The following is a 57,671-nucleotide window of genomic DNA, read 5'->3' as shown; positions in this document are numbered from 1 at the left end:
GTGGTCCAAATTACATCGTTTCTGACAATCCGGACGACGCAGGACCATGCATCGGTGAATCGGACCCATGTGAAATTTTCACTTCTGAAACTCCACATCCAATTACTTATCAATTGACTCCGGCCCAAATGTCAAGTCCTAATACAAGAATTGATTCTCGTCAGAATTTACCTTGAAATTTGAAGTTGAAAGGGGTACCGTATCATCATCTGCCTCTTTTTGCTGTTTTTAAATGTATTTCTCATTGGAACAGTTTTAAATAATGAATTCTTAACGGTGTGGACTTTATTTTTTTTGCTCTTGGTGACTAGTAGAAATGTACTTTTCTACTGATGTCCAATGATAAGTACCGGCTTGATCAGCAGCATATTTTACAGCCTCTGGATTTTTCATATCCACACTTTCACTAGTTTTCTAATCTTCTATTTTTTCATTATTCTTCATTTTTTATCAAAATACTGTGTTAATCGATTAGATTCTGTATTTAATATAGTACATTACTAAAATAAATTTATTCTATAAATAAAGTATGGAGGATTATACAATACATTCAGCTGATAAAAAAGTGCTAGAATATTTACCAGAATTGACTCGTCAAAGTGAAAAAGAACGACAAGATAAAATACGTCTATTATATTCTCATGGATTTATTTTAACTCCATTTGAGAAAGCTTTCATAAATCCTTTTCACAAAAGATCCATAAAGTATGGTATGCTAACTTTAAATTATAAAGAGATTGAAAACTATCTAGACTTAAATTTTAATACAAAAGATGATGACGTAGAAAACTTAGTTGAGCAACTAAAGATAAAAAGTTACAAGTGGGGTAAAATTAGAATGCTTTTGTCCGGAGCCTCACTTACCTATGGAATATTTTTTTTTGTAATTAGTATTATACTTTATTTTCTTTTTAGACAGAACGCAAAAACTATTGTTATCATAACAATGCTCTCATCTTGCTTAATTTATTACTGGGTAGCTTATCAAACAAGCATGGAGGATCAATCAAGAACAGCTACTCTGTATATCGAAAAAGGAGGATTATTACAGTTTTTAACAGCAGTTAGCATAATAACGACTTTAGTATTAATTTATTTCAGCTATCATTCACCTCTAATCTATTTTGCGTACATATTTTATGCAATTCTCTTTGGGTATTTCAATGTAATAATTACCAGGAATTTAAAAAATGAATGGTGGAGCATAAATGGTTTTCACACTATAAAAGAATATTATATTAAAACAAATTATGTCCAGGATTCTAAATTAGAGCTAAGAACAGACCAGATTAAATCAACTAGTATAGAAATTACAAATGACAAAATAAACTTAAAAGAAGTAATGTCTACTGGCATTGATTTTTTAACTTTAATCATATCAAGAGACGAGATAACTAGAAATGATATTTCCATTTCAAATAATATACTTCAGCAGCTAACTACAGATAAAAAGATTGTAAATCATTTTCGTGAAAGAATTGAAATAACCTTTGACGGTTATAATAATACAACAGAAGAAATTTGGGAAATTCCACAAGTAAGAAAATTTGTTGAAAAACTTGATTCTGAATTCCCATACTGGCTTTACTTTCTAACAAAAAATGGAAATGGATTATATGCAATCATAAAATGTTTCCTGATACCTAATTTAATACCAGAAGCTGATATAGAAATAAACGATCTGATGTTGAAAAATTATCTTGACAATAGAGGATTTCCAGCAATGAATCATATTTGCAATATCGCAGGGATTTCCGAAAATGAAAACATACAAATGACGGATAGATTATTTGAATACGTTCAGCAGAAGCAACTATAAACGAGAAAGAAGTCTGTGAAATTTAAGTAGCGTTCATACGGTCTTATTCGTCATATAACCATGACACACCTGATTTTCTTCCAATCAGTTTATATATCAGTTGCATTATACTTACCATCCCATGATTCTGCTCCGTAAAGTACAGCGATTATCAAATAACTGTGGAATAATGGTAATGCCTTTAAGTTTGCTAGCAAGATAAACGGCAAGATACCGCTAAAGAAAAAAGGCAAAATATCAATAAAGTTCACATTAACGAATGCAAATGTTTCATTAGATGTCTATTAACGAGGGGTTTGCTGAAGTCCACTACTTTGAATTTCTTCTTCAGGAATTGGAAAAACGTATCTATTATCCGTGGGTAATAGAACATGCTCCTTGGAATTGATCATCCGTATTAAAATGACTTGAAAACGGGAATCTTTATTTAAACGTTTAATGTCTTCCCATCTAAGATTTCCTACTCCTACTAATTCTTTTCTTCTTTCTTGTAGAATTAATTTTAATAGATCTTCACCTTTGCATTCACTGTATGGAATGAACGTATTTGTGGTATATCGGTTTGTTAAAAGACGATTTAGTGCATCTAATGCAATAAACTCTTCACCGATTCTAGCTGCTGACTCTGCTAATATAATGTAGATTTCGTTATTGGCAATACCACAAAATGAAGCTAATGAACCTGTATATGAGCCTCTATACTTGTAATTATTTCCTGAAGCTATAAAAAAAGCAGATCGTCGTAAATCGTTTATATCGTATTGTGCATACAATTCATTTGCAACAAAACCATTTGTACGGTTATATGGAAGAACCATTGATTTTCTTTGTGATTTGGCGAAAAATAAAATTTCCGGATGGTTGTACCCATCGCTTTGGAACCGGTAAGTACTATTCATATCGATATAGCTACTGTTAAAATCCAGTAAAGTTGAATTAGCTTTTAATGATTCGTGCGCATATTTAAAAGCATTGTCATAATTTTCCATAACCAGATAAATTTTGGCCAGTAGACCAAATGCCACTACTTTGCTTGGACGACGGTTATGTTTGCCTTGTGTTGGTAATAAATTTATTGCGCGCTCAATATCCTCAAGGATAAACTGATAAGTATCTTTTAAATTTGAGCGCTGATAAATTATATTTACATCAGAACTTTTCCTTAGCGGAAGACCTAGGGTAGAAGAAGCTTGTCTTGAATCGTAAGTTTTACAGAAAATCTGAGCGAGATTATAATAAATGATGGCCCGGTAAAAATAAGCTTGCCCTAATACGTTATTATAATGATCAATGTTTGCAATTAAGTTTTTGTCCTTATCGTTTAACCCGTCAATAACTGCGTTTGATTTAAAAATGATTGAAAAAAAGTCATTCCATACATGTGATCTTCCATTGACCCATATATTATCGTTCCAAGAGTAAAAATTTCTCGTATTTTCATCTTCTGAATTGAATCCAGTGTCATTTAGATAAAAATCATCAGCGCTCACCAAACAATCGTTAGAAAATATATTATGGATCCAGGCCTGATTATCAAGGATTGCCTGATAATCAACCAAGGTTTTAGGTACCACTATATTTTTCTGACTTTTTTCAGATAACCATTCATCTTGCTTTGTACAAGCGCAGAAAATGATCGCTATTAATATATATGTAATTATATTTTTCATCTTTTCGCAGTTTAAAATCCAATATTTACTCCAGTTGCTATCGAGAAAGGATTTCTAAACAAGATACTCATACCACCCTGTTCTGTTTGTGGATCTAAATTTTGTTTATTAGCTCTCCAGATAATTCCTAGATTATTCATAAACGTATAAACAGAGAGCGTTTTTATTTTGAGTTTTGAGCATATTTTTTCTGAAAAACTGTAGGATATTCGGATATCTTGCAAACGAATATGGTCACCTTTTAAAACTAGCATTTCGGAATATTTGTAAAAGGTATTCCTGGTCGTATTTGTTGGATATATTACTGATGGAATATTTGTAATAGCTTCATCACCCTGCTTTTGCCACCGCTTTTTAAAATCTTCATGTTGATCCATATAAATTATATCCTGATAATTCAGTGATGTACTGGTCCGTCTAAAATAATATCCTAAGCTAAATGCTATATTTATGGATAAGCTTATTCCCCGATAGCTGAAATTGTTTCTCACTGTGCCAAAATGTGAGGGCCGTCCATTTCCGTGGTATACTAAACTGTCTGGATTGAAATTATTGATTATGCCTTCATAATCTTTGCTAATTTGTCCGTTAAAATAGCCTAATGGATCTCCATTTTCCGTGTCTAATCCCGCCCAGCGGTAGCTATAGACACTATACATAGGTTTTTCAAGCACCATTGGTCTATCCCGGAAAGAATTCGCTGTTGGTTTTGGATTATATTTCTTTACTTTATCTGTAATAAATCCGTAGATCAGTGATGTGTTCCATTGAATTGCTTTAATCATATTTCTACTGGTGATATTTACATCAAATCCCCTGCTTTTTACAGTGGCAGAATTATTTGTAAAGGTTAGAAATCCTGTTTGAGGAGCCAGAGGTGATGGTTGTAAAAGGTCGATTCCATTTTTAATATAATATTCAATCGTTGCACGAATCCGGTTATTTTTCGTTCCAAAATCAAGACCAAAATTTACATTCTTTACTCGTTCCCATGAAAGTTTGGTATTAGGCGCTGTCAGGTTCGTAAGTACCAAATCGGGATCACTTGGTGTTTTAAAATACATTCCCGTTAATTGAGAAGCTATATTTCCAATGTTCCCATTGAATCCATAACTCATACGTATTTTTAAATCATTTGAAACTATCCAGCCGATTCCTGTAGACCATAACGGAGTAAATCGTTTATTGGCGCTTGTTCCAAAGAAATTTGAACCGTCCTTTCTAACACTAAAGCTTAAATTGTATCTATTCTTAAATGTATAACCACAATTAAAGTAGTAGGAGAGAAATCTTTGCATATGACCTGAAACGCTTCTTGCAGGAGCAGGAATATGCTTTGATCCTGATGGATTGACAGGATAATCTAAAGTATAATCTAATTGCATATCAGAGGATCCGAGTTGGTCATTATATCCGTAGGAAACCTGGGAATCTCCAGTGGCCTTAGTTTCACTGATCTCTGCACCTAGTATAGCATTGATTCGATGATTACCAACCGTTTGATTATACGATAATTGTCCGCGGTAATTTTGTGTTTTCGTGCGCAGATTGTCAAGATTTAACACGCCTCCTTCAGGGAAAATGAAATTTACCTTTCCCTCGTTTTCATTATACTGTGCAAATTGGTTAATTAAATTCCGGACATAATAGGTATTTATTGATTGGTGATTTCTTCCATAAATGCTCTGGTTTTCATTTTGGAAAAATCCTTCGGCATGCAAAAAAGGTTTTATGGTATATTTTAATGAAGTTCGGATCAGGAAATTGTTTACTTTACTTTGTTGGTTCGCCATTCTGATTTCGTCAAGAGGGCGGAGGTGCCAATCATAGAATCCTTTTTTTTCCAATTCTTCAATATAAGTGGCACGTAAAATTCTATCTATGGCAAGTGGGGTACCTTGGTGATCAACTAGACGTGCATAAGGTAAGATTCTTCCATAGGAACTATTTACACCCATCATTCCATTATACATATATCCCAGGTTGTAATTATCTGTAGTATTATTACTATAGCTCACTTGAGTATTCAATTTGAGTTTTGGTGTTAGGTTATAAGAATTGTTAGAGTTAACCGTGATACGGTCAAAACGCTTGTTTATAGTGTTTTCTGTGTTTTTGTCTCCGCCAATTGAAAAGAAGTAGGAACCTTTATCTGTACCCTTTGTTAATGAAATATGATATTGTTGTTTGACGGCTTTTTGATGGACATATCGGTCATAATCCTGGCGGATATCCTGATTCCCCAACGATGATATTATCGATTCTAACTGACTGTTAGTTAGGATCCCAGATTTATGATTTGCTAAAGCCTCAACAACGGGCGATAAAGCCGTCATAGCGGAGGTATTGCTTATATCCGCGTCAAAGAAACCATTGTTGAAAAGTGTTTTCTCTATTTCTATGAAGTCTTTAGCGCCTATGTAGGCTTTGTTTCCCAAGATATCTGGTTTATTAATCACGTTTATATTTGTCGTAATGTCAATTTTCAGAGGTTTGTTTTTTTTTGCAGTTTTAGTAGTTATGACAATCACTCCATTAGCCGATCTGGCACCCCAAATGGATGCGGCAGAGGCATCCTTTAAAATGGTGACACTTTCTACATCATTTGGATTTATGTTTTGCAAGAGACCTTCATAAGGAAAGTTATTAATGACAATCAAGGGATCTACGGAACCTTGAATTGTACTTTGACCTCTGATGTTAATTCCTAATTCCCTTTGGGAGGCTGGATTACTATTGATTGGGGAAGTTTCCATTCCATTAAAAAACACCCCACTTGCCATACCGTCTAATCTGTCTAAAATATTTGTCGATACCCTTCGATTAATTGTTTCACTATCTATTTGATAAAATGAACCTGTGGAATGCTCCATAGATAATGCCTGATACCCGGTATTAACAACAACATCTACTTGTTCCAGTTTACCAACACTTTCAGTGAGCTTTATATCTATTGTAGCTCGTTTACCTATAATTTGCGTCTGCTTGGTGTAACCAACAAACGTATAAACAAGGGCCTCATTTTCAGTTGTCTTAATGCTATAATAGCCATCCCTATCTGTAACTGCCCTAAGCCTACTTCCCTTTACCATTACATTGACACCAGACAACGGCAGACCCGATTGATCAGTTACCTTACCAGTAATTTTCTGCTGCTTAAAATGTTTAGTAACCTGCTTAAATAAATATTTTTCATCTTTTCTTCTGATCATCAACGTTTTATCAGAAAGCTCATATGTCAAAGGCTGACCTGCAAAGCTAATTTCAAGCGCCCTTTCCAAGCTGGTATTATTCAGATTTAGACTTACCCGCTTAACCCCTTTAAAATCCTGTACGGAATATATGAGGTCATAACCACTCTGTTTACTTATCTTCTCGAGCACCTTGCGCAGCGATTCCTGCTTTACATGAATTGATATTTGCGCTTTGGTTGAACTGCTCAATTGAAAGAGAAAGACAGTGATTATGAGGGTTGTTAATTTTATCACGCGTGAAAATTATTTTAATTTGTGATGATTTCGTTCCTGGAGACATATATCCTCCTTCCATCAATTTTAAAGCGAACGGCCTGTGTATAGGCAATCTTGTCTAATATTCTGGAAATATCATCGTGGCGGCTTATTGTACCCGTAAAAGTTCTTTGATAGAAATCACCCTGATAAATAATTTCCACATTATACCAGCGAGCGAGTTTCCGCATGACACCCTCAATATTCTCATCTTCAAACGCAAACTTTCCATTTTTCCAGGCAACTGACTTATTCACATTAACCTCCTTTACAGCAATATTTCCCGTAGGATCTACAGAAGATTGCTCACCAGGTTTAAGTACTGTTTTCCCATTGATCTGTATCGATCCCTCCAATAAACTTGTCCTGACAACAGGCTCATCACTGTAACTGCTCACATTGAAATGTGTACCCAATACCTCTATCTGTTGCCTTTTACTCTCTACCACAAATGGATGCGCCTTATCCTTGGTAATTTCGAAATAACCTTCACCGTCAAGTTTTACACTGCGTTTTCCCCGTTCATTAAGGTTAACCGGATAAGTTAAACTTGAGGCGGCATTTAACCAAACCAAAGAACCATCAGGCAAACGCAGCTGATAGGTTTCGCCTTTGGCGGTAGATAAGGTGTTTATTTTGCTTGTATCACCGTCAGCATCTTTAATCTCATAGATCAATTGCCCGTTTGCAGATTTAGTGATCATCACTCCAGCTTCCTTAGCCAACAGGCCATTTGCTGTATCATCCAGTCTGATTTTTTTACCATTGGCAAGAGTCAGTGTAGCAGCTTGTATTCCCGGAGTAATCTCATTTTTGTTAGCAAGATGTTCGGTTGGCTGAGGTTTAAGATTTAAATCATAATAAAATAAGCCTACACCAAAAACGGCTACAACAACCGCTGCGGCAATGGCGATGCTAGCCCAAAACTTACCCCTCTTTGCTACGGGCTGTGGATGTGCTACAATTGCATTGAAAACTTTGTTCATTTTAGCTTGAGGCAATTCAAGTAGGCTATTGTCCGCCAAACCATCCCAATGCTCCTCGATTTGCTGATGTAATATTTTTTGATGATCAGGGTTAAGTATGACCTGCTGAAATTCCTCCAATTCGGAAGAACTCATATTTCTGTCCAGATATAATCGGTATAAATAACTGATTCGTTGAGGTGTCATACTTTGTATGACACCTAGCTACCTCTTTTCGGGGTACATGCAATAAAATATTTATGTAGCATTAGGAAATTGGATAAAGAATAGGGGTGGAAAAACAAGTGGAAAAGTTAAAATAACTTTAAAATAATCAGGATTACTGTGATATCAGAATTTGCTTTCACATAAGTACGAACAGATTTAAGGGCCCGTTTCATGTGTGTTTGAACCGTTAGGGGGGAGAGTTGTAAACGTTCGGCTGCCTCTTCGTATTTTAGCCCATCCTGCTGACAGAGCTTGTAAACTTGCTTTTGTTGTAGTGGTAACAACTGGACTGCTTTATTCAGTACATCGCGGACATCCTGCATCAGGACTTCCTCTTCAGTATCGTTATTTTCTTCTTTGTAGTGACCAGCTAAAGCTTTTGCAACTTTACCCTCCAGCGCCATTCTACGCAAAACATTTAAGGAGCGGTTTTTAGTCAATGTTCTTAAATAGGCCTCCAGACTGGAAATTTCCAGAATGCCGTCACCCATGATCCAGAGTTTTAAAAAAACCTCCTGCAACATTTCCTCTGCTTCAACTGTTGAATGTAGCAATTGGAGCGCATGAGTATAGACCTTTTTGCCATATTTGTTATAGATGATACGAAATGCATGTTGATCCCCTTGGGCTATTTTCGCCAGTAATTCAGTTTCGTTTACAGATAGAGGGACAGTCATATCTTGGGTCTTCTACATATCTAACAATAAGGTTTCCAGAAGTAATAATACTTATATTTTTTGAATAATAAGCGTGTTACAAGTGATATTGATGGTCCTTTATAGTTCAGAGGACGCTGCTTCAAAAGCCTTAAAAATGAAAAGCGGGAACTGTCAGTATGACAATTACCCGCTTAAATTAACGCTCTCAACGTCTAATATAGACATAAATTGAATAAATTGCAAATCTTGATAGTTATAAATTAAGTGATCCCTTTATAAGCTTTTTAAGCACGAATATATTGTGAACTTTAATAATAAATTGCAGGAATTCTTTAACAGTATTTTGCCGTTTACCATTGTATTCTCGAAAAACGACCGTTTTTCGATACGAATTGCGATGAGTGTTTATAGTGTATAATAGAATATAAAACGAAGCGGCAAATAGCGGCACCGAACTATGAATAAAATGCATAGAGATCCAAACATCATATTAGGATCCACATGACTAACAGTAAACTTTAACACTGTTGGTCCTGCCAAAAGAGGATGAAGATTCAAAAAGCATAATGGGGGGGAGGGGCTGATTTGCATCAGTACGACAATCAGAATTTTATTCATAAATGTGGAAAATTTCTAATAGATAGTTATCTTACCCTATGCAAAACAATAATGTGAATGTTGTAAATACAATTGTCAGCTTGGTTTACGACTTTTTCATCGAATCGTCTGATTTCAATGGGATACCCTTGCGCGATATCTCAGAAAAACTTGGAATCAGTTACAAAAAATCTATTGGTTTTATAAAAGAAGGGATTAAAAACGGGGATATAAGTATTCAGAGTAGCACCAATCCTCACATTATCGGATTTCAACACTTTGAAACCTCTAAACAGGTTTGGGCACTTGACCAAGCAAAAGATACAAAGGTTAAATATCAAAAACTTGGTGGCATTACTCTGGCAATGGAAGAAACTGAATTTCCAATTTGTCTTTATCCATCGCAATCATATTTGAAAGCACACAGAAACCTGATTCAATTTGGTGATGCTTACTATACTAAACAGTTGGCGCTCGCAGAACCACAATTATCATTGATGTATTTTCACATTGAGGTACTGGAAAGGTATGCAAATGATCCAAGATATGATTTTCGTTTTAATAACTATTCTGGTTCTATTTATTGTCATTACGATGAGACAGAAAAGCCTCTTGTTCGGGAGGAGGATGAGTTGTTTTTAAAAAGTTTTGGTCTAGGGTACGGAGAGAACGGAGAACGATTAACAGTGGTACCATTATGCTATTTAAAAGATCTTTCAGAAGATCAGCAGATGTATTGGAAAAGTAAGAAATACAGCAAGAAAGGTAAAGTCGCACAGGCATATTATGAAAATATCATACTTGGTAAATGGACTAGCTCATACAGCGTATTCACGGCCTTTATTGGCGAACAGAATTGCTTGAACCAATTATCAGAACATATTTTTGGGAAGCCATTATTCCGCACAGTGTATGATCCTGATAACCGTCCTAAAGAATTCACACCATTTTTTTCACCGACTTTGAAGAATTACCTGGACTTCGTTTCCCTACTTGACAAAATGATTTCCGATAACATTAATAAAGATTTTTTCAAAGGCAAGGTAGACTTCGAAGAAACCATTGAAGGAAAAGGTGGGATAACTGAGCGAAAAGCTAAAGGTACCATTCGCCTATTTGAAGACTGGCTAAAAGCAGGACTAACAGGAAGTGACCCGAAAGGCATGAAAATGCTTTTTGACGAATTTCGAGATGTTAGAAAACAGAGGCAAACTCCTGCTCATAAAATAACCGAAAACAACTACGACCTCAAATATTATGAAATGCAATTAGATCTGATTAATCGCTGTTATCATGCTACCAAAGCCCTTAGACATTGCTTTGCCGGGCATCCAAAAGCAAAAAATTTCACAATACCAGGATGGCTTGATAAAGGAAAAATACAAAACTACTAATGGTGAGCGTAGGATCAGGCGCAGATCGACTACCCTCAAAAAAGACGCTGTCGCCTAAATAGATTTAGGATTTGACACTTTAAATATCAGTAGTATATGGCTTTACTAATATCAGCCTTTTGCATGATCTCAGCAACAGACCGTTTTTTGATTGTAATTCCTTTGGAAATATTTCTTGTTTTGTGGTTAAAGAAATCGAAATCACAGCCTGCTACCAAATAGAAGCCATTATTATGTTTGATTATATTAAGTTGAATTACGATGTTGAAAATATAACTATCTTACTTATTCAAATTCCGCTTAATGAAATTAATTCTAACATTTTTTATTGTGCTATTTTTTACTAGCTCTTCTAGAGCAAACCCTAATATTTGCCAGCATCGGCCCCATGTAAATCCAGCGATCATGGCAATTACAGGGAACTGGTATAACACAATTAGCAACAAATGGGTATTTGGTTTTTTTGAAAGTTTTGCAATCTACGACAATAAGATCTGGAAATATGAGAATTTGACTTTTTCAAATTATAAGGGCTCGGCGGTATTAAGAAATGGTAAGCTTCTATTAAAATTAAATATTAGTAAGATAGGTGACAGTGTATTAAAGATAGCCGAAGCAAATAGTACTCCCATAAACTACAGATTGGTTGGAAATAAGCTCCCATCCCACAATACCAAGGATGTAACTACTTTCAAAGATACACACTTCCAGATCTCAGAAAATGCTACCATTACAGGTTATGTACATGGTAAATCGTCCGTCAAACAGTTCTCTATTGGTTACATGGACTTAATTAAGGGCGATTATAAAATGCTATATGCCGACATTGATTCAGCTGGCAGATTTAGCATAACTATTCCGCTGCTAAACACTAGCGAAGTAATGCTTGAGTGTGATACTTTGAGGAGGATCGATGTTATTGAACCTGGTGAAGATCTTTTCTTTTTTTATGACTTAAGACATCAACAGCCATTGGTTATGGGAACGAATGATCGCCTGCACAATGAATTGAGTAATTACCAGCCCTATGAAGAAGGTTTTCTCGAAGATGAAAATCTAGAACTTAAATATAAAAAGCTTCAGGGGCTCGAATATTTAAATGCTAAACGCAGCCAATTGGCAAGGGCCAATCTTAAATTTGAAAACTACCTTCGGTTTAATCCCTTTGCTTCAACAAAGTTTAAACACTTTATTCAAAATTACAACAAGTCTCGAATTGGCATGGAGTTGATGCAAAAGCAGTTCAACTTTACAAATAGGCAAATAGAGCAGCTACCTGAAGAATATTTATTATATGTTCGGGATTCGCTCTTTAAATCTTCTTATAAACCGTCGAGTATTAGTGGAGAATTCTTTTTCTTAAGGAAAAATTATTTGGATTATACTGAGCAAAAAGATTCTTCAATAACCATACAAAATAGCTTTCTGTTATCACATCTAATTGAAAACAATATTATTAGCGTTCCTGAAAATAATCGTGAAATTGTTAGAAGAGTATGGGAGCGTGATAGTCTTCTAATTATTGATCCAGTTAAAGCTGCACAATTAACTAAAAGCATAACGATCAGCGAATTAAATATAGTTAATAATTTAGAAGCTAAATATAGTCAGCAGGTTAATGAATCCGCTGGATTATTAGCTGGTATTACGTTATTAGACCATAAACTTCGTTCATTAAAACAAGAGATTGTTGATGAAGATACCCGAAGATTGTTAGTTGGACAGGCAATTTATGCCTACTTCGAAAGTAATAAAACACCTTTACCATCTTCACTACTTAAAAAGTTTTCTGCAAGCCTAAGATCTTCAGCTATTACTTCTATCCTAAGTGAATATCAGTCCTACTTAATAAAGATGCCGGAAGGTGATTTTAATTATCAGCAAAGTCTGATAAACACGAATCATTTGAGAGGAGCAAAAAATGCAGATTCACTATTACATGATTTAGTTGCGCCGTATTTAGGAAAGGTAATATATATTGATTTCTGGGGCAGTTGGTGTGAGCCTTGTTTACGAGAGCTAGCATTTGTAAAAAATATAAAGCAAAATCCTGAATTCGAAGAAGTGATATTCATCTATTTTGCCAGTAGGTCTCCAGAGAATGACTGGAAAACTGTAATTCAAGAGTTTAAACTTAGTGGTAGAAACATGGTGCACTATCGGCTTCCAGATTCACAACAGAAACTTTTGGAAACCAGGTTGTCTGTTGCTGCGTTTCCAAGTTATGTGCTCATAGATAAAAAAGGGAATGTTTCAACCTTGGAGGCCCCTAGGCCAAGTAACAAAGAACAATTAATTAAAGCTATAAAAGGTTTGCAAAATAGAAATTGATAGGGTAGTTAAATACGTAGTTTTTAAACTTTAAGTAGAAAATAGTAATTAATGGAATCATTGTTTTTTCACTATAATACCTTTCACCGAGGGAGCACTGAAAGTCCCTATTGTATGTAACGAGTTCCACTGATTCCCACTCGCTAATAAATATTCCTAAATTAGCACAATTTTCCATGGTCAATTGTAATCTGGTATTCTATCTATGTCCATGGCGGGCAATTAGAATATCATTATTCCCTGACTAATTGATAATAGGTTAGGCTCGAAAATATTAGCGCTATACTTGTTATATGGCTTCTTAAATTTCATTTTTCTAAACTCATTTTTACAACTGATTATCATAAACTCATTCCATAATTCAAACTAGGTTTTTAGTTTTTGATGATGAGTTTAAGATAATTTGCGTTACAGAAAAACGAACATTTATAATGATTCTGGGACAAAAAAATTACACGGACATTCCCTTTTGCTGTGTTTTCACTTTATTACTGCTTGCGTTAGCAACGGATTTTCTGTTCTTCTCTTTTTTCTTTTTCTTAAGCTGACTATCCTTAATCTTCTTTAGTTCTAGCTCCATCAAATGCTGTACATCTTTTTTTACCTTTAGGTAATTTTCTCTCACATCTTCATCGGTAACCACCTGGATCAATGGGAGCGATTTATAGTTCGCCTCCTCATCGGAAATAGTTTGATGGTCATTCTGTATCTCCCCATGAAACATCTTTTGTGGGATTTTCTCATCGGGGCTATCTGCTACAATCCCCACAAATTCACCCGAAGATAACGTTGCAATTTTGGAAGCAGGAATAGCATAATCCATTTGTGTGGATTTAGAAATAGAAATATCCGAACTGTTAATGCTCATGCTTTGCCTGTCCTGCATGATTTTACCAAAAGTCTCAGACAGTTTCTTTGCACTATCACCTGAAACCTGCCCACTGATGATATTGGCACAGATTCCCGCAATAATTTCTGCCTGTTCGGCACCGTATTCCTTTTTTACCTGTTCTATACTCTGGATGCCGATTGTACAGGATATCAAATTACTTCTGCCAGTGCTGATTGTCGTAATCAAATTGGCAACTAAAGTAGGATATTCATCAAAGATCAGGCTGCATTTTTGTTTCCCTTTTTTGTTGATCAGCTTTAACATGCGGTTCACATACAGCGAAAGTACTGCTCCGTAGGTGTCAATCTTCTGCGGATTGTTCCCCATGCAAACAATCTTAGGTGCTGCAGGATTGTTGATATCTAGTGTAAAATCATTACCAGTCAAAACATAATACAAAGCCGGGGAAGCTAGCCTTGCCAGACCAATCTTAGCAGAAGCAATTTGCCCCTCAAGCTGAGCCTGGGCATTGTTTCGCAAGGCAGAAATGAAAGGGTTGATCAAAACCTTAATTTCCTCTTGTGTTTGTAAAACGGCAAATAGAGGATCATAATCCGCCTGCATGAGTTCTATCACATGTGGCAAAGTGCAATACTTGCCATTTTCATATTTACGCAGGTACCATATTACTGCCGTTAGGAAATTGATGGGGGATTCTACAAAAAAGTCACCTTGTTTCTTTAGCCAGTCCCGGTTAAGTCCCATCATAATCGTTCGGCTGGCTTCTGTTGCATCGGTGATGTCCTCCATGCCGCTAGGGTCTAGTGGGTTACAGCGGTGAGTTCGGCAAAGGTCTTCAAAGTTAATGACATAAAACTTAGGCTTCAGCTTATAATTATGTTGGTATTTTAGTAGCTTGTTATAGGCCATTTTTGTTAAGTCGTCATACTTGAAGTCATATAAAAACAGGCTAAATCCTTTTTTTAGTTGCTGATCAAGGATGTGGCGAATCACAAAATAGGTTTTTCCTGCGCCACCGCTTCCAGCAACCAGTATACTCCTGAAAGGATTTACACAATTGATCCAGCCATCACGGATCTTCCCCTTTAAATTGTATTTGGTGGGTAGGTTAAAAGAATATTCGTTTTTTAGCAGTCGTTCTTCTTGCGGGAAAGTTTCATTATCTGAATTGAATACATCATTAGTTAGGTTGTTTTTAATTAACCTGCTCAACCAAGTGCCACCAGTGAGGATGAGTAAATACCCGATGCTGGATAGCATGATATATAGGCCAGCTATGAGGGGTATGCTAAAAGAAAGGTAAAACATCAGCGGACTAAGCAGATATATCAGTAAGCCCCATAAGAGATAGGCAATAATACTATTCTTTTGGATTTTCTCGTCCTTTTTACCTTTTGCACCCAATAAGGATATGAGCAGAAACAAGAGTCCAGCCAATTTAGGTTTGAGTATGCCGTTAAACAGGCCAGTCTTTGCTATATTGCTGATGATACGATCAGTAATATCAGCTGTCCAGCCCCAATACTTGAAGGCCTTATAACAGATAATATAGAAATGTATGCTTAGTATAAATAGACTGATCAGCCTTGTAAAGTCCAGGATTTTGCGTAATCCTTTTGTGTCCTCGCCGGTGTTCATAATATCGTGATTTTATAGGGTTTGTTGAGGGGTTTGCTGATTGCGTTTTTTTCGCTTTTTTCTTTTACCTGGAATAGTTGTGGTATAATCCTGTTCCGTTTTTCCGAGCAGGATGTCTAAATAATTAGTAGGTGCTTTAGGTTCCAGAAAGGATTGTGGAGTATGTTGCTTCACACTTTGAGGCGGTTTGAGTTGTGTTGTACCTGAACTTATGGGGTGCGTCATTGGTTGTGCCAGAGGTTTCAGCTCAACGGATTTTTTAAAGCCATCGAATAATGTTTTTGCACTGTAGGCTTTACCCAATTCACTGCCGTTAAAGACGGATTTTCCTGCATGGTCTATATAAGTGATGCCATAAGTTTGTCCATCTTTACTGGTACGGTATAATACCTCTATTTTTTGTTGCATAAGTGTTTTGGTAAAGACATCCTGATTGGGATTGGTTTGTAAGACTTGGTTAATGCGCTGTTTTAGTGAAGCACCCAAAATTTTGCGTTTGCCTTTGTTCTTTTTAAAGCGTTTTTCAAGGCTGGTAAGGGTGTGTTTTCCAGCGATGCGGCTGGCTTTAATGGGTACACCAAGTTTGTTGCCTTTATCATCAATGATGCGGTATAACAACCCTTGTTGGTTGTACATCGCAGATTTTTCATGACCACGATCTGCCAGAATATTGAACCTACTGAGTACAGCATTCAACTCGGCAAGGCTGCTGTAGTTGTATTTCTGCACGACAGTATTTACAATTTGGGTAATGACCTTTTTGGTTTCATCCTTACCGTAGATTGCCTTTTTTAGATCCCTAAGGTTGATAGTAGGGATGTCTTGATCTTTCCCATGTCCTTTAGCCTGTATCAATCCGTATTTTAATTCAATCTCCTGCCTGGCTTTTTCTGATAAGTCACGTCCTAAATTGTGTAAACTAATGCGGTTCCCATCTGCCTGGATATTGGTAGTGACGATATGCATGTGGGGATGATTTGCATCTTCATGTTTGTAGATTAGGTAAGGTTGCGTTGCAAAACCGATCTGCTGCATGTAGTCCTTTGCAATCTCCTGCATTTTTTCAGCAGAAATCTTTTCATTCGTTTCAAAGTTTAAGGAGATGTGAACGCAATTGGTCTTTACCCGTTCATTAAGTTTTGCCCTGTGCTGTAAGACGAAAAGCTTTTCCATTGGGTTTAGTCGATAAGTTTCTTTGAGGTAATTTTCTGCCATCAGAAATGTGGCTTTATGTTGTTCCACTTTCTGCTCATTGTAGTTTATTGCTCCTCTGATGCTTCTTCCGCTGATGATTCTTGCAACCATGTGTCTGAAAATTGGTTTAACTTATTTTTGATTCCGGCAATTTTTGTATCTACGTTTTCTTTAACAAGTCTATAATTTTCCATCAGGAGCTTTACACTTGGTGTGGTCGCATGGCTGTTGATTTTTTTAGTGATCTGGTTCAGGTTGCTTCCAATAGCGCTTAGTTCGTTTTTAAGCAGGATCATTTCCTGTATGAATTGATCAAAGGATTGGTTGCGGGTTATTACAGTAACTGGTTTATCCATTAAAACTTTTCGGATAAAACTGCTGAGGTCTTTATTGGTGGTCTTCCTGAACCTTTCATTGATTCTCTTAGCTTCTGCGGGCGTTAGTCTGATGTGCATCCATTGGGTTCTTTTTTGCTCACTGCTTCTGGCATTTTTGCTGTTCATAAGTGTTTTATGCTACGCTTTCCTAATGCTTTAATCATGTCAAAAAAACGAGTTCCGAGTTTTTTTTCTGCCGTTTCGACTATGGGAGATAACGGGAGTGAAATCCGTTTGTATCACAAACGTACATTTCACTCCGCAAAAAAAACAGGCGGCGTACACCAATCGCTTTAGGATAGGGCGGGTTCATAAATGTGATACAATTTGTTTTTAAAGGGTTGGGTTGAGTCCTGTATTTCGTCTTGAAATGGGCTGGCTCATGGGCAGGGTTTCTGCAAACTTTTCCAGGTTCAAAGGGAGAAAACTCCTTAGATTTTGCCGGATTTTTTTGCGTGGAGTGGTGATGATCCTTTTGATCTTTGGATAGCGGAGGCTGTTAAACTCACGGCCTTTTAATTCTGTTGTGTTGTTGTTCATGGCTATTCATTTTTGAATGAGCCAAAGGTGGGATAGGATGGAATAGGATTATGGGGAGTAAATTGGGGAGTACCTGAATTTATTATTGTTCATAATCTTTAAACTTTTTATCCGTAAAAATTTATGGGATAATCAAAAGTAAATAAGGTGTTTGAATTAAAAAACAGCACCTCTATTGTTGGGAATTTAAGTCTTAGTCTGCTCAATTCCTTTTCAATTTCCTGAAGCTTAGCTTTAGGTCTAATTGAAATTATAATTTGTTTTGTTTTTGATGCGTTTATCGCACTGACAATATGGTCATCGGATTTTGAGAATGAGAAACCGTATACTACTAGAGTCTCAGAGTTTCTATGCTTTAGTCTGTTGTATGCTGATCTTAAGTAATAATTGCTATTTATTGCTTCCCATTTATCTTCCGATTTACCCTCAGCAACATATATAGGGAACTCGTCATAATCCAAAAACTGTTTAATGAGTTTTATAAATTCAATTCCTTCATCTATTTTTTTTAGTTTAAATGTGTAGCCATTTGGAGCAAAAAGAAACAATGCTCCGTGTAAATAAATCAAATTACGTGGATAAATATCGAAATCAACAAATCCGAGTTTACCACTTCCTACGTCTTCATAAAAACCATCGTTAAATTGGTGGAAATTTTCTTTTTTGAGATCAACTAGCATATTGCTGGCAAGAATAATTTTATAGAGAAAAACATCGTAGTTTGTAGTGTATATGTCTGTGAATGGTTCGAAATCTTTTGCAAGAGATCTAAGCATTGTATCTTTTATTTCGGCCGCTGTAGGATGAGTCGCTTGAATAGTAGAGATCAGTCCATTTTTAAGTTGAGATTTTAAATCCCTTACAATCTTCATGTCTTTTTTAAGTATATTCCCTACTTTCTCAGTATTAGAAAGTGCTTCTAATACTATCTCAAAATTGGTAGTGTTAAATCCTTTAAAGATTTCAATGATTTCGTTTGACGCAGACTGATTAAAAAGGTTGCACAATGAATCATAATTAAGGCGGCCGCATAGGTTTATCGAAAAACCATTACCAATTAAAATATCGCTTACATCAAATGAATTCTGGAAGGCTTCAAAATCAAAAACCCCGATGTTAGCCAATTCCTCTTTACTGACCATATTTTTAGAGTTTAGATGTTAAACGTTGTTCGATTACTTTATATAAATCCAATATACTTTCATTTTTCAGTTTTTGGAGAGTTTTATCTAGATTGTTGTCTATTCTACAGAATAATGTAATGTGTTACTTGTGAATCTTTTAAGTTTATATCTCGTTTGCCGAGCTAACAAATTGTAACATTAGGAATTAAAAACTTAATTTAGGAGACAAAAATCGATTAGGAATTTAATAAATAATGGCTAAACAAAAACCAACGAACGAAGAACCTTTAGAGAAACAATTGTGGAAAACTGCAGACAAGCTCCGCAAGAATATTGATGCAGCTGAATACAAACACATTGTTTTGGGTTTAATCTTTCTAAAATATATTTCTGATGCTTTTGAAGAACTATATTCAAAACTGAAAGCAGAGGAAGCAAATGGCGCTGACCCTGAAGACAAAGATGAATATAAGGCAGAAAATGTATTCTTTGTTCCTCAGGATGCCCGATGGCATTATTTGCAGTCGAAAGCGAAACAACCAGAGATTGGAAAGTTTGTGGATGACGCAATGGATGCCATTGAAAAAGAAAATGCTTCATTAAAAGGTGTATTGCCAAAAGTATTTGCCCGACAAAATCTTGACCCTACTAGTTTGGGCGAATTGATTGACCTTGTTGGAAACATTGCCTTGGGTGATGCTAAATCAAGAAGTGCTGATGTGCTGGGACATGTTTTTGAATATTTTTTAGGTGAGTTTGCATTGGCAGAGGGCAAGAAAGGCGGGCAGTTCTATACACCAAGAAGCGTGGTTGAGTTATTGGTTGAAATGCTGGAGCCATATAAAGGAAGAGTTTTTGACCCTTGTTGTGGTTCGGGCGGTATGTTTGTTCACTCCGAAAAATTTGTTACCGAACACCAAGGAAAAGTAAACGACATCTCTATTTACGGACAAGAAAGCAACCAAACTACATGGCGTTTGGCTAAAATGAACTTGGCTATTCGGGGTATTGACAGTTCTCAGGTCAAATGGAATAACGAAGGTTCTTTTTTGAACGATGCACACAAAGACCTTAAAGCAGATTACATTATTGCCAATCCACCGTTCAACGTGAGTGATTGGGGGGGGGATTTAATGCGAACAGATGGACGTTGGCAATATGGAACTCCGCCAACGGGCAACGCCAACTTTGCTTGGATGCAACATTTTATTTATCACCTAGCACCAAGTGGACAAGCAGGTGTAGTATTGGCAAAAGGTTCTTTGACCTCTAAAGCATCAGGCGAAGGCGATATAAGAAAAGCCTTAGTTGAAAACGGTTTGATTGATTGCATTGTAAACTTGCCTGCCAAGTTGTTTTTAAATACACAAATTCCCGCTGCATTATGGTTTATGAGCCGCAACCGTAGAAACGGAAAATTCAGAGACCGCAGTAATGAAATTTTATTTATTGATGCCCGAAACCTTGGACATTTGATAAACCGCAGAACCCGAGAACTTTCACAGGAAGATATTGACAAAATTACGAACACTTATCACAATTGGAGAAACCTAGAGGGCAAATATGAAGATATTGCTGGTTTTTGTGCCTCTGCACCAATAAGTAGGGTAAAAGAATTAGACTACATCTTAACTCCTGGAAGATATGTTGGCTTACCTGATGAAGAATATGATTTTGATTTTAAAGAACGGTTTGCTGCATTGAAAGCTGAACTGGAAGCACAGTTAAAAGAAGAAGCCCAATTAAATGAGATTATTTCTGCTAACCTTTTAAAGATTAAAATCAATGAGTGAGTGGAAAGAATATAAACTTGGTGACATAACAAATTGGTATTCTGGCGGGACTCCATCAAAAGATAAAAAAGATTATTGGGGTGGGAGTATTCCTTGGATTAGTGCAAAAACCATGACTGATTATCAGGTAAGTTCTTCTGAATTAACTATAACAGAAAATGGATTAGCAAATGGTTCTCGGCTAGCGATTGAAAAAGACATTTTACTTTTAGTTAGGGGGAGTGGTTTATTTATTGACATTCCTATTAATATAGTTGAAAAACCTGTTGCTTTCAACCAAGATATAAAGGCTATTAGAGCAAAGAATCCTGAACTACAAGATTTCATTTTTTTTTGGTTGCAAGGAAATAAAAAAGGATTAAATGATATTCTTGAGGAAACTGGAATTGGAGCTGGAAAATTTGATACTGATTTATTGAAAAAACTTGATATTTCAATTCCTACAAATAAAACTGAATTCGATTTTATTGTTCAGACGGCCAAAGCAATATTCGACAAAATAGACTTGCTGGAACGCCAGAATGCTGCCTTAGAAAAAATGGCGCAAACGTTGTTTAGGCAGTGGTTTTTGGAGGAGGCAAATGATGAGTGGGCTATTAGTTCATTAAGTGAAATGGCTAACTTTTTAAATGGGTTAGCTTGTCAGAAATTTCCACCGAAAAATGATTTAGATAAACTTCCAGCTTTAAAAATTAAGGAATTAAGCAGTGGCATTAGTGAAAATTCAGATTGGGTGAGCACTGATATAAAACCCGAATATATTGTAAAGAATAGCGATGTAATTTTTGCATGGTCGGCTTCATTAATGGTTAAAATTTGGGATGGACAGGATTGTATTCTAAACCAGCATTTGTTCAAAGTAACGTCAGAAGATTATCCAAAATGGTTTTACTATTTGTGGTGTAAACATCACTTAACAGAGTTTATTTCTATTGCTGCCAGTCATGCAACCACAATGGGGCATATTAAACGTGGAGATTTGGACGAAGCGAAAGTTTTAATTCCGAGCCCTGAAGAACTGGGTGCGATGACAGAACAAGCAGAGCCTTTGATTCAGAAAATAATTGCAAATAATATTCAAATAAATACACTAATAAAACTTCGTGATTCATTACTTCCAAAATTAATGACTGGTGAAGTAACAGTTGAACAATAATGAATAAGCTAAAAAAGACAATAGAGCAATATGGGCGTTGGGCTGTTCTTACAATGTATGTTGAAAGAATAGAAACACACATTGATTCTGACTTTAGTCTTTGTGCCGAAAATTCTAAAGCACTTTTAGAAAGTATATCAAAACAAATTTGCAAAGAAAAAGCCATTCTTTTAGTAGGAGATGAAAGTGTCAATAAACTTGTAAAGTTTGCATTTGAGGCTATTGGGTTTGAAAAAGAAAATTATATTAATACTATTGGGGGGTCATTGTCTTCAATAGTACATCAAATTGGAAATTTACGAACTTCAATTGGTTCAACTTCACATGGTAAATCACTTGAAGAATTAGAGTTGAGAAATCACAATATAGATTTTTTGACCAAGGAATTTCTCATAACTACCGTTGAAATTGTTGCATGCTTCCTAATACGGAATTTTGAAAACGAAAATCCACATAAGCAAAAAGAAACCTTAGAAGAAACCTTGAATTATAGGGATGCAGAAGAATTCAACGAGTTTTGGGATGATTCATTTAGCGAATTTGAAATGGGGAACTATGCCTATTCAGCTAGCGAAATATTGTTCAATGTAGATAAGCAAGCATACATTAATGAATACAACGCCTTTTCTGCAAGTGAAATAATCGAAGAATGATAAAAATTAAAGAAAATATAAAAAATGCATTTTCCAGTAAATTTTAAATATAATGAAAACTTTGTATCAACTATTTTTAGCATTCAATTCAACTTGGTTGATAGCTGTAGTTTTTCTGGTTAAAGAAAAATATAAGTTCAATTTTTTGAATGAATTCCCTACTTATTATTCTTGGGTTATTTTTGTGTTAATACCAATTATCTTAACTGCTTTTAGTTTTCTAATTGCAATGAGATTGCCTAAAGATAGATTGCAAAGCAGCTCGGTTAAAGAAATTGAGTTAGCAAATAATAATTTCTTACCCACTTATTTAGGATATTTTTTTGTATCCCTCGGTGTAAATGACGTTCCTACTTTAGTTGTGGTTTTTATGATGATCTACGTTTTCACATTCTTATCACAGACACTTTATTTTAATCCGATTTTTTTGCTTTTTGGTTATCATTTCTATTTTATAAAAACATCAGGTAGTGTCAAAATATTCTTAATCACGAGAAGGCAATTGAAAACGCCTGGAGAGAATGGTTTTGAAAAACTAAGAAGAATTAATAACTACACATTTATCGAACTCTAATCAAAATAAAGATATGGCAAACTATATTTACGGAAAAGTAAAAAGAAAACAGAGCATTTTCAGGGTTATTGAGACAGAAGCTGAGGTTTATGATACTGCACAGTTAAACTTAAATGGTGTTGAATACAATCCGGCAACATTGATAGAAAATGAAGAATTATATCAACTATCCGACTTTTCTCAGTCTGGATATTCATTTGATTTTATAGACAATGATCTAGATTCCGTAAACCATGATCAAATAGCTAAGGCTGATCTGAAAAAGCTTTCCTTCATATGTACAGTGCAAGAAGACTTATATTTCTTCCAAATAATTAACTCTAGTTTTTATGTCAGTAAAAAATGGTTTTCTATTGATGAGTTAGCATTGGAAACGAACAAACCAATAATAACCATAAATCCCTTTGCTGATGCAATTTATGATAAGCTAAGGGACATCCTTTATTTTAAAAAGCTGACAGCAGCGCAAAAAATATTTAAAGGAATGGATCAATTGTACAGGGAGGCAACTGATGCAGAAACCGCAACATTCTTAGCTAATGAATTTCTTGATGTAAACGACAATTTTATAACTGGGAATGTAACTATTCCCAACAGAAAGCGGATTGCATTGGTTAATGAAACTTTGAACCGGTTTTCTGATGACGAAAAACAAGCTATCTATAATTATACTAACCAATATGGGCAAGTTACTTATGCAGACGGGAAATTTAAAATAGAAACAGATGATGATTTAAAGTTTGTTCTTTGGGGCATCGAACAACGTTTTTACACTACACATATTGGTGGTGAAAAAAGGGTAGCCAACTCAATTATTAGTATCTGATAATATGTCTCGTATAACTGAAAATATTATAGAAGCCTTTGCCATTGAATTGCTCGATAAACTTGGCTATGAATATCTCTATGCTCCCGATATTGCACATGATGGTGAAAATCCTGAAAGAGATAGCTATGCACAAGTTTTGTTATTAAACAGGCTGAAAACTGCTGTTAAGAGAATTAACCATGGTATTCCAGCGGATGCACAAACTGAAGCTATTAAAGAAATTCAGCGGATTGTTTCGCCTGAGTTACTTATAAACAATGAAACATTTCACCGTTTATTAACCGAAGGAATTTCCGTTTCAAAGCGTATAGATGGTGAGGACCGGGGCGATAGAGTTTGGTTGATTGATTTTAAAAATCCACATAATAACGATTTTGTGGTGGCTAATCAATTTACAATTATTGAAAATGGAATCAACAAAAGACCTGATGTCATTCTTTTTGTAAATGGAATTCCATTAGTATTAATTGAATTGAAAAATGCAGCGGATGAAAAGACCACCTGTAATTCCGCATTTAAACAAGTGGAAACATACAAAACGGTTATTCCAGGATTATTTACCTACAATGGTTTTGTAATAATTTCTGATGGATTGGAAGCCAAAGCAGGTTCAATTTCTGCGGGTTTTAGTCGCTTTATGTCATGGAAATCGTCAGACGGAAAAGCCGAAGCATCTCATTTGGTAAGTCAATTAGAAACTTTGATTCAAGGAATGTTGAACAAAGAGGCCCTAATTGACTTAATCAGACATTTTATTGTTTTTGAAAAATCGAAAAAACAAGATGTAGAAACTGGTATCACAACAATATCAACAGTAAAAAAAATAGCGGCATATCATCAATACTATGCCGTAAACAGAGCAGTTGAGTCAACTTTGAGAGCAACAGGCTTTACTGTAGAACACGCAACGCCAGTGAGCATGGTCATGGAAGATCCAGAAAGTTATGGACTGCCGGGAGTAAAAAAACAACCCATAGGCGATAGAAAAGGTGGCGTTGTTTGGCATACACAAGGAAGCGGAAAATCATTATCTATGGTTTTCTATACAGGTAAAATAGTGTTGGCATTAGACAATCCAACCATTCTTGTCATTACCGACCGAAATGATTTGGACGACCAACTGTTTGATACCTTTGCCGCATCCAAACAACTACTGAGACAAGAACCCATTCAGGCAGACGATAGAAACCAATTAAAAGACTTGCTGAAAGTGGCTTCTGGCGGTGTGGTATTTACAACCATTCAGAAATTTCAACCCGAAGAAGGCAATGTTTATGAAATGCTTTCTAACAGAAAAAACATCGTTGTAATTGCAGACGAAGCACATAGAACACAATACGGATTTAAAGCGAAGACGATTGATGCCAAAGACGGACAAGGAAATGTAGTAGGAAAGAAAATAGTTTATGGCTTCGCAAAATATATGCGGGATGCTTTACCTTATGCAACATATTTGGGATTTACAGGAACACCCATTGAAAATACAGATGTAAACACACCTGCAGTTTTTGGGAGTTATGTTGATATTTATGATATAGCCCAAGCCGTTGAAGATGGGGCAACCGTTCGCATTTATTACGAAAGTCGTTTGGCGAAAGTGAATTTAAGTGAAGAAGGCAAACAATTGGTTGATGACCTTGATGATGAACTGGAACAGGAAGATCTAAGTAATACACAAAAGGCAAAAGCAAAATGGACACAGTTGGAAGCTTTGGTTGGGAGTAATAATCGAATAACAAATATCGCCAAAGACATTGTTGCTCATTTTAGTCAAAGACAGGAAGTGTTTGATGGCAAAGGAATGATTGTTTCAATGAGCCGTAGAATTGCTGCCGATTTATATGAAGCAATTATCGCCTTAAAGCCAGAGTGGCATTCTGTCGATTTAAATAAAGGTGTTATTAAAGTAATAATGACTTCGGCTTCTTCTGACGGTCCGAAAATTTCAAAACATCATACCACTAAAGAACAAAGAAGAGCCTTAGCCGAAAGAATGAAAAATCCTGATGATGAATTACAATTAGTAATCGTCCGGGATATGTGGCTTACAGGTTTTGACGCACCAAGTATGCACACCCTTTACATTGACAAACCAATGAAAGGACATAATCTGATGCAAGCCATTGCCCGAGTAAACCGAGTTTACAAGGACAAGCCAGGCGGTTTGATTGTAGATTATTTGGGCATTGCAGCCGACTTGAAAAAGGCTTTGGCATTTTATTCTGATGCTGGTGGTAAAGGCGACCCAACAATCCTTCAGGAACAAGCAGTTCAATTGATGTTAGAGAAATTGGAAGTTGTTTCTCAAATGTATCATGGTTTTGAGTATGAAACCTATTTTGAAGCAGATACTTCAAAAAAACTATCTATGATTCTTGCTGCAGAAGAACATGTTTTAGGGTTGGATGATGGAAAGAAGAGATACATCAACGAAGTTACAGCATTATCAAAAGCATTTGCTATTGCCATTCCTCATGATCAAGCAATGGATGCAAAAGACGAAGTTTCGTTTTTTCAAGCAGTAAAAGCAAGGTTAGCAAAATTTGACGGTACAGGTTCAGGCAAAACAGACGACGAAATTGAAACAACCATTCGACAAGTCATTGACAAAGCTTTAGTTTCTGAAAAGGTGATTGATGTATTTGATGCAGCAGGGATAAAGAAACCCGATATTTCTATTCTTTCAGAAGAGTTTTTAATGGAACTAAAAGGAATGGAACATAAAAATGTTGCATTGGAAGTTTTGAAGAAACTTTTGAACGATGAAATAAAATCAAGATCAAAAAAGAACCTTGTAAAAAGCAAGACATTTTTAGAAATGCTGGAAAATTCCATCAAAAGGTATCACAGCAAAATCTTGACAGCAGCTGAAGTAATTGAAGAATTGATAAATTTAAGCAAGGATATTGTTGAAATGGACAATGAAGCCAAAACAATGGGCTTGACAGATTTTGAATATGCTTTTTACACAGCAGTTGCCAATAACGACAGTGCAAGAGAACTCATGCAACAAGATAAACTGAGAGAACTTGCGGTTGTGCTGACAGAAACCATAAGACAAAACGCATCTATTGACTGGACAATTAAGGAAAGCGTAAAAGCTAAATTGAAAGTTGCAGTTAAGAGAATTCTAAGAAAGTTCGGTTATCCGCCTGATATGCAAATGTTGGCGACAGAGACGGTTTTAAAACAAGCAGAAATGATAGCAAATGAAATAACAATTTAAAACGGCGTATAATAATAAGTTGCCACCTCGACAAAATTACTTAAATGAGTAGTTTAATATTCAGTTCGGGGTGTAGCGTAGTCCGGTATAGTGTATGCTTTGGGAGCAGGAGGTCACTGGTTCGAATCTTGCCTCCCCGACTTGGGGGGCAGGCTAAAATTACTAATCTTAGGGGACACCCCGTAAAACTCCCTGAAATTCGAATCTCAATATTTTTACTATTGCATCCTAAATCAAGGTGCCTATGGATGAAACATTAATACATACTCCTAATGCTGTTTCAAAAGAGCATAAGGAAATAAAAGGAGAATGCGGAGCTAATGTGATTGAAAAAGAAGGGGATACTTCAGGAATAGCACATAATTTGTTAAATTTATTAGCAGAAGTGGTGGTAGAAAATATAGTAAAGAAAATAAGAAATGGATGCAATCGGGTACATAAGGATAAGTAAAAAGGATCAGTCTACACATTCCCTTGACTATCAAGAAAAGGCGATTAGAGATTATTGCGATCGTAATCACATCCTGTTAGGCTCATTGTTCGTCGATGATGGGGAAAGTAGTTATACCTTTGACCGACCGGATTATCAGGCCTTGGAGCGCTTTATAAAGGGCAATAAGGGCAAAACTAAAGTCAGATATCTTATCGTTTTTGATCATGATCGTTTCAGCCGGAATCTTCCGGAGGCTTTGCAAAAGATTGAATCATTGGAAAAAAAGTATGGATTGAAAGTAATTGCAACCAGTGAACCTTTGGATATTGATACTGCTGACCCTTCAGTATTTCTTTTAAGAGCGTTTAAATACCTTATTGCAAATCAAGAACTACTAACCATTCGCCGTAGGGCCAAAGTGAGTGCTAGGCACGCACAGGAATCAGGTCGCTATATCAATAAGGCTCCTTATGGTTATATAAATGGAAAGCTGGCAGGAGGGAAGATGGTATTGGAAATAGATGAAACCAAAGCCTATATCGTTGAAAAAATCTATCGTGATTTTCTTTCTGGGGTTCCAAAGTTTATCATTTCCAAAGAGGTGAAAATATTGGGCTTTCCAAATAGTGGCAATAGTTCTATTCACCGTGTTCTGATTAATCCACTATACGCTGGATTGGTGAGGGTTTGTGCAAGTGGTAATCTCCCAGAGAAAATTGTAAAAGGAATCCATAAGGGCATTGTGAGTGAATCTCAATATTATCGGGTACAGGAAATGCTGGGACTGGCGAAAAGAGCGATGAAATCAAAACCAAAGGATGAGTTTCCATTGAGAGGGATTTTAAAAAGTCCTTGCTGTAATCTAAATATGACTGCAGGTTGGAGTAAAGGCAAGAATGCTTATTATTTGTATTACCGCTGCATTAAGCATAGTAACGTTAATATTCCGGGATCTTTACTACATGATAAATTTGAGGTGTTATTAAAACATTTGAGTTTTTCTCAGGAGTTTCTGGATAAACTAATTAGTAGAGTTACCACACTGGCTAAAGGAACGTTAAATATTTCTGAACAGCGTAAAAAAAATCTGGAAGGGCAGCTTAAAGCAATTGATCTTAAGATTGAAGGGGTAGAGGAGAAGCTGTTTGAGGGCATCATCGTTGACCATACCTACAAAAGATGGATGGTCAAATTCCAGAATGAAAAAGCCAGTCTTATGGAAGCGTATAGATTTTCGGAAACTCTTGAAGATACTTTACATCAGGAATTGTTATTAATGCCTTTCTTATTGAACTTGCCCCAGGTTTATAAGGATTCTTCGTTGGGCCAGAAACATGCGATTGTTAATGAGGTGTTCAAACAGGGACTCACATTTAAAGAGGGGGTGTTTAGAACACCTTTCATTAATCCGGAATTTGAATGTAACTTGTTGATTCTTAAAGAAAAAGGGCTGCTCTTTGTAGAGCAGCCCTCTCGGGAAATTAGTCCAGTCCCCTTATGCGGAGAGTGGGGGATTCGAACCCGCGGACCCTTTGACAAGTCAACAGTTTTCAAGACTGCCGCAATCGACCACTCTGCCAACTCTCCGCGACAAAAGTACAAACTCTGATCGATTCTGCGAATTATGGAAAGGATATTTTTTTGAAAAGGGGGTAACGTATTAAAACTGAGATAGAAAAAATTATCTTTTCTCTATTTTTTGGTCGATTGGGGCCGTTTTTTTGAACATATTGAAGTTCGGCTTGATGATTTTTACACTGCGTTTCGACAAATCTACACTTGCGTTCAGCTCAAAACCGATTAATAAGATCAAAGAATTTAAGTAAAGCCAGATCATCAGGACTATTAAGACGCTGATCGAACCATAGATTTTATTGTAGGAACTGAAATTGTTAATGTAGTATGAAAATCCTAGAATAGTTAAAAAGGCAAGGATGGTAGCCAACCATGCTCCAGCACTAAAAAAATGCCATTTCTTAGCCGCATGAGCAGGACCGTAGCGGTATAAAATAGATATGGTAGCGAAATATAAAACACCTAGTAGCGAATACCGTGTGAATTGAATCAGGTAAGTAACGAAGTTGCCCTTTATTCCTAACTGATTGTTGATGTAATTTAAGGCATACTCGCCAATAAACATCGCTGTGATACAAATGATAACCGACAAGGCAATGGTAATGGTTAACACAATTGCAATCCATCTTTGCTTTATCCAGCTCCGGGTCTCTATAATTAATGATGATTTGTTAAAAGCCATCATAAGGCTATGCACACCATTGGTGGCAAAAATCAGTGACAAAACAAAACCGAACGACAATAGCCCTCCATTCTGCTTGTTGACAATCTCATTTAAAGTCGCTTCAAATGCTTTAAAGGCATCGCCAGGTAATATCAGCTGGATAAACTCCATCAGTTGATCCTGGAAGCCTATACGCTTAGGAATAAAAGGGATCAGTGTAAACAAAAAGATAATAGCAGGAAATAAGGCCAACATGAAGTTATAGGCCAGCGAAGAAGCTTTATTGATTAAAGAATCTTTCCCAATCTCCTTGAAAAAGAAGGAAGCAACGGTGTAAAGGGGCAGGGGACTGAATCCGGGAAGTACACATACTTTTGTCCAGTCTATAAACAACGCATAATACCTGATTTTTAATAGCTGCCTATGTACCCAATCCATCCATCAAATTTAGTTAAAATATCCCCTTAATTTCTCCAGGAAACTCTCAGGAGGAGCGCATGGTCTGTTCTTAATCATATCTACAAACACTAACGTGGTGTTACCTATGTTGATAAGCTCCTCAGCATCGTTAAATAATTCGTACTTAAAATGAATCCTAACCCCAGGTAAATCCTGAATGGTGGTTATAATCGTGATCTCCTGATCGTATAAGGCTGGCTTAATGTATTTGCAGTTCAGTTCCAGTACGGGCAACATTACCCCATTATTTTCCATTGATGCATAATCCATGCCCAGGCTTCTCAGCATTTCTACCCTTGCAACCTCGTAATATTCTGCATAATTACCATAGTAAACATATCCCATCTGGTCTGTCTCACCATACCTCACCCTAACCTTCGTACTATGTGTATACATCTATTTGAAAATGTTTCTTTTGTTTAAAGCCTCTCTGTATTTCTTCGCGTTCAGCTCATGCTCCTGTACAGTAACTGCAAAGTTATGGTAACCCGAAAAATCTTCCTTCGCACACATGTAGATATAGTTGTTCTGCTCCCTGTTCAATACCGCATCAATAGCATTGATACTTGGCATCATGATAGGGCCCGGAGGCAAACCTGCATATTTATAGGTATTGTACTTCGATTGTACTTTTAACAATGAATTGGTTACGCGTTTTACCGTGAAATCATCGTTTGCAAAAATCACTGTCGGATCTGCCTGGAGCAAAATACCTTTGTTCAAACGGTTTAAATAAAGACCTGCGATAATTGGCATTTCTTTGTCGTATAAAGCCTCTGAATCAACAATTGAAGCCAATATCGAAACCTGAATAGGCGTAAGGTTTAATGCTGCTGCCTTTTGCTTACGTTCACTGTTCCAAAACTTCTCATATTCGGTATGCATCCTGTCGAAAAACTCCAACGCAGTTACATTCCAGTACATTTCATAAGTATTAGGAATAAACATCACATAGCTGTTATCCTTATTGAATCCGTATTTTTCTATCAGCGCAGCTGAATCAAGGACACTCATGAAAGTCAACGAATCCGGTTCTAAGTTGTTGGACAGATAACCTGCAAAGTTTTCCTTTTTTCTAAGGTTTTGAAATTTAAGCTTTACCGGATCCTGGTTTCCAGACTTCAGCATGTTGATGATGCTGCGGTTATTCATCCCTTTAGTCAGTTTATAGCGACCTGGTTTTAAAGCACGGGCCAGATCCATTTTGGCGGCGGCCTGACTAAAAGTACCGATCTCTGTTAAAGCATCGTTTCGGCGAATCTCCTCAAACAAACCATCAAGGTTGCTACCGGTTCTTACATATAGGTATTTCGCTTTTCCAGTTGTGTTTGGAGCGAAGTAGACAGTATAAAATTTTATTCCAAAATAGCCACCTACTATTAAAATAGCCAGTAAACCTACCAGTAGAATTTTAACACTGGTTTTCATGCTTTTCTTTTCGTTAGTCATATACTAAAATAAATATTATTTGTTGGAGAAGGTGATGTTAACCGGAGTGCCTTTTTTAATCTTAATCAAAGAATCTGTTGCAAAAGGATCCTGTCTGATGACAACCGCATTGGCTGAATCTGTAACTGTGCCCTCATAACTGATCACACCAAGATTTAGCGCCCCCTGTCTAAGTACAAATATAGCCTCATCCTTTGTCAAGCCAATTAGTGGTGGAATTTCGACCTCTTCATTTCCTTTACCATCACCAAGTACCAGGTCAATTCTTGAACCTTTCGGCAGGCTTTCTCCTGGTTTAATAACTTGTCCGCCAAAGGTAGCCTGTAAAACCACATCTCTACTTACGTCAGCTTTATAAGTAGTGTCACCAAGTTTTAATCCAAAGCTTTCAATTAAAGCCTGTGCCTCTGTCAGGGTTTTTAATTCTACATCCGGGAATTTCGCATTTGGTGCAAGCGCAGTATTAATGGTCAGATAAATTGTACGATTCGATTTTACAAAAGTACCTGCATTAGGATCCTGATCAACAACAATGCCCGGAGGCGAATCCATAATGTAAACCGAATCCACTTCGTAACGAAGTCCCAATTCTTCAAGCTTATTAACGGCTTGGGTAAAATCGAGTCCTTTAAGAACAGGTACGTTTAATCCTTGTCCATGTTTCGTATAATATCTTAAGCTAAAGAAAGCAACCATTAAAAGCACCACGACGGTAAGTACAGCAGCGATAAGGTTGTTTCTAAAAGAGGTGGTCTTTAGATAAGATATGAATTTGCCCATATTGATTTGTTTTCTTTTAAGGTATAACGGCCAAATTTAGGCTAAAAAAATATTTTATTGGAAATAAAATAACATCTGCACCAACTAATTTATATTTGTGCTGTGCTGAAATACGCTCGTCGTCCTGAGCACTGACACGATTTATTCAGGATCTCCTGGAATTTTAAGAAGATTAATACGTGGTATATAAAAAGATATTAAACCAATGAAGAAAGTTATAGCGTTGCTTACCGGAGGAACTACCGGAGAATGGGTGATTTCGGTTAAAAGTGCAGCTACCATAGCACAAAATCTAGATACTAATAAGTTCGATGTATATAAAATTATGCTTACCCAGCAGGGCTGGTTTTATGAACCTGCTGATTCTGTTAAAGTTGAAGTAGATAGAAACGATTTTTCTATCAATTTAAAAGGAAGAAAGATCACCTTTGACGGCGTATTCATCGCTATTCATGGTGCCCCGGGTGAAGACGGTAAACTGCAGGGATATTTTGATATGCTGGGTTTACCTTATACTACCTGCGATGCACTTACTTCTGCAGTAACGATGAATAAGGGGTATACCAAGGCAATTGTAAACGGCATAGATCAGTTACACATTGCGAAGTCTGCACAGATATTTAAGGGTACAGAATATAGCCTGGAGCAGATAAAAAAAGACCTTAAAACACCATACTTTGTAAAACCTAATAATGGTGGCAGCAGTATTGGTATGACCAAGGTTAACCATGTGAGTGATCTTCAATTGGCTGTGGATAAGGCTTTCAAGGAAGATGACCAGGTATTGATCGAGGAATTTATTTCAGGTAGAGAATTTACAGTAGGGGTAGTGAAACTGGACGGACAGATTACCGTATTGCCGGTTACGGAAGTGGAGACAGCTAAAGAGTTTTTCGACTTTGAAGCTAAATATACTCCGGGTGTAGCTACCGAAACTACTCCGGCGCCAATTAGAACTGAAACCCGTGCAAGGGTAGAGGAAATTGCTAGAAATGTATACCGCAAATTAAATTGTCGCGGGGTGGTACGTATAGATTTTATTTTATCAGAAGATGAAGGTGATTTTTACTTCATTGAGATCAATACAATACCCGGACAAACTGCTACCAGTTTTATACCGCAACAGGTGGCTGCCGCAGGTATGAAACTAAATGATTTTTATACCAAGCTGATCAGAGAGACAATAGGGTAGGTACTACATAAAAAAGCCTGGCACAACTAATTGTGCCAGGCTTTTTTATGTCTTTATTTTTGCTTTTAGAATCTGAAACCGATACTTAAACCGGCTCTTACATTTGCCCACGGACCATCAAAGTCAACTTTTGCACCTTCCGCATTAACTTCAGATTTAACTTTAATTAATGGAAGGTCTTCAAGATCTTTAAGTGCTTCTCTTAATGCATCCTGCTCGTCTGCATCAAATCCACTTGCGCTCTTGCCCGAAATGTTGCCTTTAGAAGTACCATAACTAGCCCCTAAAATCCACCAATCCAGGTAAACCAATTTGCTCAATTTCCATTGTGCACCGAATAGTAAGCCTCCGGTTAAGGTAGTTACATCACCGCTAAGGTTTATTTGTTCTTCTCGGGTTACTGTATTCGTTCCATTAGTTACTTCTACTTCGAAGTTAAAAGGAACTTCAGCATTGTATTTTGCATATCTCGCAAATGGAGCTACATAGAAGCCTCTGAATACACCTTTACCGGTATAGAATCTAATTTCAGGTGTAATGGCAAAGTTTCCCATTTTGAAATCTTTGATGCTATTCCATGTTTCCTCATCGTCGATTAGTTTTTCTACGTTTGATTTAAATGGAACGTTCGATTTTGGTGCAAATCTAACTCCGACTGCCGCAGAGATCTTTTTGCCAATGGCACGCTCGTATTGAAATGAATAGTTTTTTAAGGCTAATGCCGCGATATTCCATTTCACAAGGTTTTTGCCATCTTTCTCAACTTTAGTCTCCTGAGCGTTTATTGTTCCTGCAGAACAGAAAACCAGCGTAAGTAACAATAGCAATGAATTTTTAGTAAAGTTTGTTTGCATAAATTAAATTTTAAATTTGTGTTTTATGCTCAAAGGTACATTAATTAATAGTTTACAAAATACCTAATAGTAGGTATTTTTTGAAATGTTTTTTTGCCTTAGAAGAAAGGTTAATACGATGTATATGATTATAAAATACCTGCTAAGCAATAACTACCTGCCTGTCAGCTACAAAAAAGGGGCGGTTGTTTACGAGCCGGGTGCACAACCGAAGGCTGTGTATTTCATTAAAAGTGGCGAAGTGCGAATGGTGACGGTGAATGATGAAGGCAAAGAGTTTATACAGGGGATTTTTAAAGCGAATCAATATTTTGGTGAACCTGCTCTGTTGCTAAATAAGCCCTATCTTGCTTATACCATAGTAAGCAGGGATGCTGAAATTATACCCGTAAATAAACAAGACTTTTTTAAACTGATCGAAGAAGATCGCGCTTTTAGCATGGAACTCATCAAAACTTTAAGCAATAGGTTATTTTACAAATCTATGATGCTCGAAGAATTGGCTAATGAGCAGGCCGAACACCGTGTGAAAACACTCCTTACATATCTGCTTAAAAGCCTTGAAAAAGGCGATTTATTAGACATTACAAGGCAGCAACTGGCCGATATGAGTGGTTTAAGAGTGGAGACGGTGATCCGCATTGTTAAGAAATTAACAGATCAGAAAGTATTGAAATTGTATAAAGGAAAGATCATTAAAGAATAATTATGATCTATGTCATAAATTTACGCAACAGGGGTTGCGTATCTTTGCGGAAACAAAAAGATAGATAGATGAAACCGATCTCAAAACTACAGGCAATAATAGAGTGTAAATGTCCGAGATGTCGCGAAGGCGCTATTTTTTCAGGCAACATGTATAGTCTTAGATCTCAAACGACAAACGAGTATTGCCCTACCTGTCACCTGCGCTTTGAGCGCGAACCTGGATTTTTCTATGTAGCAATGTTCGTCAGCTATGCCATGAATGTAGCAGAGATGATTACGATAAGTGTGGCTGCATATATTCTGGGACTCGCATTAGTCTACGAAAATCTTTGGATCTACGCTGGAATCATTTTGGTAGGTGTATTGTTATTCGCGCCCTTCAATTACCGTTATTCACGTGTTATTCTATTACATTGGTTAACTCCTGGCTTAGGGTACGACCCCCAAGCCAAAGAGGTTAAACGTTAAACTTTAACTGTCTTCCATTTTCCTTTTTTAAACAGGATAAAGGAAGCAATAGCAATACATGTTTCGGCTACCGGTATGGCAATAAACACGCCTACCGGGCCCATGTTCAGTTGTTTTGCCAATATATAGGCTAAAGGAATCTGAAACATCCAGAAACCAAACAGGTTAATCCAGGTTGGCGTCCAGGTATCGCCGGCACCATTAAAGGTGCTCATGAGTACCATGCCCATGCCGTAGAAGATATAACCCATGCTCATGATTTGTAAGGCAGTTATGGCCATTTCCTGAATCAGGACATCGTTGGTAAAGAATGCAATGAAATAATTGCCCCCAATAAAAGTAAAGATCATAACCGATAGCATATAAATGACGATGTATTTGCCCGTCTTTATGACCGATTGCTCTGCTCTGTCGAGCTTCTTAGCTCCAAGGTTTTGTCCCACTAAAGTAGCCGAAGCATTACTCATTCCCCAGGCAGGCAGCATAAAGAACATCATTAACCGCAATGCTGTTTGATATCCTGCTGATCCATGATCGCCACCGGTTGTAGCCACCAGCTGCGCCAGAAATATCCAGCTGCAGGAAGCGATAACAAATTGAAAAATACCCGGAGTAGCGATTTTAAGTAAGGCCTTAATCTGCTCCCAGTGTGGTGTTAAATAAGCAAGTTTTACCTTTAAAACGCTTTTGCCATTAAATAGATGATACAATTGGTAGCAAACACCTATACCCCGGCCAATTGAAGTAGCCATTGCGGCTCCGGTTAAACCGAACGCGGGTATTGGTCCGAAACCATTGATTAGAACCGGACATAAGATGATGTTGGCAATATTGGCTATCCATAAACTTTTCATGGCTATGGCTGCATTTCCGGCTCCCCTGAATATCCCGTTGATAAGGAACAGTAATACAATGATCACACTTCCCCCCAACATGATGCGCATGAAAGGAGTACCCTGAATGGCTGTTTCTGCCGAAGCGCCCATTAGTAATAAAATGTCAGTAGCGTAAATTACACCTATCACGCTAATGAGGATGTTGAGCGCCACCGAGATAAAGATGGCTTGCATACCCGCTTTTGCAGCAGCCTTGGGGTCTTTTTCGCCAACCCTGCGGGCTACCACCGCTGTGGCTGCCATACTCATGCCAATGGCCAATGAATAGATGATCGTAAGTACCGATTCCGTTAAGCCTACGGTTTGAATAGCGTGACTGCTGTTGTGCAGGTGACCAACGAAGTAGAGGTCGACCAACGCAAAAACAGACTCCATGGCCATTTCCAACATCATTGGAATCGCCAGTAGGAGTACAGCCCTACGAATACTCCCTTCTGTATAATCGAGTTCTTCGCCCTTAATGGCTTGTTTTAAAAGTGTAAAAATTTGAGATAGCTTGCTCATTGAAGCTGTTGTTAATTGTGACATAAAAGAGAGGAAGGATTTATATACTATAAGCTTTGATCATTTCTTCGTTCACTTTGCAGCCTTTTCCGGTTGTCGTGTCGATTATCACATAGTCAAACCAGCCATCAGAAGCGATCTTGCCTGTACGTTTGTTTTCAATTTCAAACTGAACACGACAACCTTTTTCGTTAATCGTAAGGATACCTGTGCGGATCAGAATCACATCGCCCAATACAAGCGGACGTTTAAAATCTACCAGGGCAGTACGTACCACCCATCCGAAACCGCTCTTTAAAAAAGATTCCATAGGCATCTTGTAAAATTCGGCCATTTGATCGTAGCGCGCAGCCAGTACATAATCAAAGTATTTGCTGTTGTGTACGTGGTTAAACATGTCTATATCATCAGGACGGACCTTTAACTCAGTTTCAAATATGCTGTATTGATTTTTTTCCATAGGAGTGTTTATAAGATGCCGCAAAAATAGGGTTTACTATTTACTTATATCTGCTATAATCTTGTAAATTAAAACCATATGACATTTGAGATATAGTTGCTTATCATTAAAACATACGCTATCTTTGCACCCAATTAATTAATTTATAAACACTTTAGTATCATTCAAGAATGTATTTAAGTAAAGAGTCAAAAGCCGAAATTTTCAAAAAACACGGCGAAGTAGAAACAAACACGGGTTCTGCAGAAGGTCAGGTAGCGTTATTTACATATCGTATTGCGCACTTAACAGAGCATTTAAAGAAAAATCGTAAAGATTTCTCTACTCAGTTATCACTACAAAAATTAGTAGGTAAACGCCGCGGTATCTTGGCTTACCTGTTTAAAAAAGATATTAATCGCTACCGTGCTATCATTAAGTCTTTAGGACTGAGAGATATCATTAAGCCTTTGGGGTCGAAAGACGGCAAATAAGCGTATTTGTATCAAAGAAAGCCATTCTTTAAGGATGGCTTTTTTACTTTTCTGATAAAATTGTTTAAGTTTTATCTTAAGTTTGAAAAAACAAAAAACATATATAAACAAGGTGTGTCGAAAGAGGAAAATACACCACAACTATTTTTAAATGAATGTAATAAAAAAATCGTTCGATCTGGGCGATGGAAGAACAATTGAAATCGAGACAGGTAAATTAGCTAAACAAGCTGATGGTTCTGTAGTTGTAAGAATGGGTGATACCATGCTTTTAGCTACTGTAGTATCTACAGTAGGTGCAAAAGCAGGTGTTGATTTTTTACCTTTATCGGTAGATTATCAAGAGAAATATGCTGCTGCAGGACGTATTCCGGGTGGATTTCTTCGTCGCGAGGCCAGGTTGTCAGACTATGAGGTTTTAATCTCTCGTTTGGTTGACCGTGCTTTACGTCCGATGTTCCCTGAGGATTATCACTCAGATACACAAGTAATGATCTCGTTGATCTCTTCTGATAAAAATATAATGCCTGATTGTTTAGCTGGTTTAGCGGCATCTGCTGCTATCGCGGTTTCAGATATTCCTTTTAACGGACCAATCTCTGAAGTACGTGTTGCTAAAATTGATGGTCAATTGGTAATTAACCCTTACGTAAGTGATTTAGAACGTGCTACAATGGAATTCCTTGTTGCAGGTACTGAAAGAGACATCGTAATGGTGGAAGGTGAGTGTGATGAGATCTCTGAAGCTGAAATGGTTGAAGCGATTGAATTTGCACACAAAGCTATCGTTATTCAGGTTCAGGCTCAGAAAGAACTTGCTGAATTAGTTGGTAAAACAGTAAAACGTGCTTATTCTCATGAAAACAGCAACCCTGCATTAAGAGAAGAAGTATTTGCTGCTACTTACGATAAAGTATACGCTATTGCAAAAAGCAATACCAGTAAAGGTGAGCGTACGGATGCATTTGCTGCTATCTTAGCAGAATTCGTACTTAGTTTAGGTGAAGGTATTGACGAGGTGACTAGTTTCTTAGCTAAAAAATATTTCCACGATGTACAATATGATGCCATCCGTAACCTGGTATTAGACGAAGGAATTCGTTTAGATGGTCGTGATGCACGTACAGTACGTCCTATCTGGAGTGAAGTTAGTTATTTACCTGCTGCTCACGGATCGGCTGTATTTACACGTGGTGAAACTCAATCATTAACTACTGTTACTTTAGGTTCTAAAGATGATGAGCAAATGATTGATGGTGCATTCATCAATGGATACAACAAATTCTTATTACACTATAATTTCCCTGGTTTCTCAACTGGTGAGGTTCGTCCGAACAGAGGAGCTGGCCGTCGTGAAATTGGTCATGGTAACTTAGCAATGCGTTCATTGAAGAAAGTATTGCCAGGATTGGAAGAAAATCCATATACCATCCGTATCGTTTCTGATATCTTAGAATCTAACGGTTCTTCATCTATGGCAACTGTTTGTGCTGGTACATTAGCATTAATGGACGCTGGTATTAAAATCAAAGCTCCGGTATCGGGTATCGCTATGGGTTTAATTACTGATGAGAAAACTGGTAAATATGCTATCCTTTCTGATATCTTAGGTGATGAAGATCACTTAGGTGATATGGACTTTAAAGTTACTGGTACTGAAAAAGGTATCGTAGCTTGTCAGATGGACTTAAAAATCAATGGCTTGAAATGGGAAGTGTTAACAAACGCTTTAAATCAGGCTAAAGAAGCTCGTTTACACATCTTAAATGAGATGAAGAAAACGATTTCTGCACCTCGAGAGGATTACAAAGACCATGCTCCACGTATCGTTTCTCTAAGTATTGATAAAGAATTTATCGGTGCTGTAATCGGGCCCGGTGGTAAAATTATTCAGGAAATGCAACGTGAAACCGGCGCATCAATCTCTATCGAAGAAGTTGGTAACAAAGGTATCGTTGAGATCTTTGCTGATAATAAAGCTGCAATTGATGCTGCTGTTGCACGTATCAACGCTATCGCTGCTAAACCTGAAATCGGTGCAACTTACGATGGTAAAGTGAAATCTATCATGCCATTTGGTGCTTTCGTTGAAATCATGCCAGGTAAAGACGGTTTATTGCATATCTCTGAGATTGCATGGGAGCGTTTAGAAACTATGGAAGGTGTGCTTAAAGAAGGTGATAAAATCCAGGTTAAACTTTTGGATGTGGATAAACAAGGTAAAATGAAGCTTTCTAGAAAAGCATTATTGCCTCGTCCTCCAAGACCAGAAGCAGCACCAGCTGAAAACAAATAAGATTAAGTTTTAACTTAATATAATTTTTTCCGGAATTCAGGTAAACAGAAAACCCCGCAAATTGCGGGGTTTTCTGTTTACACGGGTTATTTAATTATATTTACAACATTAACAATGCCGATCGAATATGAAACACCTTATAGCACCTTCCGTACTTTCTGCAGACTTCGCAAACTTGCAACGCGATATTGAAATGATCAATTCAAGTGGCGCTGATTGGTTTCATGTGGATGTGATGGATGGTGTGTTTGTGCCTAATATTTCTTTTGGTTTTCCGGTGCTGGCCGCACTAAACAAATATGCTAAGAAACCGCTGGATGTACATTTGATGATCGTTAATCCCGATCAGTACATTGAACGCTTTGCAGCTGCAGGAGCCGAATTGATTACGGTTCATTACGAGGCTTGTACCCATTTGCACAGAACGATTCAGGCTATCCATTCAGCTGGTTGTAAGGCTGGTGTGGCTTTAAATCCACATACGCCGGTAGCCTTGCTAAAAGATATACTGGTTGATCTGGATATGGTGCTGATCATGTCTGTAAACCCGGGTTTCGGGGGGCAACAGTTCATTCCCAATTCATTGAATAAAATTGCCGAGCTAAGGGCTATGGCAGCACAGGTAAATCCTACGTTGCTGATAGAGGTTGACGGGGGGATAGGTATTCACAATGCCGACTCGCTGCTGCAGGCCGGCGCGAATGTTTTGGTAGCTGGGAATGCTATATTTGGCGCTACTTCACCTACTGAAATGATTGCGGCTCTTAAACAGGTTGATGGCAGAAGCATACAGCAATTGTAAAATTATAAATGCTCAGAACCTGCCTCTTACTGTTTGCTGTTTTTCTTGGGTTTACGCAGTTAAGTGCGCAGCCCCTGGTAAAGATATCGGGTAAGGTAACAAATGAAACAGGACACGCTTTGCCGCAGGTTACAGTTGCCATATTGGGACAAAGCCAGTCGACCATTACCGATGCCCTTGGCGTTTACCATATCTATTCTAAAAGCAAAAGCTTTACTTTAAAATATACGTTTCTGGGATATAATCCGGTTCAGATCAATATAAAACAGGATAAAGCCGGCCGTATCATACAGGATGTGGTATTGAGTATCAATCCCAATGAGCTGGAACAGGTAACCATCACCAATAAACAAAACCAGTTAAGTAATACCGTTACGATAAATATTTCTGATCTGGCATCTATGCCATCCGTATCAGGGAACTTTGAGGCTATTCTGAAAACCATGCCCGGAGTATCGCCTAATAATGAACTGAGTGCCCAATACAGCGTGCGTGGCGGCAGCTTTGATGAGAACCTAATCTATGTGAATGATGTAGAGATCAGCAGACCTGTGCTGGTTAGAAATGCGCAGCAGGAGGGGCTTAGTTTTATCAACAGTGATTTACTGAGTTCGGCAAAGTTTTCTGCCGGCGGGTTTGAGGCACGTTATGGCGATAAACTCTCATCAGTACTGGATGTAAAGTATGATAAACCGGATAGCAGTACTGCTATTTTAAATGCAGGCTTACTAGGTCTGGCTTTCAGCTCTAAAATTGTGACCACAAACAGTTATCTGCTGGCCGGGATTCGATATAAAAACAATTCAGGAGTATTAGGGAAGCAGGATAATAAAGGTGTTTATACGCCCAATTTCACAGATGTACAGCTGGTTTATAACTATAATTTGTCGCCTGAATTTAGCGTGAATGTACTGGGTAATTTTAACAGCGGTGTATTTAGGTTGATTCCCGAAAGTCGTGAAACCGAGTTTGGTACGCTAAACTCGAAGGTACGGCTGGATGTTGATTATGACGGTGAAGAAAAGGACAATTATCAGACCACAGGTGGGGCTGTAGCCTTAAAGTTTATTCCCCGGTCCAACTACGTATTGAAATGGATAAATAGTTATTTTAATACCGATGAAAAGGAGCATCTTGATGTAGGGGCCTGGTACAGATTTAATAAAGCTGGAGCTGGCTTTGGCTCCGGAAATACGGAAAGCAGGATTGGACGGTATACCAATTATGCGATGAATCTGCTGACCTCAAAAACATTTAGTTCTGAATTGAAATCTGACCAGACTTTTAGCAGTCATACTTTTTCCTGGGGACTAAGGTATGAACGAAAGGATTACAACGATGACCTGAATGAGTCTTATAAGATAGAGCAGGAAGGTGTTCTTGTGGATAATAAGGATAGCTTTTATCAGGGTAACAACATCAGCATACAAAATAAACTGGCTATTCAGTACTATACAGCCTATGTGCAGGATAGTTATGGCCTGTCGGCCACCACAAACCTTCAACTAGGACTTAGAGGTAGTTATAACGACCTGAGTAAAGAGTTTTTGCTGAGCCCGCGATTGCTGCTGGCTTATCGCCCTGCGCGTAACAACAAGATCTTTCGTTTTACCACAGGCGTGTATCAGCAGGCGCCTGATTACAGAAGTGTAAGGGATTTTAACGGGATGCTTAATTTGAATCAAAAGGCACAACGTGCTTACAATACTTCGGCGGGACTGGACTACGCATTTGATGGCTTGGGTACGCGTTTAAAATTCAGTTCTGAAGTTTATTTTAAATATCTGGACAGACTGATTCCTTATATGATGGATAATGTAAGGTTAAAATACCTGGCCGCGGATGAGGCAAAAGGTTATACCTATGGTGCTGATTTTAGCGTAGGAGGGGAGTTTGTTAAAGATTTGCTGTCCTACTTCAGAGTGTCGTTTATGAGTGCCAAACAAGATGTTAAAAACGATGGTTTAGGGTATTTAAAACGGCCCACAGATCAGCGGGTAAATTTCTCAGCTTACTTTCAGGACCGCTTGTTAAACAGTCCTACTTACAAGGTGCATTTAAGTTTGCTTTATGGATCTCAATTACCTGTGGGATCGCCACTTGCCGCTCGATATTCCGATGATTTTCATATCCCTGCCTATAAACGTGCAGATATAGGTTTTTCTAAAGATTTTTTAGATGATTTTTCGATAAAAAAACCGGTTTTTTTAGATAAATATTTTAGTTCGTTTACAGCATATGTAGAAGTATTTAATTTGTTAAACATCAATAATACAGTTTCTTATTTGTGGTTGAAAGATGCGGATAACGTACAATATGCGGTTCCTAACTACTTAACAAGCAGGAGGCTCAACCTAAAATTGGTGCTTAAGTTTAAAAATTCGAAATAATAACCGACATAAAAATGTTACATTTACCACCAATAAAAATACTATAAAAAATGAGACACAATTTCGGCGCGGGACCCTGTATTTTACCTCAGGAAGTATTCAAGCAAGCATCAAGGGCTGTATTAGATTTCAAAGACGGCCTGTCTATTCTAGAGATCTCTCACCGCACACCAGAATTCGAAGGTGTTGTTGAGGAGACCGGTAAATTGGTTAAAGAATTGTTAAACGTTCCTGCCGGTTATTCCGTGTTATTTTTGCAAGGTGGTGCCAGCTTACAATTTGCTATGGTACCGATGAACTTGTTGCCTGAAGGCAAATCGGCAAGCTACCTGGAGACAGGTGTTTGGGCTAATAAAGCCATTAAGGAAGTGAAGTTTTTTGGAAAAGCAAATATCATTGCTTCATCAAAAGATTCGAACTATACCTTTATTCCTAAGGATTATTCAATTCCTGAAGACAGTGCTTATTTCCATTGTACTTCAAACAATACCATTTATGGAACGGAAATGTTCAGCTTACCTGAAACTAATGTTCCTGTTGTTTGCGATATGTCGTCTGACATTATGAGCCGTGTAATTGATGTTTCTAAATATGACCTGATTTATGCAGGTGCACAAAAGAACATTGGTCCTGCAGGTTTAACGATCGTAATTGTTAAAGATGAGATCTTAGGTAAATCAGGTAGAGCTATTCCTTCTATGCTGGATTATCAGATTCATATTGATGGTGGATCGATGTACAACACACCACCGGTATTTTCTATTTATGTAGCTATGTTGAACCTGAGATGGTTAAAATCTAAAGGTGGTGTAGCTGAAATTGAGAAAGAAAACATCGCGAAAGCGAATGCTTTATATACGGAGATTGACAGAAATCCTTTGTTTAAAGGTACTTGTGCAGTTGAAGACCGTTCAAGAATGAACGTTTGCTTTGTAATGGAAAATCCTGAATTGGAAAAACCATTCCTGAAGTTTGTTGAAGAAAATGGTATTGAAGGATTGAAAGGTCACAGAAGTGTGGGCGGTTTCAGAGCTTCAATGTACAACGCATTGCCAATTACAAGTGTACATGCCTTAATAGAATTAATGCAGATTTTTGCAGAGAACCACAAATAAAATTAAGTTAATGATTAAGATACTTGCTAACGATGGGATTGATCCTATCGGTAAAAAATTATTAGAAGAAGCCGGTTTTGTGGTGGATACAGAGACGATTCCACAAGATCAATTGGCTGAAGCTTTGAAAAACTACGATGGTATTACAGTTAGAAGTGCTACCAAATTGCGTAAAGAACTGATTGATCAGGTACCTAATATCAAATTGATCGGTAGAGGTGGGGTAGGTATGGATAATATCGATGTAGAATATGCCCGCAGTAAAGGTGTAGCAGTGGTAAATACACCTGCAGCTTCTTCATTATCTGTAGCAGAACTTGTTTTTGCACATTTGTTTACCGGTATCCGTTTTTTACAGGATTCGAACAGAAAAATGCCTGTTGAAGGTGCTACTAAATTCAATGCCTTGAAAAAAGCTTATGCCGGTGGTGTAGAGCTGCAAGGTAAAACGATGGGTATCATCGGTTTTGGTCGTATTGGTCGTGAAACTGCTAAAGTTGCCTTGAGATTGGGTATGAATGTGTTGGCTTATGATCTTTATCCTGCTGAAGGTACTTTACCTTTGACTTTCCAGGGTGGTGTTTCTGTGCAGATTCCATTCAAGACAGTTTCATTGGACGAAGTAATTGCGAACAGTGATTTCATCAGTTTGCATACTCCTTTTGCTGATCAGCCTATTTTAGGTGAAGCAGAATTTGCTAAAATGAAACCAGGTGTTGGTGTGGTAAACTGCTCAAGAGGTGGTACCATTGATGAAGCAGCTTTAATTGCAGCTTTAGATAGCGGTAAAGTTGCTTTTGCAGGATTGGACGTTTTTGATAACGAACCTACACCTGCTGCTGCCATTTTACAGCATGCTAAAATCTCATTAACGCCTCATATTGGTGCTGCTACTAATGAAGCTCAGGAACGTATTGGAACTGAGTTAGCTTCATTAATTATTGAGCACTTTAATAAATAAGTAAAGTATTAAGAAGGGTGCCCAATGAACGAATTGGGTACCCTTTTATTTTAACCAAATATGCCCTGTATAAAACCCTTCTGCGCATTTATGCCCGCAGTGTCTTTGCTATCTACGGTGGTCACGCGTCCGCTTGAGCATTATAGTACCGGCGAAGCGCGGCTGATTGCTTCCGAAAATGCATGTAGCTTTCTTCATTTAATTGATCCTGAGTTGGATAACCAATACCTGCGTGGGACCAGACAGGAGCTTGTCTTTAAAAAGATTAGTGAAAATTTAGAAGGTTTTATTGAACATAAATATTTGGTTCAGCAGGCTGTTCCTGCAATTTATGTTTACCAGGTGCGACATGATAACCTGGTGCAGACAGGAATCTGGACGCTTACACATATCAATGATTACCTGGAAGGGAAAATTAAAAAACACGAATCTACTGTTGAGCGGAGGGAGAAGCTATTGGCTGATTATCTGCAACAAACAGGACTGGATGCCAATCCGGTATTGATTACTTATAATCCTGATGAGGTGGTGGAAAGAATCACCAAAAAGTATCTGGATTTAACCCCCAATCTTGACTTTGTTTTTGCAGATGGTACGGAGCATAAGGTTTGGGCGATTGCTGATGCCAAAGATCTGGCCGAAGTTGTGGATGCTTTTGCAAAGATGCCGGCAGTTTACATAGCAGATGGACATCACCGTGCGGCTTCGATGGCAAAGATGGGCCTGCAGAAGAAAAAGCTCAATGCTGCGAAACATAACGGTACCGAAGGATACAATTACTTCAGTACGGTGTATATGAACACCAGGGAGGTTAAAGTACTCGAATTTAACCGTCTGGTAAGAGATCTAGGTGATTTAAGTCCGCAAGCTTTTATGCTCGCACTGGCTAGTTCATTTTCAATTGAGAAATCAGCCGTGCAGGTGAAACCTGATGCTTTACATAAAATAGGGATGTACTTTGATCACCAATGGTATGTGCTGAGTCCGAAGCCTGGAATTTACAACGAAAATGACCCTGTAGATGTACTTGATGTAAGTATTTTACAGAATTTTATACTTGGACCTTTGCTAAAGATTAAAGATCCAAGAACTGATGCGCGGATTACTTTTGAAGGAGGGAGGACGCCCATATCAGAATTGCAAACTAAGGTCGATAATGGGCTGTTTGCGGTAGCTTTTGTATTGTATCCGACCTCAGTACCGCAAGTCATCGCAGTAGCTGATGCAGGCGGTGTAATGCCACCTAAGTCGACCTGGGTAGAACCTAAATTTTTAGTGGGGCTGCTAACGAGTTACTTTAATTAAGCGAGTTCGTAAGTGCCCAGTATTTGTACCCCAGTATTGCCTTTTGTAGGTTGGTTAATTTCATTGGATCAACCTTATACAGTTTTGGCAATAACAGCTTATTGAGCTTGACGAGTATTTTAAAAAATGTTTTTTTCATCGGCTTTTGTTAAAAATATACCTTTTATTTTTTTCGTGAAAAACCAGACTAGCCCCGTTATTGATAAAATTAGCAGGATAATTACGGTATTGGAAAAGCTTTTACTTTTTTCCAATGCCTTTGCTTCAGCACGTAACTCTTGATTCTGATCCTGTAGTTTTTTGATGGCCAGCATGTAATTTTGTATTCTGCTGTTGGTTTGATCTGCATTGGTTTTAATCGCTGTAACTTCCAGATCTTTATACTCCATTAAGGTTTTAAGCTCTTTAAAAATGTTATTGTCGTTGAGCACAATCTGTCGAAGTATTTCATTTGAATTCCTAATGTCATTTTTTGTTTGAAAGCCAAATATTCCGGTTCTGGCGTTTAAGCTTTCATCATATTGACCGAATTTCGCACTGCGTTCTGCCAATAAGGCATTGATTCTTAGTCGTTGTGTTTGATAAGCACTGGTATCTGATTGAAAGGCGCTTGCACTAAAAGAGGCGCTTATCAACATTAAAAAGAATATTTTTCTGAGCATGTTTTTATCGTTTGCTAAGTATTAAGCAAACTCCATGCCTCGGCTTTAAATTGGAAATTAGGTTTTACAACAGCCCAGGTTGTTGTAAACAGTTCTGAGTTGCGATAGGTGTTTAAATGCTCCTCGCTTTGCCAGTGACTGATGGTAAAGAAAATCTCCGGGGTATTGTGGTCCTGTAACAATTGCACAGCGGTGCAGCCTTCAACGGCTTCGATTTTTGGCTGTACTGCTTTGAATATGGCTTTAAACTCGGCCGCGAAAGCGGAAGAGAAATGCATTTTTACGACTCTGACTAACATAACGCTGCTTAAGGATGGAATTCGATCCTGATGATATCATTGAGGTGTAAGCCAAGTAAACCGCTCGCTTTTCCTTTGTTGATGGCAATTTCGAGGTGGTTACTGATGCCAAACAGGCATAGCTTTTCTCCTTCAGGTACTTCGTTATAGTGCCAGCTGAGCTGGTTGATGGTTTCACTTTTTCTGAAGTATAGGGTAAAATCTCTGTTGCGTTGAATTTTTGTAAATAGCTCCTTGGTAATGTTGGTGATCACATTGCTGAAAGTATCAATATAGATCACACTTCCCCTGATGATGTCGCGCTCGATAACAGGATTTAACAGCATTTTTTCATCAATACTGTCGGTAGGTACACCAATATCTTTAAGTTTGGCACCTTTGGCCAGCTGGGTTGCAGCTTTCACAAAAATATCAACCAATGGGAAGTGCAGGTATTTTAAATCCTGCATGATGTTCAACTCTACAATTTCTTCGGGTTTCTCTTCAAATAATAAAGAAAAAATACCATTATCAGCCCCAACAAAGAAATGATCTTTGTGTTTTAAAGCGATATATTTTGTGTTTTCACTGAATACAGAATCGATGCCGATCAGGTGAACGGTACCCTTTGGGAAGTAGGGGTAGACGTTTTTCAAAACGAAAGCTGCATGCGAAATATTGAATGATGGCACCTCGTGAGTTACATCAACAATTGTAGCTGTAGGCAAGATACTCAGGATACTACCCTTAAGGGCAGCCTGATAGAAATCTTTTGAACCTAAATCTGTTGTTAAAGTAATAATGGCCATTAAAAATTGAATATTTATTCTTAATCTTGCGTAAGCGGCAAATCGCGTACAAATATTCAATTTTTATATCAAAATATACACTCCTATCTAAAAAACAATATTTTGAACGAACTGAAATTAACATTAGAATCGGTAGATCCGGTACAGTTTTGGGGCGCAAATAATGAGCATTACGAGCTGATTAAAAATGCCTTTCCAAAATTAAAAGTTGTAGCAAGAGGAACAGAAGTTAAGGTGCTTGGTGAAGATCAGGAACTTAAAGGTTTTGAATTGAAGTATAACCAGCTGCTTGGGCATTTGGAAAAATACAGTTCATTAACCCCAAATGATGTAGAATCTATTTTAGTTACAAAGAAAATGTCGGCAGTAGCTGAAAACGGAACTGAAAAACCTTTAAATGGGGGCGGCGGAGAAGTAATCGTATTTGGTACAAATGGCTTAATGGTGAAAGCCAGGACAGCTAACCAACGCAGAATGGTTGATAGCATATTGAAGAACGATGTTTTGTTTGCTATTGGCCCTGCTGGAACCGGAAAAACCTATACAGCGGTAGCGCTGGCGGTTAGAGCGCTGAAAAATAAAGAGATTAAACGCATCATATTAACCCGTCCGGCGGTAGAAGCAGGTGAGAATTTAGGATTCCTTCCCGGAGATTTAAAGGAAAAGGTAGATCCTTATCTTCGTCCGCTTTACGACGCATTGGATGATATGATCCCTGCAGAGAAGCTAAAGACTTACATTGAGAACAGAACAATTGAGATTGCTCCTCTGGCATTTATGCGCGGAAGAACGCTTGATAACTGCTTTGTGATTCTGGATGAGGCGCAAAACTCTACAGATCTGCAATTGAAAATGTTCCTGACCCGTATGGGGCCATCGGCCAAATTCATTGTGACGGGTGATATCACGCAGATTGATTTACCTAAAAAACAGATGTCGGGCTTGTTTAACGCCTTGCGTATACTTGAAGATATACCGGGTATAGAGATCATTTACCTGACAGGGGATGATGTAGTAAGGCACAAGCTAGTGAAAAGAATACTAAAAGCCTACGGCGATATACAGTAATAGGTATTAGAATTTAGATATTGGTATTTAGAATTTTAGGTATTGATATTTAGAAAATGTAATATAGAAATAGGTAATTGGGAATGGGCAATTAGAAGATTTGGGTACTAGCACCCCGTCTTGATCTAATAACTAACTACTAGTTACTAACTACTAAAATAAAATGACAGCAATAAAAGAAACAAATTTTAGCTTTCCAAAGCAGACCAATTTTTATAAGGGAAAAGTGCGCGACGTGTATACTATCGACAATCAGTTTATGGCGATGGTAGTTACGGACAGGATATCTGCGTTTGATGTGGTTTTACCTGAAGCTATTCCTTTTAAAGGACAGGTGTTAAACCAGATTGCAGCTAAGTTCTTAAATGCAACAAAGGATATCGTTCCTAACTGGGTGATCAGTGTACCGGATGAAATGGTAACGGTTGGTCGCATCTGCGAACCTTTTAAAGTTGAAATGGTGGTGAGGGGATATCTTGCAGGACATGCATGGAGAGAGTATAGTGCAGGCAGACGTAGTGTTTGTGGTGTTACCTTGCCTGAGGGATTAAAAGAGAATGATAAGCTTCCTAAGCCCATAATTACACCAACTACCAAAGCGGCTGTTGGTCATGATGAGGATATTTCAAGGGAAGATATTTTAGCAAAGGGTATTGTCGCTGAAGCTGATTACGTGCAGTTGGAGAAATATACTTATGCTTTATATGAGCGTGGTACGCAAATGGCGGCCGACAGAGGGCTGATTCTTGTAGATACCAAATATGAGTTCGGTAAGGTAGGTGAGGAGATTTATTTGATCGACGAGATCCATACACCGGATTCTTCACGTTATTTTTATGCGGAAGGATACGCTGAACGTCAGGATAACAACGAAGCTCAGAAACAACTGTCGAAAGAATTCGTTCGTAAATGGTTAATTGAAAATGGTTTCCAGGGAAAAGACGGACAGGTTGTTCCTGCAATGACGCCTGATATTGTGAGCTCTATATCAGATCGTTATATTGAACTTTATGAGCAGATAACCGGCGATAAGTTTGTTAAAAATGAACAAGCTGATGTTGTGGCTCGCATAGAAAAAAATGTAACAGCATTTTTAAATAGCCTTTAATGCCCATAGCGGCCTCGCTGCGGGCCTGCAGCTAATAATATGGAGATGAACGTCTGTTTAATTTTTAAACAGACGTTCATTTACAGATAAAATTAATTACTTTCGTATTAGACTAAATAATCAATATCATGAAATTTTCAGTAGATAAGCATGAAAAGTATGTTGTTTTAAAACTCAACGAATCGAAGTTAACAAACGACAATGCGCCGAAGTTGAAATCTGAGTTCATTTTATTGAACACAGAGGGATACTGCAATATCGTTTTAGATCTTTCGGCAGTGAAACAGTGTGATGATTCACAGGATTTGAGTAGCTTGCTTTTTGGAGACAGGTTATGTAAAAAAGCAAATGGTTTATTCGTTGTTACAGGCATAACCAGCGTTGTGGCAAAGATATTAGAGATGTCGAATCTCGACCAGGCTTTAACAATTGTTGCAAAAGTAGATGAAGCTACCGACCTGATCTTTATGGAAGAAATCGAGAAGGAACTATTAGGTAGCGTAGACAAAGGTTAATGAAGTTTGAGGTTACTATTTTAGGCAGTAGTTCTGCAACCCCTGTATACAATAGAAATCCAACCGCGCAGCTTTTAAACTGCAATGAGAAATTTTATTTGATCGACTGTGGTGAGGGAACTCAGCAACAACTGATCAGGTACGGATTTAAAGCAAACAAAATAGATTTTATCTTTATCAGCCATTTACATGGTGACCATTATTTCGGTTTAATCGGACTGCTTTCCAGTCTGCATTTAAACGGAAGGATTAAACCTATGAAGATATTTGCTCCGGCAGCGCTGGCTGAAATTCTTGAGCTGCAGTTTAAACATTCGGAAACAGTACTTCGCTATCCACTAGAGTTTGTATTTACGCAGGCCAATATCCCTGAACTGATTTTTGAAAATGCTGATCTTACTGTTGAAACCTTTGTTTTAAATCATAGGATTCCTTGTACAGGTTTTAAATTTGTACAAAAGAAACGGTTACGTAAGCTGATGGTAGAGAAACTTGAAGCGGAGCAAATTCCTATTGAGTATTACCCATTGCTGAAAAGAGGGGTAGACCTGGACTTTCCCGACGGACGTGTTTTATTAAATGCCGATTACACTAAAGATTCACCCGCACCCAGAAAGTATTGTTATTGTTCTGATACTTTATACGATGAACGTTATTTCGAAAGTATAAAGGATTGTGATACGCTGTATCATGAGGCTACTTTTTTACATGAGATGTTGGATAGGGCAAATCAAACGCATCATACGACTGCTTTACAAGCTGCTCAGATCGCTAAGGATACCAGAGCTGTTAAATTACTCATCGGACATTTTTCATCTCGTTATAAGGTTTTGCATCCATTACTGGAAGAAGCAAGGTCGGTGTTTGAGAATACAGACTTAGCCCTCGAAGGAAGTACTTTTTCTATATAACTAAGAAAACGAATAACCGGATATTAAAGCATAAAAAAAAGCTTCAGCATTTTGCTGAAGCTTTTTTGTTATTGAATGCTTTGTGTGATTACTTGTCCTTTTTGTTACCACCTCCGAATACAGAGAAGTGTACATAACGTTTAGGATTTTGTTTCAGATCCATCATCAGGTTGTCGAGGTTTTTAGACGCATTGCTTAAGTTCTCATACATCTGTTTATCGTTAATCAACAGGCCTAAAGTTCCTTCTCCGTTGTTGATCTTGGTTACGATGCCTTGCAGACTGGAAACCGCGTTATTCGCGTTGGCTATCGTTTCTTTAAAGTTGGCAGCCGCTACCTGATCTGTAATGTTATGGATGTTCTCCAGGATGCCATTGATTTTCTCGTTGTTCTTCTTTAAGTTCACTGAAATGGCTTCAACGTTGGCTAAGATCGCCGAAACTCTTGATCCTTCAGCACCTACCAGGTTATCTACTTTTTTAGAAGTACCTTCTAATGAAGTTAGAGTAGCGGCAATGCTGTTAAAGCTTTTATCTACGTTTTTCTGGAAGTTAGGATTCAGGATAGAGTTTACACTGGTTAGGATAGAATCCATTTTACCGATAATCAGCTCCGCTTTTTTCTGAACCGGCTGAACGGTTTCAAGCAGGCCTTTTGCAACATTGGCATTCAGCGTGTCGCCATCCTGAGCATAGTCGGTACCTGTACCTAAAGCCATCACAATTGCTTTGCTGCCCAAAAGGTCTGTTTGTTCGAGCTTAGCGATAGAGTTTTTTGGAATGTCGTACGTTCCTTTGATCTTTAATGTAGCCAGGATGCTACCGTCAGGTAACAATTGAAGTTGATCAACACGTCCGATCTGAAAACCGTTGATTAAAACAGGTTTAGATACGTTGAGTCCATCAACATGAGAGTATTTTGCATAGAGGACCGTTTCATCCGAAAAAATGGCATTACCCTTCAGGAAATTATAGCCTACGATCAATAAGGCAATGGCGAAGGCTGCTAATATGCCTACTTTGGTTTCGTTCGCGATCTTCATTCAGTATGAGTTTGTTTATTAATTAAATCTCAGTTTCCTTTTTATATGTTTTTACAGCATTAAAAATTGATTTCACAATTTCTTCCTGTCCGTTTTCCGAGTTCATGTAATCTTCTTCATTCGGGTTAGAAATGAATCCGATTTCGGTGAGTACTGCCGGCATTCCACATCTTTGAAGAATAAGCAGCCCTTGTTCTTTTACACCTCTGTTTACGCGATGACTATCGTTTGTGTAGTTGTTTTGAATTAATCGCGCTAATTTTAAACTCTTATCTCTAAATGTATTTTTGAACAAAGATAATATAATAAAGGTTTCTGGATCATTAGGGTCATAACCATCATAATTTTCCTTGTAGTTTTTCTCCAGCTTGATATCGGCATTTTCCCTAATGGCCGCATCCTGTTCATCTAAGCGATGTGAACCCGCAACGAAAGTCTCGGTTCCGCTTGTTGATGTATTTTTTACATAAGCGTATTTAGGTATTTTTTGTCCGCGTTTGTTTTTACTATACCCGGTAACAACCTTTCTGTCGGGCATAGAGTTGCAGTGAATAGAAATAAAGATATCCGCCTTATTGTCGTTGGCCAAGGCGGCCCTTTTATGGAACTCCACATCGACGTCGGTTTTACGTGTATAAAGTATTTTAACATCAGGCATTTCCTCTTCAAACTTCTTACCCAGTTTTAAGGCTACTTTTAGGGCTACATTTTTTTCCAGGGAATAGCTTCCTGCAGCACCTGATTTTGGTCCGCCGTGCCCGGCATCGATAACAATTGTTTTAACTTTATATCCCTGAGAAAAGGCAACCTGTGAGGTGAATAGCGAAATAGCAAATAGGAATACAATCTTTTTTAATCTCATCTGTCTTTAATCTTTATTTTATTTTTTTGCACCTAATAATTAAACTTCAATATTTTTAACCTTCAATACCTTTTTTGTAATTCTGAATAGCTTTTAACAGACATTCAGTGATTTCATTCTGGCCGGCCTGAGAGTTCATGTAATTTTCTTCATCTGGATTGCTGATGAAGCCGATCTCTGTTAAAATTGCAGGCATTCCTGCTCTGGCCAATACTGCAAGGCTCTTTTCCTGTACGCCACGGTCTACGCGACCAACATTTATATATTGATCCTGAACCAATTTTGCCAGTTTTAAGCTTTGAGTTCTGAAGGTATTCTTCATCAAAGATAGAATAATATAATTTTCAGGGTTGTTTGGATCGAAACCCTCGTAGTTTTCTTTGTAATTGTCCTCCAGAAATATAGCAGAGTTCTCTCTTTTGATCACTTCGTCCTGCTCGTTTAAGCGGCCCATACCTGATACAAATGTTTCCACGCCACGGGTAGAAGTACTCTTGCGGTAGACAGTTTGGGTAATTGGAATTCTTTTTCCTTTTTTCCCTCTTTTATAGCCAGTTACGACCGTTGACCTGATCATTGGCATATCGTTGCAGTGAATGGAGATAAAAAGATCGGCCTTAGCATTATTGGCTATGGCTATACGTTCATATAAGGGGATAAAAACGTCGGTGCTTCGGGTGTAGATCACTTTAACATCTTTCATACTGGCTTGTATAGCTTCGCCAAGATGTAGTGCTGTTTTTAAGGCCACATCCTTTTCAGTAGAATAGGCACCGCGTGTTGAGCCATCACGACCGCCATGTCCGGCGTCTATCACGATGGTTTTTATTTTATATTCTTGCGTAAACCCTTGATTAATAGACAGTACGGTTAATAGCGAAGAAATAAATATGATCAAAATTACTTTTGGTCTAAGCAATGGTATATTTTTCATTAATTTTGAACGTTTTGGATTAAACATTAATGCAAAAATAACATTCACACACGAATTTGAAACTTTTACGCTACATCATTTTTATAAAAGCGCTTGTTTTATTAACATTTGTTAGTAACCATGCGCTAGCTTTCACTACATTTTCGACTTTTCAGGTTGTTCGGCAAGATACTACCAAAAAGGATACCACTAAGAACGATCAATTAAAAAAAGGTGCCCTGAAGAGCAATCCGCAAGATACTTCTGCATCTGAGAAAATTCAATACGCGGCTAAGGACTCTATTGCGTTTAGTAAAGACAGCAGTATTGTTTATTTGTACGGTAAGGCCCGGGTAATGTACCAGGGCTTGGAACTAGATGCAGATTACATCTCCTATAACAACAAGACAAACATTATTTATGCGCGTGGAAGGACAGACGCCAAAGGGAAATATGTTGGACGTCCGATATTTAAGATGGAAGGTCAGGGGACTTCGATGGCCGACTCGCTGAGGTTCAATACGGTAACGAAAGCCGGAAATATATACGAGGTTTTTACCGAACAGGAAGGCGGATTTTTCTCGGGGGGTAAGGCAAAGAAACAGCCCGACGATGAGATACACAGTAAAGGGCAGACTTTTAGTACCTGTAACCTACCACATCCGCACTTTGGTATTCACATAACAAAAGGTATTGTCACGGAAAACCAGATCATTGCCGGCCCCCTATATTTAAAGATTGAGGATGTGCCGCTGCCTTTGGGTTTACCCTTTGCCTTTTTTCCCAAGCCGAACAAGAAAAGTTCGGGTATTATATTGCCGACCCCTGGTGAGGATTACTCAAGGGGATTTTTCTTACAGGATGGTGGATATTATCTTGGATTAAGTGATTATTGGGATGCAAGGTTAACTGGTTCAATTTACTCCTATGGATCGTACAGTGCCAGGGCAGCCTCTACCTATACAAAAAGATATAAGTTTAATGGTAATGTGAATCTTGATTATGCTTATAATCAGTTTGGAACTGAAGGCACAAGTGATTTCAGAACTAGTAAAGATTTCAGGATCAACTGGAGTCATTCGCAAAATCCAAATGCTAAACCGGGAACTACCTTTTCTGCCAGTGTAGATGCAGGAACAAGTAGTTATGATAGAGAAACAGCTGCAGGTGGTACCTATGATCCGAATCAAATTGCAAGAAACACTTTAGGATCCAGTATTGCCTATAGCAGAACTTTTGGTAAAGGAATTAACTTAACCAGTGCTTTACGTCACTCACAGGAAACGCAGACCAAAAGCGTGAGTCTAACCTTGCCTGATGTTACCTTGTCGGTACCCACATTTAATCCATTTGACTCGCCAAACCGTGTAGGTGAGCAAAAATGGTATCAGAAAATAACTGTTGGATACAGTATGCAAGCTACCAATAGTATTACTGCCGGGGATTCTGTACTATTTAAAAGAGAGACCCTAAGTAAATTCAGAAGTGGTTTCCAACACAACATTCCAATCAACATGGCCTTTAACGTATTGAAGTATTTTAACTTTAATACAGGGGTAAGTTACCTGGAAAGATGGCATTTCCAGACCATCAGGAAGACTTATGCTAAGGTGCCAAATGGTTCTGATGTGTTTTTTACAGATACCATTCCAGGGTTTAACAGATCCGGTCAGTATTCGGTAAGTGGTGGTGTATCTACCAAGATCTATTCTACAGCACAGTTTAAAAACTTTGGTAAGTTTAAGGCTTTACGTCATGTGATGACGCCAAGTGTGAACTTTGGTTATACCCCTGATTTTTCTGATATAAGTAAAGGAAATTACAAAGAGGCATTTTATCAGAATGGTGATCCGGTAATGACTACCAATTTTAAAGGAGAAAGAGTACCACTTAAATATTCGATTCATGAAGGTTCAGCATATGGCGGACCTGGTGAGGGTAGGAATGCATCGATTGGTTTCTCCATCGATAATACAGTAGAGGCGAAGTTTTTGAATCCAAAAGATACTACAGGAACAGGCGAAAAGAAGATTCCAATTATTCAAGGTCTTGGTATAAGCGGAAGTTACAACCTGCTTGCAGAGAGTTTTAAACTGTCGACCTTAAGCTTTAGTGGTCGTTCTCAGTTTACTGACAAATTAGGGATTAACTATTATGGTACTTTGAACCCTTATTTATATGCTGATTCGGTAAACCAGAGTACAGGGCTGAGTCAGCGTTACCTGGTAGATAAATACACCTGGTCTAAAGGGCAACTGCCACGCTTAACGAACTTTGGTTTCTCTTTCAACTATAGCTTGAATCCTGAGGCCTTTAAAAGAAATAATGAGAACGCAGATAAGTTAAAGCAGAATGCGAATACAGGTGGTATGACTCCTGAGCAAGCTGAGGCTTTGGCGAAGGTGAGTCGCGATCCAAATGCTTTTGTAGATTTTAATATTCCATGGAACTTTGCATTTTCTTACACTTTCAATTATAGTACAAGTGATGTTGGGGACAATCCTACGGTAACCAATACCTTAAACTTTAACGGAGATGCCAACATCACACCTAAGTGGAAAGTAACATTTAGCTCGGGTTGGGATTTTAG

General features: G+C 37.7%; 48 protein-coding genes, 1 tRNA gene and 1 pseudogene (2 of these 50 cut by a window edge). 27 read left to right on the top strand and 23 right to left on the bottom strand.

Going from position 1 to position 57,671, the window contains the following annotated elements:
• Both B9A18_RS15600 and B9A18_RS15595 read left to right on the top strand, forming a co-directional pair.
• Positions 1 to 176, top strand: partial view of a hypothetical protein gene (locus B9A18_RS15600; protein WP_084290254.1) — the 3' portion only. It extends 127 nt beyond the left edge of the window; only the last 176 of its 303 coding nucleotides appear in the window; its start codon lies off the left edge, out of view; it ends in the stop codon at positions 174 to 176.
• A 353-nt stretch (positions 177 to 529) separates the two neighbouring features.
• Positions 530 to 1,819, top strand: coding sequence for a chlororespiratory reduction 6 domain-containing protein (locus B9A18_RS15595; RefSeq protein WP_084290253.1), 1,290 nt, complete (start codon positions 530 to 532; stop codon positions 1,817 to 1,819).
• 284 nt (positions 1,820 to 2,103) lie between these two features.
• On the opposite strand, the gene B9A18_RS15590 is transcribed toward B9A18_RS15595, so the two are convergent.
• The 4 genes from B9A18_RS15590 to B9A18_RS15575 form a co-directional block, all read right to left on the bottom strand.
• On the bottom strand, positions 2,104 to 3,489 hold the full coding sequence (locus tag B9A18_RS15590) for a RagB/SusD family nutrient uptake outer membrane protein (protein WP_084290252.1): 1,386 nt from the start codon (positions 3,487 to 3,489) through the stop codon (positions 2,104 to 2,106).
• Between the two features lie 11 nt (positions 3,490 to 3,500).
• Complete coding sequence (locus tag B9A18_RS15585; RefSeq protein ID WP_144009515.1) at positions 3,501 to 6,977, bottom strand: SusC/RagA family TonB-linked outer membrane protein; 3,477 nt, start codon at positions 6,975 to 6,977, stop codon at positions 3,501 to 3,503.
• 14 nt (positions 6,978 to 6,991) lie between these two features.
• Positions 6,992 to 8,170, bottom strand: a complete 1,179-nt coding sequence (locus B9A18_RS15580) for a FecR family protein (protein WP_084290250.1) — start codon at positions 8,168 to 8,170, stop codon at positions 6,992 to 6,994.
• Positions 8,171 to 8,277: 107 nt separating this feature from the next.
• Positions 8,278 to 8,868, bottom strand: coding sequence for an RNA polymerase sigma factor (locus tag B9A18_RS15575; protein ID WP_084290249.1), 591 nt, complete (start codon positions 8,866 to 8,868; stop codon positions 8,278 to 8,280).
• A 638-nt stretch (positions 8,869 to 9,506) separates the two neighbouring features.
• On the opposite strand from B9A18_RS15575, the gene B9A18_RS15570 reads away from it, so the two are divergent.
• Together B9A18_RS15570 and B9A18_RS15560 are read left to right on the top strand one after the other, a co-directional pair.
• On the top strand, positions 9,507 to 10,841 hold the full coding sequence (locus B9A18_RS15570; protein ID WP_084290248.1) for a hypothetical protein: 1,335 nt from the start codon (positions 9,507 to 9,509) through the stop codon (positions 10,839 to 10,841).
• A 303-nt stretch (positions 10,842 to 11,144) separates the two neighbouring features.
• Positions 11,145 to 13,172 (top strand): TlpA family protein disulfide reductase, encoded by a 2,028-nt coding sequence (locus B9A18_RS15560; RefSeq protein ID WP_084290246.1) that lies wholly within the window; start codon positions 11,145 to 11,147, stop codon positions 13,170 to 13,172.
• 451 nt (positions 13,173 to 13,623) lie between these two features.
• Here B9A18_RS15560 and mobC read toward each other — a convergent pair whose 3' ends face one another.
• The 5 genes from mobC to B9A18_RS15535 all read right to left on the bottom strand — a co-directional run bounded on the left by mobC (position 13,624) and on the right by B9A18_RS15535 (position 18,916).
• The gene (gene mobC / locus B9A18_RS15555) at positions 13,624 to 15,663 is read right to left on the bottom strand and encodes a conjugal transfer protein MobC (protein WP_084290245.1); all 2,040 of its coding nucleotides are present in this window, start codon (positions 15,661 to 15,663) and stop codon (positions 13,624 to 13,626) included.
• A 12-nt stretch (positions 15,664 to 15,675) separates the two neighbouring features.
• Positions 15,676 to 16,968, bottom strand: coding sequence for a relaxase/mobilization nuclease domain-containing protein (locus B9A18_RS15550; RefSeq protein WP_084290244.1), 1,293 nt, complete (start codon positions 16,966 to 16,968; stop codon positions 15,676 to 15,678).
• Positions 16,923 to 17,360, bottom strand: a complete 438-nt coding sequence (locus B9A18_RS15545; RefSeq protein ID WP_084290243.1) for a plasmid mobilization protein — start codon at positions 17,358 to 17,360, stop codon at positions 16,923 to 16,925. The genes B9A18_RS15550 and B9A18_RS15545 overlap by 46 nt, the downstream gene beginning before the upstream one ends.
• Positions 17,361 to 17,567: 207 nt before the next feature.
• On the bottom strand, positions 17,568 to 17,774 hold the full coding sequence (locus tag B9A18_RS15540) for a hypothetical protein (protein ID WP_084290242.1): 207 nt from the start codon (positions 17,772 to 17,774) through the stop codon (positions 17,568 to 17,570).
• 107 nt (positions 17,775 to 17,881) lie between these two features.
• The gene (locus tag B9A18_RS15535) at positions 17,882 to 18,916 is read right to left on the bottom strand and encodes a DUF4917 family protein (protein ID WP_084290241.1); all 1,035 of its coding nucleotides are present in this window, start codon (positions 18,914 to 18,916) and stop codon (positions 17,882 to 17,884) included.
• Between the two features lie 236 nt (positions 18,917 to 19,152).
• Here B9A18_RS15535 and B9A18_RS15530 point away from each other — a divergent pair, with 236 nt between their 5' ends.
• The 8 genes and pseudogenes from B9A18_RS15530 to B9A18_RS25655 all read left to right on the top strand — a co-directional run.
• The gene (locus B9A18_RS15530) at positions 19,153 to 20,691 is read left to right on the top strand and encodes a type I restriction-modification system subunit M (protein WP_084290240.1); all 1,539 of its coding nucleotides are present in this window, start codon (positions 19,153 to 19,155) and stop codon (positions 20,689 to 20,691) included.
• Positions 20,684 to 21,847, top strand: coding sequence for a restriction endonuclease subunit S (locus B9A18_RS15525; RefSeq protein ID WP_084290239.1), 1,164 nt, complete (start codon positions 20,684 to 20,686; stop codon positions 21,845 to 21,847). Before B9A18_RS15530 ends, B9A18_RS15525 begins: the two co-directional genes overlap by 8 nt.
• Positions 21,847 to 22,500 (top strand): abortive infection family protein, encoded by a 654-nt coding sequence (locus tag B9A18_RS15520; protein ID WP_084290238.1) that lies wholly within the window; start codon positions 21,847 to 21,849, stop codon positions 22,498 to 22,500. Before B9A18_RS15525 ends, B9A18_RS15520 begins: the two co-directional genes overlap by 1 nt.
• Before the next feature lie 52 nt (positions 22,501 to 22,552).
• Positions 22,553 to 23,074, top strand: a complete 522-nt coding sequence (locus B9A18_RS15515; protein WP_200816373.1) for a hypothetical protein — start codon at positions 22,553 to 22,555, stop codon at positions 23,072 to 23,074.
• A 13-nt stretch (positions 23,075 to 23,087) separates the two neighbouring features.
• The gene (locus tag B9A18_RS15510; protein ID WP_084290236.1) at positions 23,088 to 23,900 is read left to right on the top strand and encodes a hypothetical protein; all 813 of its coding nucleotides are present in this window, start codon (positions 23,088 to 23,090) and stop codon (positions 23,898 to 23,900) included.
• 4 nt (positions 23,901 to 23,904) lie between these two features.
• Complete coding sequence (locus B9A18_RS15505; RefSeq protein WP_084290235.1) at positions 23,905 to 27,129, top strand: type I restriction endonuclease subunit R; 3,225 nt, start codon at positions 23,905 to 23,907, stop codon at positions 27,127 to 27,129.
• Positions 27,130 to 27,373: 244 nt separating this feature from the next.
• Complete coding sequence (locus B9A18_RS15500) at positions 27,374 to 27,580, top strand: hypothetical protein (RefSeq protein WP_084290234.1); 207 nt, start codon at positions 27,374 to 27,376, stop codon at positions 27,578 to 27,580.
• A pseudogene (locus B9A18_RS25655) lies at positions 27,549 to 28,331 on the top strand (recombinase family protein); the annotation flags it as partial. The gene B9A18_RS15500 and the pseudogene B9A18_RS25655, both read left to right, overlap by 32 nt.
• 731 nt (positions 28,332 to 29,062) lie before the next feature.
• Here the strand turns inward: B9A18_RS25655 and B9A18_RS15490 are convergent.
• The 5 genes from B9A18_RS15490 to B9A18_RS15470 all read right to left on the bottom strand — a co-directional run bounded on the left by B9A18_RS15490 (position 29,063) and on the right by B9A18_RS15470 (position 32,489).
• A tRNA-Ser gene (locus tag B9A18_RS15490) sits at positions 29,063 to 29,149 on the bottom strand.
• Positions 29,150 to 29,243: 94 nt separating this feature from the next.
• Positions 29,244 to 30,239, bottom strand: coding sequence for a YihY/virulence factor BrkB family protein (locus B9A18_RS15485; protein WP_084290233.1), 996 nt, complete (start codon positions 30,237 to 30,239; stop codon positions 29,244 to 29,246).
• Between the two features lie 9 nt (positions 30,240 to 30,248).
• Complete coding sequence (locus tag B9A18_RS15480; RefSeq protein ID WP_084290232.1) at positions 30,249 to 30,656, bottom strand: acyl-CoA thioesterase; 408 nt, start codon at positions 30,654 to 30,656, stop codon at positions 30,249 to 30,251.
• Positions 30,657 to 31,709: an endolytic transglycosylase MltG gene (gene mltG, locus B9A18_RS15475; protein WP_084290231.1), complete on the bottom strand. Its 1,053-nt coding sequence runs from the start codon at positions 31,707 to 31,709 to the stop codon at positions 30,657 to 30,659.
• Between the two features lie 15 nt (positions 31,710 to 31,724).
• The gene (locus tag B9A18_RS15470) at positions 31,725 to 32,489 is read right to left on the bottom strand and encodes a PASTA domain-containing protein (RefSeq protein WP_084290230.1); all 765 of its coding nucleotides are present in this window, start codon (positions 32,487 to 32,489) and stop codon (positions 31,725 to 31,727) included.
• A 205-nt stretch (positions 32,490 to 32,694) separates the two neighbouring features.
• Between B9A18_RS15470 and B9A18_RS15465 the strand changes: the two genes are divergently transcribed.
• Positions 32,695 to 33,681 carry a D-alanine--D-alanine ligase gene (locus B9A18_RS15465; protein WP_084290229.1) on the top strand — a complete coding sequence of 329 codons (987 nt, stop codon included), beginning with the start codon at positions 32,695 to 32,697 and terminating at the stop codon, positions 33,679 to 33,681.
• 65 nt (positions 33,682 to 33,746) lie between these two features.
• Here the strand turns inward: B9A18_RS15465 and B9A18_RS15460 are convergent, their stop codons facing one another.
• Positions 33,747 to 34,535: a DUF3575 domain-containing protein gene (locus tag B9A18_RS15460; RefSeq protein WP_084290228.1), complete on the bottom strand. Its 789-nt coding sequence runs from the start codon at positions 34,533 to 34,535 to the stop codon at positions 33,747 to 33,749.
• Positions 34,536 to 34,659: 124 nt separating this feature from the next.
• On the opposite strand from B9A18_RS15460, the gene B9A18_RS15455 reads away from it, so the two are divergent.
• Both B9A18_RS15455 and B9A18_RS15450 read left to right on the top strand, forming a co-directional pair.
• Positions 34,660 to 35,241: a Crp/Fnr family transcriptional regulator gene (locus tag B9A18_RS15455; protein ID WP_084290387.1), complete on the top strand. Its 582-nt coding sequence runs from the start codon at positions 34,660 to 34,662 to the stop codon at positions 35,239 to 35,241.
• 149 nt (positions 35,242 to 35,390) lie between these two features.
• On the top strand, positions 35,391 to 35,711 hold the full coding sequence (locus B9A18_RS15450; RefSeq protein ID WP_317048241.1) for a DUF983 domain-containing protein: 321 nt from the start codon (positions 35,391 to 35,393) through the stop codon (positions 35,709 to 35,711).
• On the opposite strand, the gene B9A18_RS15445 is transcribed toward B9A18_RS15450, so the two are convergent.
• Both B9A18_RS15445 and B9A18_RS15440 read right to left on the bottom strand, forming a co-directional pair.
• On the bottom strand, positions 35,708 to 37,111 hold the full coding sequence (locus B9A18_RS15445) for an MATE family efflux transporter (RefSeq protein WP_235005337.1): 1,404 nt from the start codon (positions 37,109 to 37,111) through the stop codon (positions 35,708 to 35,710). The two genes, B9A18_RS15450 and B9A18_RS15445, sit on opposite strands and share 4 nt — an antisense overlap.
• A 40-nt stretch (positions 37,112 to 37,151) precedes the next feature.
• A complete protein-coding gene (locus B9A18_RS15440; RefSeq protein WP_084290225.1) occupies positions 37,152 to 37,571 on the bottom strand; it encodes an acyl-CoA thioesterase in 420 nt (139 codons plus the stop codon).
• Positions 37,572 to 37,741: 170 nt separating this feature from the next.
• On the opposite strand from B9A18_RS15440, the gene rpsO reads away from it, so the two are divergent.
• The 7 genes from rpsO (at position 37,742) to B9A18_RS15405 (ending at position 46,913) form a co-directional block, all read left to right on the top strand.
• Positions 37,742 to 38,044: a 30S ribosomal protein S15 gene (gene rpsO / locus B9A18_RS15435; protein ID WP_084290224.1), complete on the top strand. Its 303-nt coding sequence runs from the start codon at positions 37,742 to 37,744 to the stop codon at positions 38,042 to 38,044.
• 151 nt (positions 38,045 to 38,195) lie between these two features.
• Positions 38,196 to 40,340, top strand: a complete 2,145-nt coding sequence (pnp, locus tag B9A18_RS15430; protein ID WP_084290223.1) for a polyribonucleotide nucleotidyltransferase — start codon at positions 38,196 to 38,198, stop codon at positions 40,338 to 40,340.
• 127 nt (positions 40,341 to 40,467) lie between these two features.
• On the top strand, positions 40,468 to 41,142 hold the full coding sequence (rpe, locus tag B9A18_RS15425; protein WP_084290222.1) for a ribulose-phosphate 3-epimerase: 675 nt from the start codon (positions 40,468 to 40,470) through the stop codon (positions 41,140 to 41,142).
• Positions 41,143 to 41,150: 8 nt separating this feature from the next.
• Positions 41,151 to 43,532, top strand: a complete 2,382-nt coding sequence (locus B9A18_RS15420) for a TonB-dependent receptor (RefSeq protein ID WP_084290221.1) — start codon at positions 41,151 to 41,153, stop codon at positions 43,530 to 43,532.
• A 50-nt stretch (positions 43,533 to 43,582) separates the two neighbouring features.
• Positions 43,583 to 44,647 (top strand): 3-phosphoserine/phosphohydroxythreonine transaminase, encoded by a 1,065-nt coding sequence (gene serC, locus B9A18_RS15415; protein WP_084290220.1) that lies wholly within the window; start codon positions 43,583 to 43,585, stop codon positions 44,645 to 44,647.
• Positions 44,648 to 44,657: 10 nt separating this feature from the next.
• Positions 44,658 to 45,608 carry a D-2-hydroxyacid dehydrogenase gene (locus tag B9A18_RS15410; protein ID WP_200816372.1) on the top strand — a complete coding sequence of 317 codons (951 nt, stop codon included), beginning with the start codon at positions 44,658 to 44,660 and terminating at the stop codon, positions 45,606 to 45,608.
• Between the two features lie 60 nt (positions 45,609 to 45,668).
• The gene (locus B9A18_RS15405; RefSeq protein WP_084290219.1) at positions 45,669 to 46,913 is read left to right on the top strand and encodes a DUF1015 domain-containing protein; all 1,245 of its coding nucleotides are present in this window, start codon (positions 45,669 to 45,671) and stop codon (positions 46,911 to 46,913) included.
• A gap of 119 nt (positions 46,914 to 47,032) precedes the next feature.
• Here B9A18_RS15405 and B9A18_RS15400 read toward each other — a convergent pair whose 3' ends face one another.
• From B9A18_RS15400 to B9A18_RS15390, 3 genes are read right to left on the bottom strand one after another with little or no spacing between them, the layout of a single operon-like run.
• The gene (locus tag B9A18_RS15400) at positions 47,033 to 47,575 is read right to left on the bottom strand and encodes a hypothetical protein (RefSeq protein ID WP_084290218.1); all 543 of its coding nucleotides are present in this window, start codon (positions 47,573 to 47,575) and stop codon (positions 47,033 to 47,035) included.
• A gap of 14 nt (positions 47,576 to 47,589) precedes the next feature.
• Positions 47,590 to 47,874 (bottom strand): putative quinol monooxygenase, encoded by a 285-nt coding sequence (locus B9A18_RS15395; RefSeq protein WP_084290217.1) that lies wholly within the window; start codon positions 47,872 to 47,874, stop codon positions 47,590 to 47,592.
• A gap of 8 nt (positions 47,875 to 47,882) precedes the next feature.
• Positions 47,883 to 48,662, bottom strand: coding sequence for an SAM hydrolase/SAM-dependent halogenase family protein (locus B9A18_RS15390; protein WP_084290216.1), 780 nt, complete (start codon positions 48,660 to 48,662; stop codon positions 47,883 to 47,885).
• Positions 48,663 to 48,764: 102 nt separating this feature from the next.
• On the opposite strand from B9A18_RS15390, the gene B9A18_RS15385 reads away from it, so the two are divergent.
• The 4 genes from B9A18_RS15385 to B9A18_RS15370 all read left to right on the top strand — a co-directional run bounded on the left by B9A18_RS15385 (position 48,765) and on the right by B9A18_RS15370 (position 52,264).
• Entirely contained in the window at positions 48,765 to 49,730 is a 966-nt protein-coding gene (locus B9A18_RS15385) for a PhoH family protein (protein WP_084290215.1), read from the top strand.
• 163 nt (positions 49,731 to 49,893) lie between these two features.
• Positions 49,894 to 50,838 carry a phosphoribosylaminoimidazolesuccinocarboxamide synthase gene (locus B9A18_RS15380; RefSeq protein WP_084290214.1) on the top strand — a complete coding sequence of 315 codons (945 nt, stop codon included), beginning with the start codon at positions 49,894 to 49,896 and terminating at the stop codon, positions 50,836 to 50,838.
• A gap of 128 nt (positions 50,839 to 50,966) precedes the next feature.
• Positions 50,967 to 51,353, top strand: coding sequence for an STAS domain-containing protein (locus B9A18_RS15375; protein ID WP_084290213.1), 387 nt, complete (start codon positions 50,967 to 50,969; stop codon positions 51,351 to 51,353).
• Complete coding sequence (locus tag B9A18_RS15370; protein ID WP_084290212.1) at positions 51,353 to 52,264, top strand: ribonuclease Z; 912 nt, start codon at positions 51,353 to 51,355, stop codon at positions 52,262 to 52,264. The genes B9A18_RS15375 and B9A18_RS15370 overlap by 1 nt, the downstream gene beginning before the upstream one ends.
• Before the next feature lie 88 nt (positions 52,265 to 52,352).
• On the opposite strand, the gene B9A18_RS15365 is transcribed toward B9A18_RS15370, so the two are convergent.
• Genes B9A18_RS15365 through B9A18_RS15355 form a run of 3 tightly spaced genes read right to left on the bottom strand, consistent with a single transcriptional unit; the run spans position 52,353 to position 55,102 of the window.
• Complete coding sequence (locus B9A18_RS15365) at positions 52,353 to 53,306, bottom strand: MlaD family protein (RefSeq protein WP_084290211.1); 954 nt, start codon at positions 53,304 to 53,306, stop codon at positions 52,353 to 52,355.
• Positions 53,307 to 53,328: 22 nt separating this feature from the next.
• Positions 53,329 to 54,168 carry an N-acetylmuramoyl-L-alanine amidase family protein gene (locus B9A18_RS15360; protein WP_084290210.1) on the bottom strand — a complete coding sequence of 280 codons (840 nt, stop codon included), beginning with the start codon at positions 54,166 to 54,168 and terminating at the stop codon, positions 53,329 to 53,331.
• Positions 54,169 to 54,223: 55 nt separating this feature from the next.
• Positions 54,224 to 55,102 carry an N-acetylmuramoyl-L-alanine amidase family protein gene (locus tag B9A18_RS15355; protein ID WP_394335629.1) on the bottom strand — a complete coding sequence of 293 codons (879 nt, stop codon included), beginning with the start codon at positions 55,100 to 55,102 and terminating at the stop codon, positions 54,224 to 54,226.
• 56 nt (positions 55,103 to 55,158) lie between these two features.
• On the opposite strand from B9A18_RS15355, the gene B9A18_RS15350 reads away from it, so the two are divergent.
• Positions 55,159 to 57,671, top strand: the 5' portion of a protein-coding gene (locus B9A18_RS15350) for a putative LPS assembly protein LptD (RefSeq protein ID WP_084290208.1). 181 nt of this gene lie beyond the right edge of the window; the window shows 2,513 of its 2,694 coding nt (coding positions 1-2,513); the start codon lies at positions 55,159 to 55,161; its stop codon lies off the right edge, out of view.

The sequence above is a fragment of the Pedobacter nyackensis genome (assembly GCF_900176505.1).
GTDB classification, from domain to species: Bacteria; Bacteroidota; Bacteroidia; order Sphingobacteriales; family Sphingobacteriaceae; genus Pedobacter; species Pedobacter nyackensis.
This window is presented reverse-complemented; position numbering and strand designations above follow the sequence as displayed.

What these genes read in the sequence shown, in the direction of transcription:
- B9A18_RS15595 (WP_084290253.1), top strand. Translation starts at nt 530, where the DNA reads ATGGAGGATTATACAATACATTCAGCTGATAAAAAAGTGCTAGAATAT.
- B9A18_RS15590 (WP_084290252.1), bottom strand. Translation starts at nt 3,489, where the DNA reads ATGAAAAATATAATTACATATATATTAATAGCGATCATTTTCTGCGCT.
- B9A18_RS15580 (WP_084290250.1), bottom strand. Translation starts at nt 8,170, where the DNA reads ATGACACCTCAACGAATCAGTTATTTATACCGATTATATCTGGACAGA.
- B9A18_RS15575 (WP_084290249.1), bottom strand. Translation starts at nt 8,868, where the DNA reads ATGACTGTCCCTCTATCTGTAAACGAAACTGAATTACTGGCGAAAATA.
- B9A18_RS15570 (WP_084290248.1), top strand. Translation starts at nt 9,507, where the DNA reads ATGCAAAACAATAATGTGAATGTTGTAAATACAATTGTCAGCTTGGTT.
- B9A18_RS15560 (WP_084290246.1), top strand. Translation starts at nt 11,145, where the DNA reads ATGAAATTAATTCTAACATTTTTTATTGTGCTATTTTTTACTAGCTCT.
- mobC (WP_084290245.1), bottom strand. Translation starts at nt 15,663, where the DNA reads ATGAACACCGGCGAGGACACAAAAGGATTACGCAAAATCCTGGACTTT.
- B9A18_RS15550 (WP_084290244.1), bottom strand. Translation starts at nt 16,968, where the DNA reads ATGGTTGCAAGAATCATCAGCGGAAGAAGCATCAGAGGAGCAATAAAC.
- B9A18_RS15545 (WP_084290243.1), bottom strand. Translation starts at nt 17,360, where the DNA reads ATGAACAGCAAAAATGCCAGAAGCAGTGAGCAAAAAAGAACCCAATGG.
- B9A18_RS15540 (WP_084290242.1), bottom strand. Translation starts at nt 17,774, where the DNA reads ATGAACAACAACACAACAGAATTAAAAGGCCGTGAGTTTAACAGCCTC.
- B9A18_RS15535 (WP_084290241.1), bottom strand. Translation starts at nt 18,916, where the DNA reads ATGGTCAGTAAAGAGGAATTGGCTAACATCGGGGTTTTTGATTTTGAA.
- B9A18_RS15530 (WP_084290240.1), top strand. Translation starts at nt 19,153, where the DNA reads ATGGCTAAACAAAAACCAACGAACGAAGAACCTTTAGAGAAACAATTG.
- B9A18_RS15525 (WP_084290239.1), top strand. Translation starts at nt 20,684, where the DNA reads ATGAGTGAGTGGAAAGAATATAAACTTGGTGACATAACAAATTGGTAT.
- B9A18_RS15520 (WP_084290238.1), top strand. Translation starts at nt 21,847, where the DNA reads ATGAATAAGCTAAAAAAGACAATAGAGCAATATGGGCGTTGGGCTGTT.
- B9A18_RS15515 (WP_200816373.1), top strand. Translation starts at nt 22,553, where the DNA reads ATGAAAACTTTGTATCAACTATTTTTAGCATTCAATTCAACTTGGTTG.
- B9A18_RS15510 (WP_084290236.1), top strand. Translation starts at nt 23,088, where the DNA reads ATGGCAAACTATATTTACGGAAAAGTAAAAAGAAAACAGAGCATTTTC.
- B9A18_RS15505 (WP_084290235.1), top strand. Translation starts at nt 23,905, where the DNA reads ATGTCTCGTATAACTGAAAATATTATAGAAGCCTTTGCCATTGAATTG.
- B9A18_RS15500 (WP_084290234.1), top strand. Translation starts at nt 27,374, where the DNA reads ATGGATGAAACATTAATACATACTCCTAATGCTGTTTCAAAAGAGCAT.
- B9A18_RS15485 (WP_084290233.1), bottom strand. Translation starts at nt 30,239, where the DNA reads ATGGATTGGGTACATAGGCAGCTATTAAAAATCAGGTATTATGCGTTG.
- B9A18_RS15480 (WP_084290232.1), bottom strand. Translation starts at nt 30,656, where the DNA reads ATGTATACACATAGTACGAAGGTTAGGGTGAGGTATGGTGAGACAGAC.
- mltG (WP_084290231.1), bottom strand. Translation starts at nt 31,709, where the DNA reads ATGACTAACGAAAAGAAAAGCATGAAAACCAGTGTTAAAATTCTACTG.
- B9A18_RS15470 (WP_084290230.1), bottom strand. Translation starts at nt 32,489, where the DNA reads ATGGGCAAATTCATATCTTATCTAAAGACCACCTCTTTTAGAAACAAC.
- B9A18_RS15465 (WP_084290229.1), top strand. Translation starts at nt 32,695, where the DNA reads ATGAAGAAAGTTATAGCGTTGCTTACCGGAGGAACTACCGGAGAATGG.
- B9A18_RS15460 (WP_084290228.1), bottom strand. Translation starts at nt 34,535, where the DNA reads ATGCAAACAAACTTTACTAAAAATTCATTGCTATTGTTACTTACGCTG.
- B9A18_RS15455 (WP_084290387.1), top strand. Translation starts at nt 34,660, where the DNA reads ATGATTATAAAATACCTGCTAAGCAATAACTACCTGCCTGTCAGCTAC.
- B9A18_RS15450 (WP_317048241.1), top strand. Translation starts at nt 35,391, where the DNA reads ATGTATAGTCTTAGATCTCAAACGACAAACGAGTATTGCCCTACCTGT.
- B9A18_RS15445 (WP_235005337.1), bottom strand. Translation starts at nt 37,111, where the DNA reads ATGAGCAAGCTATCTCAAATTTTTACACTTTTAAAACAAGCCATTAAG.
- B9A18_RS15440 (WP_084290225.1), bottom strand. Translation starts at nt 37,571, where the DNA reads ATGGAAAAAAATCAATACAGCATATTTGAAACTGAGTTAAAGGTCCGT.
- rpsO (WP_084290224.1), top strand. Translation starts at nt 37,742, where the DNA reads ATGTATTTAAGTAAAGAGTCAAAAGCCGAAATTTTCAAAAAACACGGC.
- pnp (WP_084290223.1), top strand. Translation starts at nt 38,196, where the DNA reads ATGAATGTAATAAAAAAATCGTTCGATCTGGGCGATGGAAGAACAATT.
- rpe (WP_084290222.1), top strand. Translation starts at nt 40,468, where the DNA reads ATGAAACACCTTATAGCACCTTCCGTACTTTCTGCAGACTTCGCAAAC.
- B9A18_RS15420 (WP_084290221.1), top strand. Translation starts at nt 41,151, where the DNA reads ATGCTCAGAACCTGCCTCTTACTGTTTGCTGTTTTTCTTGGGTTTACG.
- serC (WP_084290220.1), top strand. Translation starts at nt 43,583, where the DNA reads ATGAGACACAATTTCGGCGCGGGACCCTGTATTTTACCTCAGGAAGTA.
- B9A18_RS15410 (WP_200816372.1), top strand. Translation starts at nt 44,658, where the DNA reads ATGATTAAGATACTTGCTAACGATGGGATTGATCCTATCGGTAAAAAA.
- B9A18_RS15405 (WP_084290219.1), top strand. Translation starts at nt 45,669, where the DNA reads ATGCCCTGTATAAAACCCTTCTGCGCATTTATGCCCGCAGTGTCTTTG.
- B9A18_RS15400 (WP_084290218.1), bottom strand. Translation starts at nt 47,575, where the DNA reads ATGCTCAGAAAAATATTCTTTTTAATGTTGATAAGCGCCTCTTTTAGT.
- B9A18_RS15395 (WP_084290217.1), bottom strand. Translation starts at nt 47,874, where the DNA reads ATGTTAGTCAGAGTCGTAAAAATGCATTTCTCTTCCGCTTTCGCGGCC.
- B9A18_RS15390 (WP_084290216.1), bottom strand. Translation starts at nt 48,662, where the DNA reads ATGGCCATTATTACTTTAACAACAGATTTAGGTTCAAAAGATTTCTAT.
- B9A18_RS15380 (WP_084290214.1), top strand. Translation starts at nt 49,894, where the DNA reads ATGACAGCAATAAAAGAAACAAATTTTAGCTTTCCAAAGCAGACCAAT.
- B9A18_RS15375 (WP_084290213.1), top strand. Translation starts at nt 50,967, where the DNA reads ATGAAATTTTCAGTAGATAAGCATGAAAAGTATGTTGTTTTAAAACTC.
- B9A18_RS15370 (WP_084290212.1), top strand. Translation starts at nt 51,353, where the DNA reads ATGAAGTTTGAGGTTACTATTTTAGGCAGTAGTTCTGCAACCCCTGTA.
- B9A18_RS15365 (WP_084290211.1), bottom strand. Translation starts at nt 53,306, where the DNA reads ATGAAGATCGCGAACGAAACCAAAGTAGGCATATTAGCAGCCTTCGCC.
- B9A18_RS15360 (WP_084290210.1), bottom strand. Translation starts at nt 54,168, where the DNA reads ATGAGATTAAAAAAGATTGTATTCCTATTTGCTATTTCGCTATTCACC.
- B9A18_RS15355 (WP_394335629.1), bottom strand. Translation starts at nt 55,102, where the DNA reads ATGAAAAATATACCATTGCTTAGACCAAAAGTAATTTTGATCATATTT.